The following is a 55,543-nucleotide window of genomic DNA, read 5'->3' on the forward strand; positions in this document are numbered from 1 at the left end:
CACCCCAACCCCCCCCATCCCCCCCCTCCTCTTTCTTTCACCCCACGGGTGCCGGGGTCCCCCCCCCCCCCCCCCCCCCCCCCCCGCACCTCTGCCCACGGGGGAACCGCACATGCCCGCTCCACTCACCCGGACACCACGCCGGACACCACGAACGCCCACGGCGCCCGCCCCCGCAGACGGGGAACTCGCGGGCGCCCTGCGCCCCCGCCACCTGACCATGCTGGCCCTGGGGGGCGTCATCGGAGCCGGCCTGTTCGTCGGCTCCGGGACCGGCCTGCGCATCGCCGGCCCGGCCATCATCCTGTCGTACGCGCTCGCCGCCGCCCTGGCCCTGCTGGTCATGCGGATGCTGGGCGAGCTGGCCGCGGCCATGCCCGCCAGCGGCTCGTTCTCCGTCTACGCCGACCGGGCCCTGGGCCGCTGGGCCGGATTCACCGCGGGCTGGCTGTACTGGGCGGTGACCGTCATCGCGATCGCCATCGAGCTGATCGCCGCCGCGACGATCCTGCACCAGTGGATGCCGGCCGTACCGCAGTGGGCGATCGCCCTCGTGGCACTGGCCGTCTTCACCCAGTCCAACATGCTGTCGGTCTCCTCCTTCGGGGAGGCCGAGTTCTGGTTCGCGGGCATCAAGGTCGCCGCCATCATCGCCTTCCTCGCCCTCGGCGTCGCCGCACTGTGCGGGGCCGTGCCCGGGGTCGACCCGCCCGGCATGGACAACCTGACCGGCCGCGGCGGCTTCCTCCCGCAGGGCTGGGACAGCGTCGTCGCAGGGCTGCTGACGGTGGTCTTCGCCTTCGGCGGCATGGAGGTCGTCACCATGGCCGCCGCGGAGTCCGGCGACCCCGCCCGCTCCGTCACCAAGGCGGTCGGCAGCGCGATCTGGCGGATCAGCCTCTTCTACCTCGGCTCCATGGCGGTGATCGTCACCCTGCTGCCCTGGGACGCGGCCACGCCCGGCCGCAGCCCCTACGTCGCCGTCCTCGACCGGCTCGGCATTCCGGGCGCGGGGCGGCTGATCGAGGTGGTCGTGCTCATCGCCCTGCTGTCCGCGATGAACGCCAACCTGTACGGCGCCTCCCGCATGGCCCACTCGCTCGCCGCCCGCGGCGAGGCCCCGAAGGCCCTGCTGCGCACCTCCGCCCGGGGCGCACCGCGCCTGGCCGTCGCGGCGTCGGCGGCCTTCGGCTTCGTCGCGATCGCCCTCGACCACCGCTGGCCGGAGCGGATCCTGCCGTTCCTGGCGAAGGCCATGGGCGGTTCCATGCTGTACATGTGGCTGACCGTCGCGGCCGCCCACCTGGTGCTGCGCCGCCGGCTGGAGCGGGAGTCCCCGCACCTGCTGGTGGTGCGGATGCGCGGCTTCCCGTACCTGTCGTGGCTGGCGGCGGCCGGCATCGTGGCCGTGCTGGTGCTGATGGCCTTCGACCCCGAGGCGCGCGGCCAGCTCGGCTGGTCGACCCTGCTGGTCCTGGTGCTGCTGGCGGTGGCCGGCGTACGGGCGCTGCGCACGCGCCGGGACCGGGTCCTCGCGTCCTGATCGGCGAGCCCGGCCGGGGAGGTTCCCGGCCGGGCGTGCGGGTGTCGGAAGGGGCGGTGGTCAGGCCGAGAGCGGGGTGCAGTCCGTCTCGGCGTGCTCGTCCACGGGCAGCAGCCCGCTGGTGGCGATGAGGTAGCCGAGCTGGGCCCGGCTGCGGCTGTGCAGGGTGGCGGCGATCCGGCTGACGTGGGCGGCGACGGTCCGCCGGCTGGTGCCGAGGCGGCGGGCGATGGCCTCGTCCGTGTAGCCGGCCACCAGCAGGCGCATCACGGCCCGCTGGATCTCGTCGGCGATGTCGGGCTCCACCGTGCGCGAGGCACCGGGGTCGATGGTCGAACCCCGCTCCCAGGCCTCCTCGAAGACCTGCACGAGGAAGGAGACGATGGAGGGCTGCCTGATCTCCAGCACCGAGGTCCGGGCCTCCCCGGGGCCCGGGACGTAGGCGACGGCACGGTCGATGACGATGAGGCGGTCGAAGACGTGGTCGAGGGTGCGGACCTCGCAGCCGGCCTCGGTGAGCCGCTCGATGTGGCGCAGCGTGGACGCGTGGGTCCGCACCGCGTGCGGGTAGAGGGTGCGGTGCCGGGCGGTGCCGCGGACGTGGTCGAGTTCGTCCAGGTCGTAGGAGACGCGCGCGCCGCCCGGTTGCACCGTCATCAGCTCCTCCCGGCACTCGCGGACCGCGTGCGCCAGTGTGGAGTGGACGACCTTCTCCCCGTCGATCGCGGTGGCCCAGCCAGTGTGTTCGCGTTTGGCGGCGGTGTAGATCGCGGCCACCGGCACGAAGCTTCCGGCGATGGCGTGCGCGTCGAGCCGCTGACGCTCCAGCGACTCCTCGATGGGCCGGACCAGTTCGGCCTTGGCCACGTCCGGTGCCACGGGCACGAGGACGGTCGGGTCGTCCGGCGGGGCGACCAGCAACCCCATCCGCAGCAGACAGGCGGGTGCGCCCTCCCTGGGCGTACACCCCTTCACCACGGCCTGGCGGTAGACGGTCAGGCCGTCACCGCATACGCCGCCCCCCTTTTCTGCAGAGTCGTCACGTTCACAACATTCCCCCGGGTACTGCCTTGCATGATCCTGCATGACCCAATTATGCACTTGGAAAAGTAGCCAGTATGGGTACGTAGGCTGCCAACATGGTGTCTTAACAAGGTATTGACCATGGAACCGGAGGTAACGGGCGTATGTCGAACGGATACGGGGTACTGGCGGACATCCTGGAGGAGTGGCGCGCCGCCTTCGACGGGCGCCGCGTGGACGACGTCGTCGCCCTCTTCGCCGAGGACGCCCTCTTCCAAGGGCTGTCCCCCCGGCTGCTGAACGGCCGCGCGGAGATACGGACCTACTACGAGAACGTCCCGCCCGGCACCACCGCCGCCGTCGAGGTCCTGCACTCCCGCCCCCTCGCCGCCGAGGCCCTCGCCGGCTTCGCCACCGTCACCTTCCGGACACCCGCCCCCGGAGACCCCGCCGGGACCCCGCTGCCCGTCCGCCTCTCGCTCATCGCCCAGCACACCGGAGCCGGCTGGCGCATCCGCCAGTACCACGTCTCACGGCTGAGCTGACGCCCACCGGGGTAGGAACCCCGGCGGGAGGCAGCGATGAGCGACGAGGAGGACGCCGGCCCCGGGCTCTACGGCCCCGGGTCCGTCACCTGGCAGTGCCACGGCGACCCGGTCATGTGGATCGCCGGGGTCCGCGCGCTCTACCTCCAGGCCCTGCACCCGCGCGCCGTCCGCGCCGTCCTGCAGAACTCCACCGCCTTCGACGGCGAGCAGGGCCGCGGCGACGCCTGGGGCCGCCTGCTGCGCACCGCCGACTTCGTCGGCACCCTCACCTACGGCACGGCCGGGGCCGCGGAACGGGCCGGGGCCCGGGTCCGCGCCGTCCACCGGGCGCTGTCCGCCACCGACCCGGACACCGGGGAGCCCTTCCCCGTCGACGACCCCGCCCTGCTGCTGTGGGTGCACTGCGCCCAGATCGACAGCTTCCTGCACGTACTGCGCCGATCGGGCGTCCCCCTCACCCCCGCCCAGGCCGACCGGTACGTGGACGAGAACCGGACCAGCGCCCGCCTCGTCGGACTCGACCCGGAGGCCGTGCCCGCCACCGCCGGCGCCCTCGCCGCGTACTTCGACGAGGTCCGCCCCCTCCTCGCCGCCGGGCCCGACGCCCGCGCCGTCGACGACTTCCTGCGCGCCCCGCCCGTACCCCCGTACCTCGTCCCTGGCCGAAACCTGTTGTGGAGACCCCTCGTCGGGCTCGCCTACGCGACCCTGCCGGGCTGGGCGCACCAGCTGTACGGACGCCCCGCACCGCCCCCGCGCGCGGTCACCCGCCGCCTGCGTCTCACGGGTCGCGTGCTGCGCACCATTCCCGCAGGTCTACGCTGGCAGCTGCCTCCAGGTCACATCTTGAAAGCGATGCGCCGACTGGGGCCCGGCAGCCGCCCCTCCGCGTACACACTGCGAAAATCAGCGGCCATACTGGACCGGCCGGGGAGGGCGCGGCACGACGACGGGGGCGGCTTTAAGACATGGCGGAGTCCAGACTGATCCAGGGCCGGTACCGGTCACTCGATCTGATCGGGCGCGGCGGCATGGGCGAGGTGTGGCGCGCCCGCGACGAGTCGCTGGGCCGGCAGGTCGCCGTGAAGTGCCTCAAGCCGGTCGGCGCCGAACAGGACGCCCACTTCACCCAGGTCCTGCGCGAACGCTTCCGGCGCGAGGCGCGGGTCGCCGCCTCGCTCCAGCACCGGGGCGTCACCGTCGTGCACGACTTCGGCGACGACAGCGCCTCCGGCGGCCCCCTCTACCTCGTCATGGAACTCCTGGAGGGCCGCAACCTCAGCCAGCTCATGGAGGAGAACGAGGCGCGCCCGCTCCCCGTCGACGTCGTCCTCGACATCGCCGAACAGATGGCCGCCGCCCTCGGCTACACCCACGACCAGGGCGTCGTCCACCGGGACCTCAAGCCCGCCAACATCATGCGGCTCACCGACGGCACGGTGAAGATCTGCGACTTCGGCATCGCCCGCCTGGCCCACGACATCGGCTTCACCGCCAAGCTGACCGGCGGCGGCATGGCCATGGGCACCCCGCACTACATGTCGCCCGAGCAGATCGCGGGCGGCGAGGTCGACCACCGCAGCGACCTCTACTCCCTCGGCTGCGTCCTCTACGAGATCGCGACCGGTGCCCCGCCCTTCGACCTCGGCGACTCCTGGTCCGTGCTGGTCGGCCACCGCGACACCGCGCCCGTACCGCTGCGCGAGCACCGGCCCGAACTGCCCGGCTACTTCGAGCAGCTCGTGCTGGACCTGCTGGCCAAGCGCCCCGAGGACCGGCCCGGCGACGCCCGCCACCTGCACCGGCGCCTGGTCGAGGCCCGGTTCGGGCCCGGCGGGCGGCCCGCCGCGCAGCCCCCGCTGCCCGCCTGGGCCGAGGGGATGACCGCCGGGCGCAAGGCCGGCGTGGACGCCCGCCCCGCCAGCGGGGAGTGGGCCCTGCTCACCGGCTCCTGGACGGCCGCCCGCCCGGCCGCCGGCTCCGCCTCGGCTTCCGCCGCCGCCTCGGCCTCCGCCTCCGCCGCCGCCTCCGCCTCCGCCGCCGCCTCCGCCTCCGGGGAACACCGCATCACCCGGCCGGCCCCCGCCGAGGACCCCCGGCTCACCGCCGCCTACGGGCTCGCGCCGCGCACCCCTGCCGCGGGAGAGCCCGACGCGCTCGCCGCCGGGCACACCCGCGCGTTCGCCCTCAGCCGCGCCGGCCGGCCCGAGGAGGCCCTCGCCGTGTACGTGGCCGTCGCCCAGGGCCGGGCCCGGGTGCTCGGCCCCGACCACGCCGAGACCCTCGCCGCCCGCCAGGAGGAGGCGTACGAACTGGGACGCCTCGGCCGGCACGGGGAGGCGTACGAGATGTACCGCGCCGTCCTCGCCGCCCGCGTCCGCACCACCGGCCCGCTCCACCCCGACACCCTGCGCTGCCGCCACAGCCTCGCCTGCGCCCTGAGCGCCCTCGGCCGGCACGCCGAGGCCCACGCGACCGCCGCCGAGGTGGCCGCCGACCGCGCCGCCGTCCTCGGCGCCGAGCACGCCGACACCCTCCACAGCCGCTACGAGGCCGCGTACTCCCTGGGCCGCCTCGGCCGCTGGCAGGAGGCCCTGACCGGCTTCCGCCAGGTCGCCGCCGCACGGGAGCGCGTACTCGGCCGCGACCACCCCGACGCCCTCGCCGCCCGCTACGAGACCGGCATCGCCCTCGGCCGCACCGGCCGCGCAGCCGAGGCCCTCGACCTGTTCCGGTCCCTGGTCCGCGACCGCACCCGGGCCTACGGCGCCTGCGACCCGGAGACCCTGCGCGCCCGGCACGTCGTCGGCGTCAACCTGGGCCGCCTCGAACGCTGGGAGGAGGCCGTCGCCGAGGCCCGCGAGGTCGGCCGGCTCCGCGCCAAGGCCCTGGGCGCCGAACACCCCGACACCCTGGTCAGCCGCCGGGAACTCGCCGTGGGCCTCGGCCGGCTCGGCCGCTGGGACGAGGCGCTGCCCATATACCGGGACCTGTCCGGCATCCGCGAACGCTCCCTCGGCGACGAGCACCCCGACACGGTGCTCGCCCACGCCGACGAGGCGCACTGTCTGGAGCGGCTCGGCCAGGTGTGCTACCAAGAGCCATGACCGCCAACTCAGGCTCCCGGGGCTTCGCGCAGGACGTGTACGACGCGGTGATCGTGGGAGGCGGCCACAACGGCCTCGTCGCCGCCGCCTACCTGGCCGGAGCGGGCCGCTCGGTACTGGTCCTCGAACGGCTCGGCCACACCGGCGGCGCCGCCGTCTCCACCCGGCCCTTCGCCGGCGTCGACGCCCGCCTCTCCCGCTACTCCTACCTCGTCTCGCTGCTCCCCGCGAAGATCGTCCGCGACCTGGGCCTGCGGTTCGAGGTGCGTCGGCGCACGGTCTCCTCGTACACCCCCTACGAGCGCGACGGCCGCCCCGGCGGGCTCCTCGTCGGCGGCGGCGAGGACCGCACCCGGCGGTCCTTCGCGGAACTGACCGGCTCCGACCGGGAGTACGAGGCCTGGCGCGCCTTCTACGGGACCACCGGCAAGCTCGCCCGCAAGGTCTTCCCCACCCTCACCGAACCGCTGCCCACCCGCGCGGAACTGCGGGCCCGCATCGACGACGAGCCGGCCTGGCGGATGCTGTTCGAGGAGCCGCTCGGCCGGGCGGTGGAGGAGCGCTTCGCCGACGACCTGGTCCGGGGCGTGGTCCTCACCGACGGCCTGATCGGCACCTTCGCCGACGCCGACGACCCCTCACTCGTCCAGAACCGCTGCTTCCTCTACCACGTCATCGGCGGCGGCACCGGCGACTGGGACGTGCCCGTCGGGGGCATGGGAGCCCTGACCGACGCCCTCGCCGAGGCCGCCCTGGCGGCCGGCGCGGAGATCGCCACCGGCCACGAGGCGCTGCGCATCCACACCGACGGGACCGGCCCGGCCGAGGTCACCTTCCGGACGGCGACGGGCGAGGGCGCCGTCGTCGGGCGCGACGTCCTGGTCAACGCCTCCCCGCGGGCCCTGGCCGAACTCCTCGGCGAGGACCCGGCCGAGGGCGGCCCCGCCCCGGAGGGCGCCCAGTTCAAGGTCAACATGCTGCTGAGCCGGCTGCCCCGGCTGCGCGACACCTCCGCGGACCCCCGCGAGGCCTTCGGCGGCACCTTCCACATCGCCGAGGGGTATGAGCAGCTCAGGCGCGCCCACGGTGAGGCGGCCGCCGGGGAACTGCCGTCCGTCCCGCCCTCGGAGATCTACTGCCACTCGCTGGCCGACCCCTCGATCCTCGGCCCCGAACTCGCCGGGCAGGGCTACCAGACGCTCACCCTCTTCGGGCTGCACACCCCGGCCCGGCTCTTCGAGAAGGACAACCGGCAGGCCCGCGAGGTGCTGCTGACCGCCACTCTGGCCCAGCTCGACGCCCACCTGGCCGAGCCGCTCACCGACTGCCTGGCCTTCGACGGGGACGGCCGCCCCTGCATCGAGGCCAAGACCCCGCCGGACCTGGAGCGCGAACTGCGGCTGCCCGGCGGGCACATCTTCCACCGGGACCTGTCCTGGCCGTACGCGGACGGGCAGGAGGCGGGGCGTTGGGGCGTGGAGACCGCCCACCGCAACGTCCTGCTGTGCGGAGCGGGGGCGGTCCGCGGCGGCGGGGTCAGCGGCATCCCGGGGCACAACGCGGCGATGGCGGTCCTGGAGCGGCGCTGAGCGCCGCCCCCGGCGCCTGGGGCGGCGCCCCGTCAGACGGGCTCGATGACCACGACGGGGATCTCGCGGTCCGTCTTGGCCTGGTAGTCGTCGTACGCGGGCCAGTGCCCGACCATCACGGGCCAGTACGCCTCCCGCTCCGCGGCGGTCGCGGTGCGGGCGTTGCCCTGGATGATCTCCGGGCCGACCTGGATGCGGACGTCGGGGCGCGCGCTCAGGTTGCGGTACCAGAGCGGGTGGTCCGCGTCGCCGCCCTTGGAGGCGACCACGAGGTAGCGGCCCCCGGCCTCGCCGTAGATCAGGGGCGTGCGGACCGGGTTGCCGGAGACCCGGCCCACCGTGGTCAGCAGCAGGGTCTGGGTGCCTCGCCAGAACTGGCCCTCGGCGCCGCCGGACTCCACGTACAGCCTGACGTGGTCCCGCTGCCAGCTCCCCGGCTTGGGGTCGGCGGGGTTCTCCCAGTCGATGTCGGTCGTCATCCCGGCCTGCTTTCGTCCGTGGCGGTCCAAGCCCTCGATGACCCGCCTCAACGCCCCGGGCCGCGGCCCGCATTCCCGGCCGGCTCGCCCGGAAGGGTGAATCCGTCGAAGAGGTCGTCGAGCGCGCGCCGGGTCGCGCTCGCGGGGGTGGCCCGGAAGGCGAGGTCGCGGGCGGCCACGGCCAGCGGGTGGGTGAGGGCGGCCACCCGGCCCATCCGGCGGGCCCGGATCCGGATGGCGTCGGTACGGGCGAGCCTGGCCCGGGTGTAGGCGGCGAGGGCGGCGGGTACGTCGGGGCCGCGGAGCAGGTGCGCCAGGACGACGGCGTCCTCGACGGCCTGGCAGCCGCCCTGGCCGAGGTTGGGCGTCATGGCGTGCGCGGCGTCCCCGATCCACGCGGTGCGGCCGTCGTGCAGCCGGGGGAGCGGTGCGGCCAGGTCGTACAGGTCGTGCTGGAGCACGGTCCCCGGGTCGATCCGGTCCAGCAGGGCGGGGATCGGGTCGTGCCAGGTCCCGAACCGCCGCAGCAGCTCGGTGCGGACGTCCGCGGGCCGGTACCCCTCGGGGACGACGGCGGTGGCGTACAGGTAGACCCGCCCGTCGGCGAGCGGGACCGTCCCGAAGCGTTCGCCCCGGCCCCAGGTCTCGGCCGCTTCGGTGGCCGGGCCCGACGGGAGCACGGTCCGCCAGGCGGTCTCCCCGCTGTAGTGCAGGCCCGGGTGTTCCGGGAAGCGGCGGCGGCGCAGCGGGCTGTGGATGCCGTCGGCCGCTATGACGGCGTCGGCGTCGAAGTCCCCGGCGGCGGTACGGGCCACCGCGCGGCCGCCGTCCTCCTCGACGGCGGTGACCGCCGCCCCGTACAGCAGGGCGCCGTCGGGCAGCGCCGCCGCGAGCGCGGCGGTGAGGTCCGCGCGGTGGACGGCGAGCGGGGGCCGGCCGTAGCGGGCGGCGAGCGCGGCGGTGTCGGCGCGGGTCAGCCGGCTGCCGCCGGGGCGGCGCACGCCCATCGAGGCCGGGACGGCGCGGCCCGCCGCGCGGGTGGCGTCGAAGCCGATCGCGTCGAACGCGCGCAGGGCGTTGGGGGCGAGGACGATGCCCGCGCCGACGGCGGTCGGGGCGGCCGCCCGCTCGCACACGGTGACCCGCCACCCCTGGCGGTGCAGGGCCAGGGCGGCGGTCAGACCGCCGATCCCGGCACCGGCGACGACGGCGTGGCGCTGGGTTTCGGGCATGGCACGGCCTCCTGCTGATCGAGGGACCCTCTACGTCTGTAGAGGGTCGTTCGCTCTGCACTCTACAGCTGTAGAGTGGGGGCATGTCCACCCCGGAAACCCCGCCCCCCGCCGCCGACCGCCGGACGCTCATCGCGGACACGGCCATCGCCCTCGTCGCGGCCGGCGGCCTGCGGGGCCTCACGCACCGGGCCGTCGACGGCGCCGCCGCGCTCCCGGCGGGCAGCACCTCGTACTACTTCCGCACCCGGACCGCGCTCATCGGCGCCTGCTACCGGCGGCTGGCCGAACTGGACCTCGCCGACCTCGACGGCGAAGGAGCTGCCGGCCCCCCGCCGGCCCCGGCGGACCGGGACGCCGCCGCACGGATGCTCGGGGCGCTGCTGCACGAGTGGCTGACGCGGGGGCGCGAACGGCAGCTGGCCCGCTTCGAACTCAGCCTGGAGGCCGCCCGCAACCCGGAACTGGAGCCGGCGCTCCGTCAGGCGGGCCTCGCCGCCCGCGCCCGCGCGGCCGCCGTCCTCGCGGCCCTCGGCGCACCCCGCCCCGCCGAGTCCGCCGAACTCCTGGCCGCCTGGACCGACGGCCTGCTCTACGACCGCCTGGCGGGCGCCCTCGCCCACTCCCGCCCGGCCCCGGACCAGGCCGAACTGACCGCCGCCGCCCGCCGGATGCTCGACGCCGCACTCGCCCGGGCCTAGGGACGTCCGCAAAATCTCGCCTGACCCGCGACCGGCCATCCCCTAGGATCCCGGCATGATCGCCGAACTGCAGTGCGTGGTACTCGACTGTCCCGAACCGCTCAATCTCGCCGAGTTCTACGGGCAGTTGCTCGGCGGCGAGGTCAACCGGCCCGACCGGCGCTGGACCCTGGACGCCCACTGGGCCACGCTCCACACCCCCTCCGGGGCCGTCCTCTGCTTCCAGCAGGTCACCGACCACCGCCCGCCGAAGTGGCCCGACCCCGCCCACCCCCAGCAGGCCCACCTGGACCTCGCCGTCGCCGACCTCGGCCGCGCCCAGGAGCAGGTGCTCGCCCTCGGCGCCGCGCTGCTCGACGACACCCGCGACGCCGAGGGCTGGCGCGTCTACGCCGACCCGGCGGGCCACCCCTTCTGCCTGATCCGGGAGGGGCAGTGAGCGACGCGCCCCGACTCGTCCCGCTGATACGGCAGTTCGACTTCGCGGCCGCCCGGCTGACCGGCCGGCTGGCGGGTCCCGTGATGGACAGCGGCGACGGCACCGACACCCGGGTGGTGCCCCTGACCGACGAGGAGTACCTCTGGGAACCGGTGGCGGACTGCTGGTCGGTGCGGCCGCGCACGCGGGGCCCGGGGGCCCGCGCGACGCTCCTGGCCGGCGCCCCCGACGGCGCGTGGGGCCGCGACGCAGCCACCTACCCGCACCCCTGGCCGCCGCCCTTCACCACCCTCGCCTGGCGCCTGAGCCACCTCACGGAGATGCTGACCCTGCGCGCCGACCACACGGCCGGCACCCGCAGCCTCACCCGTGACGACCACCCCGTCACCGGCGACGCCGACGGAGCCGTCGCCGCCTTCGCGAAGGCCGCCGACGCCTGGCGCGGGGCACTGCTGAGCGTCGACGAGGCCGCGCTCGACACCGTGGGGTACTGCACCTACCCGCACGGCGGCGACGCGGAGGAGCCGTTCGTCGAGATCGCGTGGTGGGTCAACCAGGAGGTCCTCCACCACGGCGCCGAGATCGCCCTGCTCCGCGACCTCTACCGGGACCGACGCGCGGGGGCGTAGCACCCGGGCCGCCCGAAAACGGGTCGACCCGGGCCCGGACAGGACCTAGCGTCGGTCGGCATGAGCATCCTGCAGACCATCCACGACGTGCCCGTTCTGATGTGCGCCCCCGACGGCGAGCGGATCGGGGGCGAACGGGACGTCCTCGACCTGGTGGGCAACGCCGCCTGGCAGGGCGCCCGGTGGGTGGTCGTGCCGGCCGGACGCTTCGCCGAGGACTTCTTCCGGCTGCGCACCCGGATCGCCGGGGACGTCGTCCAGAAGTTCGTCACCTACCGCGTCGGCCTCGTCGTCCTCGGCGACATCTCCCGCCACACGGACGGCAGCGAGGCCCTGCGTGACTTCGTCCGCGAATGCAACCGCGGCAGCCAGACCTGGTTCCTCACCGACCTGGAGGAGCTCCGGGACCGGCTGGAGGGCCGGGCCGCCTGAAGCCGGTCAGTCCGCCGAGCGGGTCCAGCCCGCGGCCTCGACGCGGGACGCGTCCGCCGGACGGTCCTCCGAGAACAGCAGCCGGGCCGGCTCGGCGACCCGCAGCACGTCCACGTACACCCCGCGCCCCACGTAACGGCCGGTCGAGGCGTGGCGGAAGCGGAGCCGGACCTCGCGGCCCTGCGACCAGGCGGGCAGCGGGGCTTCGAGGAGGTGCCAGACGCGGCCCGACCAGCCGCCGGCCGAGCCCGCCGGCCACTCCTCCGGGGCGCCGCCGGTACTGCGCACCGTGCTGAACGGGACGGGCTCCCAGGCGGTCCCGTCCGCGGAGGCCTCCAGGTGGAAGGCCCCCGCGCCGGGCACCGTGTCCCACCACACCGCGCAGCGCAGCCGGGCGCGCGCCGTCGCGGGGGTCAGCGGAGGCAGGGTGAGGGTGCCCGAGCCGCCGGTCTCCATGCCGGAGAACCAGGCCGCGCCACCGTGCTTCGTACGCACCGGCACGGCCCGGGCGAAGCGGTTGCCGGTGGCGACCCGGGGCGCGCTGCCGGCCCGCCAGGTCCGCACGGGGTGGACGGAGTTGCCGAGCAGGACCAGGAAGGAGTCGGTGGAGGGGTCCAGCACCAGGGAGGTGCCGGTGAAGCCGGTGTGCCCGGCGGAGTGCGGGGTGGCCAGGGCGCCCATGTACCAGTGCTGGTAGAGCTCGAAGCCGAGGCCGTGGTCGTCACCGGGGAAGGCGGTGTTGTAGTCGGTGAAGAGCAGCTCGACGGAGGCGGGGCGCAGGATGCGCCGGCCCGCGTAGACCCCGCCGTCGAGCAGGGCGCGGGAGAGGACCGCGAGGTCCCAGGCGGTGCCGAACACGCCCGCGTGGCCCGCGACCCCGCCGAGGGCGTACGCGTTCTCGTCGTGGACCGCGCCCCACACCAGCCCCCGGTCCAGGCCCGACCAGGGCGGGCGCTGCACCTCGGTGGCGGCGGTGACGCGGCGCCAGGAGAGGGGCGGGTTGTAGCGAGTGCGGTGCATCCCGAGCGGAGCGGTGATCTCGTCGCGGAGCAGGACGTCCAGAGTGCGGCCGGTGATCCGTTCCAGGAGCAGCTGGAGCGCGATCAGGTTCAGGTCCGAGTAGCGGTACACCGTGCCCGGGGTGTCCTGCGGCCGCACCGACCACAGCAGCCGCAACTGCCCCTCCCGGGTGGACTCCTGGTAGAACGGCGCCCACGAGCGCAGCCCCGAGGTGTGCGTGAGCAGCTGGCGGACCGTGACCTGCTCCTTGCCGCCCCCGGTGAACTCCGGCAGGTACCGGTCCACCGGCGCCTCCAGCTCCAGCCGGCCCCGCTCCATCTGCTGCACCGCCAGGATGGAGGTGAACAGCTTGCTGAGGGAGGCCAGGTCGAAGACGGTGTCCTCGGCCATGGCGATCCGCTCGGCCGCCGGGAACTCCGCCGGCCGGTCGGCGCGGCCGTCGTAGTCGGCGTACCGCACCGCGTACCCCATCGCCCGGTGCAGGGCGACGGTCCGGCCGCGCCCCGCCAGCACCACGGCCCCGGCGTAGTACGGGTGCTCGGGGGAGGGCCCGAGGAAGCGCCGGGCCTCCTCCGCGACCCCCTCCAGGTGCCCCTCCAGCAGCCCGGCCTGCCGCGCCGACCCGTACCGCAGCCGCAGCCCCTGCAGGGCCCGCCGCTCGGCCGCGCCCGCGGGCGGCCCCGGCAGCGCCGCGTGCAGCACGAGCACCCCGCCCAGCGCCAGCAGCCGCGCCCCGAGCCGCCTGCGGCTCAGCCCCCCGCCCGCGCTTGCGGGCGGGGCCTGCCGGCCGTGCCCGGCATCCGCCCCGGGCTCCTCCGCCCCTGTCTCCGCCCCCGTCGCCTCCACCATGACCGGCCCTCCTGTCCGCCCCGGAACGCTACTGGGTTTCTGCCCGCCCGCCGGGGACCCTCCGCACCGGCCCGCCCGCAAGAATCTGACACTGCATCAGAAAATCTCTTCCCTCGGCCGCCACCCTGCGGCATCCTCACGCCCATGGAGACGGAGCTGAGCAAGAAACTGGGAGTCGAGCACGCCATCTTCGGCTTCACGCCCTTCCCGGCGGTCGCCGCGGCCATCACCCGCGCGGGCGGATTCGGCGTGCTCGGCGCCGTCCGCTACACCGCTCCCGACGACCTCCGGCGCGACCTCGACTGGATGCAGGAGCACACCGGCGGCAAGCCCTACGGCCTCGACGTCGTCATGCCCGCCAAGAAGGCCGTCGACGGCGTCAGCGAGGCCGACATCGAGGCGATGATCCCCGCCGGACACCGCGCCTTCGTCCGCGACACCCTCGCCAAGCACCACGTACCCGAACTCCCCGACGGCGAGGCCTCCGGCTGGCGGATCACCGGCTGGATGGAGCGGGTCGCCCGCGACCAGCTCGACGTCGCCTTCGACTACCCCGTCAAACTCCTGGCGAACGCCCTCGGTTCCCCGCCCGCCGACGTCATCGCCCGCGCCCACGACAACGGCGTCCTCGTCGCCGCCCTCGCCGGCAGCGCCAAACACGCCCGCCGCCACGCCGAGGCCGGCATCGACGTCGTCGTCGCCCAGGGCTACGAGGCCGGCGGCCACACCGGCGACATCGCCACCATGGTCCTCGTCCCCGAGATCGCCGAAGCCGTCGCCCCGCTCCCCGTCCTCGCCGCCGGCGGCATCGGCGGCGGCGAGCAGATCGCCGCCGGACTCGCCCTCGGCGCCCAGGGCGTCTGGCTCGGCTCCCTCTGGCTCACCACCACCGAGGCCGACCTGCACTCCCGCGCCCTCACCGAGAAGCTCCTCGCCGCCGGCTCCGGCGACACCGTCCGCTCCCGCGCCCTCACCGGCAAACCCGCCCGCCAGCTGCGCACCGAGTGGACCGACGCCTGGGACGACCCGGAGGGGCCCGGCGCCCTCCCCATGCCGCTCCAGGGCCTGCTCGTCGCCGAGGCCGTCTCCCGGATCCAGAAGTACGAGGTCCAGCCGCTGCTCGGCACCCCCGTGGGCCAGATCGTCGGCCGGATGAACAGCGAACGCAGCGTCCAGGCCGTGTTCGACGAGCTCACGAGCGGCTTCGAGCGCGCCATCGACCGCATCACCCGTATCGCCGGCCGGTCCCGAGAGGTGTGACCCGCATGAGTGACCAGCTCCCCAACGGCTTCTGGGCGCAGGCCGCCGCCGACCCCGCCCGCACCGTCCTCGTCACCCCCGAGGGCGAGGAGTGGTCCGCCGGCCGGCTGCACGCCGACGTCAACCGCCTCGTCCACGGCCTGCGCGCCGCCGGACTGGAGAAGGGGGACGCCTTCGCCGTCGTCCTGCCCAACGGCGTCGAGTTCTTCACCGCCTACCTCGCCGCCTCCCAGGCCGGCTTCTACCTGGTCCCCGTCAACCACCACCTCGTCGGCCCCGAGATCGCCTGGATCGTCTCCGACTCCGGCGCCAAGGTCCTCATCGCCCACGAGCGCTTCGCCGACGCCGCCACCGCCGCCGCCGAGGAGGCCGGGCTCGACCCCGGCCGGCGCTACGCCGTCGGAGCGGTCCCCGGCTTCCGCCCGTACGCCGGACTCCTCGACGGGCAGAGCGGCGAACCGCCCGCCGACCGCACCCTCGGCTGGGTCATGAACTACACCTCCGGCACCACCGGCCGCCCCCGCGGCATCCGCCGCCCGCTGCCCGGCAAGCTCCCGGAGGAGACGTACCTCGGCGGATTCCTCGGCATCTTCGGCATCCGACCCGCCGACGGCAACGTCCACCTGGTCTGCTCGCCGCTCTACCACACGGCCGTGCTCCAGTTCGCCGGCGCGTCCCTGCACATCGGGCACCCGCTGGTGCTGATGGACAAGTGGGGGCCGGAGGAGATGCTGCGCCTGATCGACCGCCACGCCTGCACCCACACGCACATGGTCCCCACCCAGTTCCACCGCCTCCTCGCGCTCCCGCAGGAGACGAAGGACGCCTACGACGTCTCCTCGATGCGGCACGCCATCCACGGCGCCGCCCCCTGCCCCGACCACGTCAAACGGGCGATGATCGACTGGTGGGGCCGGTGCGTGGAGGAGTACTACGCGGCCAGCGAGGGCGGCGGGGCCTTCGCCACCGCCGAGGACTGGCTGAAGAAGCCGGGCACGGTCGGCCGGGCCTGGCCCATCAGCGAGCTCGCGGTCTTCGACGACGACGGCAACCGGCTGCCCGCCGGGGAACTGGGCACCGTCTACATCAAGATGAACACCGGCGGCTTCAGTTACCACAAGGACGAGGGCAAGACCCGCAAGAACCGCATCGGGGACTTCTTCACCGTCGGCGACCTCGGCCTGCTCGACGAGGAGGGGTACCTCTTCCTCCGCGACCGCAAGATCGACATGATCATCTCGGGCGGGGTGAACATCTACCCGGCCGAGATCGAGTCCGCCCTGCTCACCCACCCGGCCGTCGCCGACGCCGCCGCCTTCGGCATACCCCACGATTCCTGGGGCGAGGAGGTCAAGGCCGTCATCGAACCCGCCGAGGGCTTCGAGGCGGGCGACGCGCTGGCCGCCGAGATCCTGCACCACTGCGAACGGCGGCTCGCCGGCTACAAGCGGCCCAAGTCCGTCGACTTCATCGGGACGATGCCCCGCGACCCCAACGGCAAGCTCTACAAGCGCCGGCTGCGCGACCCCTACTGGGAGGGCCGCGACCAGGTCGTATGACCGCGTGGTCCGACCGGTGCAACCCAGGGGGCCGGTCGGGGGAAGGGGCGGCGGCGCCTGCGGCGGGTGTGCGAGGGCACCGGTGAGATGGAGGGGCGGACCTTCGCGTCCGGTTTCCCCTGCCACTCTCACGCACTCCTCCGGCCGTGCGCGGCCGGGGAGATAAGGAAGTCATGAACGCGAGTACCACCTGCCGCCGCTCCCGGTGCCGGGCCCTGGGCGTCGCGGCCCTCACGGCGGCGGCCGTCACCGGCCAGCTGCTGGTCCTGTCCCCGCCGGCCCTGGCGGACGGCGACCGCGCGCCCCGTGTCGCCGACATCCGGAGCCTGCTGGAACCGCCGCCGGGCCAGGACGACCCCTCCCGGGGCGAACACCCCCGCAGCGAGGACGGTCCGCCCCCCGGGGCCGAGGAGCCGCGGCCGAAGCCGAAGCCGAAGTACCCGCTGCACGGAGTGCAGGAGTTCACCAACGACGGGACCTTCTATCCCCCGCCCGGCGTCACCTCGGTGTTCATCCAGGCCTGGGGTGCCGGCGGCGGTGGCGGCGGTGGCGGTGGCGGCGGCAGCGGCACCAACGTCGGTTCCGGTGGCACCGGTGGTGGCGGCGGCGGTGGCGGCCTCGCGTGGTGCGCCGTCCCGGTGAAGCCGGGGCAGTCGTACGTGGTCGTCCTCGGCGACGGCGGCACCGGCGGTACCGGAGGCGCCGGTGGCACGAGCGGAGGCCCCGGCGCCGCAGGCAACCCGGGCACGGCGGGCACCGCCACCACGCTGGCCTCGCCCCAGGGCGACATCGTGGTCACCGCCGGCGGTGGTGGCGGCGGCGGTGGCGGCGGTGGCGGGACCACCGTCGACGGAGCGGACGGCACGCCCGGCACCGGCGGCACGGCCACCTGCCGCACCGGCGGCGTGACCAGGACCGGGAAGTCCGCGGTCGACAACTTCGGCGGTGGTGCCGTGGACGGGATCATCGCCCTGCCCGAGGACGCCGCCACCGGCGGGTTCGGTGCTGCGGGCGGTGGCAGTGGCACCGCGTCCGGCGGCCGGGGAGGGACGTCGATCGGCAGCGGCGGCGGGTACGCCGTCATCTACTGGTAGTCCGCCCGACTTGGCGTCGACCGGCCGCGGCCCCCGCGCAGGGGCCGCGGCCGGCCCGTGCCGGCGGTCGCGCGGCGGACCACGGCCCGTGGCAGCGTGGGGGCATGAGTACGGCAACGCGCAGATCCCCCCTGACCGACTGGACCCTCCTGGTCCCCGTGGTGGCGCTCGTCGCGCTCGTGTTCAGCTGGGGGCGCGACCTGCCCGGCTTCGCCGTGGCCCTGGTCGCCCTCTGCCTCGCGGGGGCGGTCCTCGCGGCCGTGCACCACGCCGAGGTCGTCGCCCACCGGGTCGGCGAACCCTTCGGCTCGCTGGTCCTCGCCGTCGCCGTCACCGTCATCGAAGTGGCCCTGATCGTCACCCTGATGGCCGATGGCGGCGACAAGACCACCTCCCTCGCCCGGGACACCGTCTTCGCCGCCGTGATGATCACCTGCAACGGCATCGTCGGCCTGTCCCTGCTCGTGGGCGCCCTGCGCAACCGGGTCGCCGTCTTCAACGCCGAAGGCTCCGGAGCCGCCCTGGCCACCGTAGCGACCCTGGCCGTGCTGAGCCTGGTGCTGCCGACCTTCACCACCAGCAAGCCCGGCCCCGAGTTCTCCTCCGCCCAGCTGACCTTCGCCGCCGTCGCCTCCCTCGCCCTCTACGGGCTGTTCATCGCCGTCCAGACGGTCCGCCACCGCGACTACTTCCTGCCCGTGGACACCGGGAGCACCGGCCCGGGCTCCGGCAACGGCGACGACGACCACGCCGAACCCCCCACCGCCCGAGCCGCCCTCATCAGCCTCGGCCTGCTCTTCGTCGCCCTCGTCGCGGTCGTCGGCAACGCCAAGGCCGTCTCCCCGACCATCGAGAAGGGCGTCTCCGACGCCGGACTGCCGCACGCCGTCGTCGGCGTGATCATCGCCCTGCTGGTGCTGGCCCCCGAGACCCTCGCCGCCGTCCGGGCCGCCCGCCGCAACCGCGTCCAGACCAGCCTCAACCTGGCCTACGGCTCCGCCATCGCCAGCATCGGCCTGACCATCCCCGCCATCGCCCTCGCCTCCGTCTGGCTGACCGGTCCGCTGGTGCTGGGCCTCGCGCCGCTCCACATGGTGCTGCTCGCCCTGACCGTGGTCGTCGGCGCCCTGACGATCGTCCCGGGCCGCGCCACCCTGCTCCAGGGCGGCGTCCACCTCGTCCTGCTCGCCGCCTACCTCTTCCTCGCCGTCAGCCCGTAGCGGGCGCGGCGATATTGACCGGGGAGCGCGCCGGGGCGAGGATCGCGCCCATGACGGCAGTGCGGAACAAGACGGTCGACGGGCTCGTACGGGACAGCGCACGGCGCGCCCCCGACCGGGTCGCCATCCGCTACCGGGAGCGGAGCTGGACGTACGGGGAACTCGACACGGCCGTCTCCACCGGCGCGGCCGTGCTGAGGCAGCGGTACGGGCTGGCCGCGGGGGACCGGGTCGCGGCCTTCGCGCACAACTCCGACGCCTACCTGATCGCGTTCCTCGCCTGCGCCCGGGCCGGCCTCACCCACGTCCCCGTCAACCAGAACCTCACCGGCGAGGACCTCGCGCACATCCTCGGCGACTGCGCCGGCGCCCTGGTCCTCGCCGACCCGGACCTGACGGCGCGGGTCCCCGACGGCCACCCCGTACGGGCGCTGCGCGACGCGCCGGGGTCCTTCCTGTCCGAGCTGTCCGAGCCGCTGGCGTACGAGCCCGCCGGCGATCCGGACGCCGTCGTGCAGCTCCTCTACACCTCGGGCACCACGGCCCTGCCCAAGGGCGCGATGATGACCCACCGGGCGCTGGCCCACGAGTACGAGAGCGCGATCGAGGCCCTGGACCTGGGGGAGGCCGACCGGCCCGTCCACTCGCTGCCGCTGTACCACTCGGCGCAGATGCACGTCTTCCTGCTGCCCTACCTGGCGGTCGGCGCGCAGAACACGATCCTGGACGCGCCGGTCGCCGAGGAGGTCTTCGACCTGGTGGAGGCCGGCCGGGCCGACAGCCTCTTCGCGCCGCCCACGGTGTGGATCGCGCTGGCCAACCACCCGCAGTTCGGGCAGCGGGAGCTCGGCGCCCTGCGCAAGGCCTACTACGGGGCCTCGGTCATGCCGGTCCCGGTCCTGGAACGGCTCCGGGCCCGGCTGCCAGGGCTGGGCTTCTACAACTGCTTCGGGCAGAGCGAGATCGGCCCGCTGGCCACCGTCCTGGGGCCCGGGGAGCACGAGGGGCGGATGGAGTCGTGCGGGCGGCCCGTGCGGCACGTGGAGGCCCGGGTCGTGGACGAGGAGGGCGCGGACGTCCCCGACGGCACGGCGGGGGAGGTCGTCTACCGTTCCCCGCAGCTCTGCCTGGGCTACTGGAACGACCCCGGGGCCACCCGGAAGGCCTTCCGGGACGGCTGGTTCCGCTCCGGCGACCTGGCGGTACGGGACGCCGACGGGTACTTCACCGTCGTCGACCGGGTGAAGGACGTCATCAACTCGGGCGGGGTGCTGGTGGCGTCCCGGCAGGTGGAGGACGTGCTCTACACCCACCCCGGGGTGGCCGAGGCGGCGGTGGTCGGGCTGCCCGACGAGAGGTGGATCGAGGCCGTCACGGCGGTGGTCGTGCCCCGCGGGGAGGTCACCGAGGCGGAGCTGATGGCCTACGCCCGGGAGCGGCTGGCGCACTTCAAGGCGCCCAAGCGGGTGCTGTTCGTGGACGTCCTGCCGCGCAACGCCAGCGGCAAGATCCTCAAGCGCGAACTCCGCGACCGCTTCGGGACCGGCTGAGGCACCGCCGCCCGAGGCACCGCCGGCCCGTCACTGCCGCCCGGGACCGCCGGCGTGCCCGTGTCCCTCCCCGTGGCCCTCCCCGTGCCCGTCCGCGGGCGGCAGGACCCCGTCCGCGCGCAGCCGGCGCAGGGTCAGGTGCTCGTGGACGAGGCGGCCGACCATGGCCCCGCCGTAGACCACGAAGCCGACGCCGACGAGCCAGGACTGCACCACCAGCAGCGTCCCGAACGGCCCGTAGGTGACGGCGTTCGAGGCGATCAGCGGGGAGAACACCAGCTGGGAGAAGACGCGCAGGCCCAGCAGCCCGAGGCTCGTCGCCACCGCGCCGGGCAGCAGCGCCCGCCAGCGGACCCGGCCGCCCAGCAGGAGCCGCCCGGAGCTCCAGAAGAACAGGCAGGTCCCGACGGTGTCGCTGAAGGTCCCCACCACGGTGCCCGCCACGCTGTCGTCCGGGGCGGGGATCCCCACCAGCAGCCCGAGGTAGCAGACCAGCAGCGCCAGCCACACGACGTGCCGCCACATGGTGTGCCAGCGGGCCGTGGGCAGGTCCCACACCTTCTCGTAGCCGGTCTGCACGGCGGAGCCGAAGGTCAGCCCGAACACCGCGAGGGCCGCCAGGCCGAAGGCGGTGGTCCGCTCCAGCGCCAGGTCCGCCGCCCCGAACAGCATCTCCACCCGGGCCCGCGAGGACGCCGTCACCCCGAGGGCCTGGCCCAGCCAGCGGCCGAAGTTGGAACCGCTGCCGGGCGCGGCCGCCGCCACGACCACCAGCAGCGGCACCAGGGTGAGGAAGCCCAGGGCGGCGAAGCCCATCGCCCGGTGCATCAGCTCGATCTCCCGGCCGCGGCTCCAGGCCAGGCCGGCCGGGGAGCCCAGGAGCCGGTCGTGGAGGCGCCGGAGGGTCGAGGTCACACTTGATCCCCTACCCGGACGGGCCCGGCCGCTCCCGGAAGCGGTGCCGGAATGGGCCCGAACGGGTGGTTTCGACCGCCCGCCGGTGTGGACCGGCCCGCTCAGGAGGAGTGCGGCTCCCGGAGGTCCCGAACCCGCTTGATCTTGCCGACCGAGCGCTCCAGGCTCTCCGGTTCCACCACCTCGACGGCGACGGACACGCCCACGGACTCCTTGACCGCCCGCACCAGCTCCGCGGCCGCCGCCCGCCGCCTCTCGGAGCCGGCCTCCCGGCGCGCCTCCACCCGCACGGTGAGCGCGTCGAGACGGCCCTCCCGGGTCAGCCGCAGCTGGAAGTGCGGGGCGAGGCCCGGGATGCGCAGGAGTATCTCCTCGATCTGGGTCGGGTAGAGGTTCACCCCGCGCAGGATGATCATGTCGTCGCTGCGGCCGGTCACCTTCTCCATCCGGCGGAAGGCCGGCCGGGCCGTCCCCGGCAGCAGTCGCGTCAGGTCCCGGGTGCGGTAGCGGATGACCGGCATGGCCTCCTTGGTGAGGGAGGTGAACACCAGCTCCCCGGGCTGCCCGTCCGGCAGCACCGCCCCGGTCAGCGGATCGACGACCTCGGGGTAGAAGTGGTCCTCCCAGATGTGCAGGCCGTCCTTGTGCGAGGCGAACTCCTGCGCCACGCCCGGTCCGATCACCTCGGACAGGCCGTATATGTCCACGGCGTCGATGTCCAGCCGGTCCTCGATCTCCCGCCGCATCTCCTCGGTCCAGGGCTCGGCGCCGAAGACGCCGGTGCGCAGCGAGGTCCGGCGCGGGTCGATGCCCTGGCGCTCCATCTCGTCCAGCAGGGTGAGCATGTAGGAGGGGGTCACCATGATGACCTCGGGGCGGAAGTCCTGGATCAGCCTGACCTGGCGGTCCGTCATGCCCCCGGAGGCGGGCACCACCGTGCACCCCAGCCGCTCCGCCCCGTAGTGGGCGCCCAGGCCCCCGGTGAACAGGCCGTACCCGTACGCGACGTGCACGATGTGCCCCGGCCGGGCGCCGGCCGCGCGCAGCGACCGGGCCACGACATCGGCCCAGGTGGCCAGGTCCCCGTCGGTGTATCCCACCACCGTCGGGCGGCCCGTGGTGCCGCTGGAGGCGTGGATGCGGCGCACGTCCGCGCGCGGCACGGCGAACATCCCGAAGGGGTACTGGTCCCGCAGGTCCGCCTTGGTGGTGAGCGGGAAGAGGGACAGGTCGGCCAGCGAACGGCAGTCGTCGGGATGGACACCCGCCTTGTCGAACGCCTGCCGGTAGAAGGCCACGCGGTCGTAGGCCCGGTGCAGGGTCGCCCGCAGCCGCTTCAGCTGGAGCGCCGCGAGCTCGTCGGGGCTCAGCCGCTCGCCCTCGTCCTGGACATCCCCGAGGTCCTCAAGATCTGCACGCGCCGTCATCGCCGCCACCTCATCGCCATCGTCATCGACGCCGTCGTCGAGAGTCGTACCGCCACAGGCCAACCGAACGTTCATTCGGTAGATTGCCGGACCCCGCCGGGTAAATCAATGACTCGAACGAGTGATCGTCTGATCTGATGGCCCGCATGCCTGTATTCACCACCTATGACGGAACCGAACTCGCCTACCACGTGGAGGGCGAGGGCGAACCGCTCGTCTGCCTCCCCGGCGGCGCCATGCGGGCCTCCCGCTACCTGGGGGACCTCGGCGGGCTCTCCGCGGGCCGCCGGCTCATCCTCCTCGACCTGCGCGGCACCGGCGACTCCGCGGCGCCGGCCGACGAGTCCACGTACCGCGCCGACCACCAGGTCGCCGACGTCGAGGCGCTCCGCCTGCACCTGGGCCTGGAACGCATGGACGTGCTGGCCCACTCCGCCGCCGGCAACCTCGCCCTGCTGTACGCCGCCGCGCACCCCGGACGCGTCCGCCGCCTGGTCCTCGTCACCCCGACCGCATGGGCCGTGGACCTCGGGCCGACCCCCGAGGAGAGCCTGGCAGCGGTCCGGTCCCGGGCGGGCCGGGAGCCCTACGACACGGCCATCGCCGCCTACGAACGGCTGTGGGCGGCCGGCGGCGACCCCTCCCCGGAGGACCGGCGCCAGGCGATGGTCCTCGCCTACGGCCGCTGGGACGACCGGGCGCGCGCCCACCTCGCCGCGAGCGACGGCGAGCGCAACCAGGCCGCCGCCCTCGTCTTCGCCGGCCCCGGGGCGTTCGACCCGCCCGCCACCCGCGAGGCGCTGCGCCGCTTCGAAGGCGAGACGCTGGTCCTGGCGGGGGAGCTGGACGGGTACCCGACCGTCGCCGTGGCCGCCGCACTCGCCGGCCTCCTGCCGCGCGGAACCTCCGACGTCCAGCACGGCGCCGCGCACTTCCCCTGGCTCGACGACGCCGACCGGTTCGCGGCCCGCGTGGAACGCTTCCTGGCCACCGGGGCCTGACCCGGCCGGGGGCCGCTTGAGGCCCGCTCGGGACCCTCGCCGCCACGCACGTGCGGCGGCGTAGCATCGCGGATGCGGTCCCGGGGCGGGGGCCGCGGCGGACGAGGGCGGGGGCCGTATGACCAGGAAGCCGATCGCGAAGAACGTGGACGCGCGTACGGCGTGGTGGGAAGGGCTCCCTGCCGGGATCCGCGAACAGGTCGACGGGTACGTCCTCCAGGACTCCATGCTCGCGGCGGTCCGGGTCCTGGTGGACGTCGGCTTCGTCCGCGACGGAGTGGGGGTGGGCACGGCCCAGCTCATCGTCGGTGACCGCTACGCCCACTACGGCGACAGGGTCGCCCGCGAGCCGGACAGCCCCCTCGACCCCGAGTCGCTGGCACTTCGCGCCGACGGTGTCGTCGGCCGTGTCGTGGCGATCGAGGCGATCTGGGACGGGGACACCGTCCACGACTGGTTCGTCGTCCTGCTGGCCGTGGCCGAGGACCCCGACGCCGAGCACGTGCTGGCCACCATCCCCTGGGGTGCGGCCGAACGGCACCTGGGGGAGGGGGCGGACCGCGGTGCGCGGCATCCGTCGGCGGTGGTTGCCGAGCGCGCCGGAGAGGCCCTGGCCGCCCGCCTCCGAGTACCGTTCCACTTCGCGAGTCCCGACACCCCGGACGACGAGGCCCCCCGCTGGAGGGCCTGAGCCCGCGGCCCGGCGGCGGCCCTCGGGTCCGGGCGGCGGTCACGCCCCCGCGTCGGCCTCCGTCGCCACCGCCTTCGCCCAGCGGTAGTCCGCCTTCCCGCTGGGGGAGCGCTGCACCGCCGGTGTGATCACCAGCTGGCGCGGGATCTTGTAGCCGGCCAGCCGCGTCCGGCAGTGGCGCTGGATCTCCTCCAGCGTCGGCTCCGGCGCGCCTTCCCGCACCTGCACCACCGCGGCCACGTGGCTGCCCCACGTCGCGTCCGGGACGCCGGCCACCAGGGCGTCGTACACGTCCGGGTGCGACTTCAGCGCCTGCTCGACCTCCTCCGGGTAGACCTTCTCCCCGCCGCTGTTGATGCACTGCGAGCCGCGCCCCAGCACGGTGACGATGCCCTCCTCGTCGACCGTCGCCATGTCGCCGAGCAGCACCCAGCGCTCGGCGCCCTTCCGGAAGAAGGTCTCCGCCGTCTTCACGGGGTCGTTGTAGTAGCCGAGGGGCACGTGCCCGCGCTGCGCGAGACGCCCGGGGACGCCGACGGCCACCGGCTCGTGCGTCACCGGGTCCACCACCTGCGTACGGTCGTTGACCTGGAGCCGGAACCCCTTCTCCGGGCCCGAGTCGTCCGTCGCCCGCCCGTTGGAACCGGACTCGGACGAGCCGAAGTTGTTCAGCAGCAGGACTCCCGGCACCAGGCGCTGGAACTCGGCGCGGACGGTCTCCGACATGATCGCCCCCGAGGAGGAGACGCTGAACAGCGATGACAGGTCCGTCCCCTTGAGCGGGCCGTTCAGGGCGTCGATCAGCGGCCGCAGCATCGCGTCGCCGACCAGCGAGACGCTCGACACCTTCTCCTTCTCTATGGTGCGCAGCACCTCCTCGGGGGCGTACTTGCGGTGGATGACCACCCGCTGGCCGTAGTTGAAGGCGATGAACGAGGTGAGCGTCGACGTGCCGTGCATCAGCGGGGGAGCGGGGAAGAAGGTGAGTCCGGCGCCGCGCGCCGCGACCCGCTCGGCCAGCTCTTCCGGCCGCTTCACCGGCTCGCCCGAGGGCTCCCCGCCGAACAGCCCCGCGAAGAACAGGTCCTCGGCCCGCCACATGACGCCCTTGGGCATCCCGGTCGTGCCGCCGGTGTAGATGATGAACAGGTCGTCGGGGCTGCGCTCCGGGAAGCCGCGCTCCGGGGACCCGGCCGCCTCGGCGTCCTCGTACGCGACCGGCGCCACGGCCGGCTCCGGCGCGCCGGCGGGCGCAGGGCCGACCCGGAGGAGATGGCGCAGCTTCGTCGTCTGCGGCAGCGCGGCGGCCACCCGCTCCGTGAACTCGCCCTCGAAGACGAGCGCCGCGAGGTCGGCGTCGTTGTAGAGGTAGACCAGCTCCTCCTCCACGTACCGGTAGTTGACGTTCACCGGCACCAGGCGGGCCTTGAGGCAGGCCAGTACGGTCTGCAGGTACTCGATCCCGTTGTAGAGGTGCAGCCCCACGTGCTCGCCGGGCCGCAGCCCGCGCTCCAGCAGGTGGTGCCCGACGCGGTTCGCCGCCGCGTCCAGTTCCGCGTACGTCAGGCGGCGCTCGGCGCCGGTCCCGGGGTGGTCGACGTACACCAGCGCCTCGCGGTCCGGGACCACGTCCACGACCGATTCGAACAGGTCGGCAAGGTTGTACTCCACCGTTCCTCCTGACCCGAAAGTGCTCACGGCTGGACTGCTCGGCGGTCATTAGAGCGCCGCCCGGTCCAAGTGGGAAGGGCGCACGCCAAGAAATCTGACTGGGTGTCAGAAAACTATTGAACTGCACCCGGCCCTCCTGCAACCTGTTCTAGGTCTTGAGACGGGAGGACGGCAATGGGTGGGACGGAACACCTGACCGTGGAGCGCCGGGGCGCCACGCTGGTGCTCACCATGAACAGGCCGGAGGCGAAGAACGCGCTCTCGCTTCCCCTGCTGGTGGGCCTGTACGACGGCTGGCTGGAGGCGGACGCGGACGACACCGTCCGCTCGGTGGTCCTGACGGGCGCCGGCGGCGACTTCTGCGCCGGCATGGACCTCAAGGCGCTGGCCGGCCGGGGCATGGCGGGCGACCAGTACCGGGACCGCCTCAAGGCCGACCCCGACCTGCACTGGAAGGCGATGCTCCGTCACCACCGGCCGCGCAAGCCGGTGATAGCGGCGGTCGAGGGCTACTGCGTGGCGGGCGGCACCGAGATCCTCCAGGGCACCGACATCCGCGTGGCGGGGGCGGGGGCCACGTTCGGGCTGTTCGAGGTCAGGCGGGGCCTGTTCCCGATCGGCGGCTCCACGGTCCGCCTGCCCCGGCAGGTCCCGCGCACGCACGCGCTGGAGATGCTGCTGACGGGGCGTCCGTACTCGGCGGAGGAGGCGGCGCGGATCGGGCTCGTGGGGCGGGTGGTGCCGGACGGTACGGCGCTGGAGGCCGCGCTGGAGACGGCGGAGCTGATCAACGCGTGCGGGCCGCTGGCGGTCGAGGCGGTGAAGGCCTCGGTGTACGAAGCCGCCGAGCTGACGGAGACGGAGGGGCTGGCCGCCGAACTGGTACGGGGCTGGCCCGTCTTCGACACGGCCGACGCGAAGGAGGGGGCGCGGGCCTTCGCGGAGAAGCGGCCGCCGGTCTACCGCCGAGCCTAGGCGCTGGCCGCGCGTGCACCGGACCCCCTCGGGGCACCCCCCGAGCCTCGCACCGGGCCTGCGGCCCGGGACCCGGCATTGGGCCTGCGGCCCGGGACCCCGCACTGGGCCTGCGGCCCTGGGCCCCGCATCGGGCCTGTGGCCTTGGGCCCCGCATCGGGCCTGTGGCCTTGGGCCCCGCACTGGGCCTGTGGCCCTGGGCTCCGCATCGGGCCTGTGGCCCCGACCCCGCACCGGGCCTGTGGCTCTGGGCCCGCATCGGGCCTGTGGCCCGGGACCTGCCGTGTGCCCGTGTCCGGCGTCGGACCTGCGGTCCGAGCCCTACGGGGCCTGCGGCCGGGACCCGTTCCGTGCTTGCGGCCGGGCGTTGGACCTGCGGTCCGAGTCCTGTGGGGCCTGCGGCCGGGACCCGCTGTGTGCTGGCGGCCAGCGTCGGGTGTCGGACCTGCGGTCCTGGCCGGTGTCGGGCTTGCGGCGCCCGGGCCCGCTCTGTGCTTGCGGCCGGGCGTCCGGCGTTGGGCCTGCGGTCCGGCCCACCGGGGCCTGCGGCCGGGACCCCGATCTGTGCCTGCGGCGGCCCGGCTCGGGTGCCGGGCCTGGGGTCCGTGCCCGGGCACGGTGGCGGGCATGCGGCCCGAGCCCGGGCCGGGCGTGTGGCCTGGGCCCGACCTGGGCCTGCGGCGAGGCGTCGGGTGGGGCCGGCACGGACCCGGGTCGGGCCTGCGGCCCGGACCCGTTCTGTGCCTGCGGCCCGCGTCGGGCCTCGGGTCCGGGCCCGGCGGGGCTTGGGCACCGGGCCCGCTCTGTGCCTGCGGGGTCCGGAGGCGGGTCGGCGTTCCGGCCCGGGCCAGGCAACCCCTCTCCGCCTGCGGGCCCCGACCTGCCCGGTCTGTGGCTGCGGGCTGGGCTCGTGGTCCGAGCCCCGCACGTGGGCAGTGGCCCGGACTCCGTGTGCGGCCTGCGGGCCGGGGCCGTGGGCCCGGGCTCCGGGCGCGGTCCGCGGCCCCGGCCGGGCTGTGGGGGCGGGCCTGCGGCAGAGGTTTCGTACCGCGTCGACATCCCTTCCGAGAATCGGAGAGACAACCATGACAGCCGCTTCCCCGCCCGAGGTGCTGCGTGCGCCCCTCGTCGTCGAGTTCCCCTTCACCCGGTCCCTCGGGCCCGTGCAGAGCGCCTTCCTGACCGGGCTCCGGGAGGGCGTCGTGCTCGGCGTCAGGACCTCCGACGGGCGGGTCATGGTGCCGCCCGCCGAGTACGACCCCGTCACCGCCGAGGAGATCCGGGAGCTCGTCGAGGTCGCCCCCACCGGGACCGTCACCACCTGGGCCTGGAACGGCGAACCCCGCCCCCAGCAGCCCCTCGGCACCCCCTTCGCCTGGGTCCTCGTACGGCTCGACGGCGCCGACACCGCGATCCTGCACGCCCTCGACGCCCCCGGCCCCGACGCCGTGTCCACCGGGATGCGGGTGCGCGTCCGCTGGGCCGCCGAGCGCACCGGGGCCATCACCGACATCGCCTGCTTCGAGCCCTGCGAGGGGCAGGAGCGGGGGAGCGCCGGCCCGCACGACGGGGTGTTCGCCGAGCCCGTCACCGGCATCGTCGCCGAGGCCCGCCTCGACTACACCTACAGCCCCGGCCGCGCCCAGACCGCCTACATCAACGCCCTCTCCGAACGGCGCACCGTCGGCGAACGCTGCCCCTCCTGCCACAAGGTGTACGTCCCCCCGCGCGGCGCCTGCCCCACCTGCGGGGTGGCCACCACCGACCGCGTCGAGGTCGGCCCGGCCGGGACCGTCACCACCTTCTGCATCGTCAACATCAAGGCGCGCAACCTCGACATCGAGGTCCCCTACGTCTACGCCCACATCGCCCTCGACGGCGCCGGCCTCGCCCTCCACGGCCGGATCGGCGGCATCCCGTACGACCAGGTCCGCATGGGCCTGCGCGTCGAGCCGGTGTGGACCGACGGCGGCCGCTACCCCGACCACTACCGCCCCACCGGCGAGCCGGACGCTGACTACGACGCGTACAAGGAGCTGCTGTGACGATCCGATACGCCCGCGAGGTGGCCGTCGTCGCCTTCGCCCAGAGCGACCACCAGCGCCGCACCGACGAACTCAGCGAAGTCGAGATGGTGATGCCCGTCCTGCACCAGGTGCTGGCCGCCACCGGCCTCAAGGCGGGCGAGATCGGCTTCACCTGCTCCGGCTCCAGCGACTACCTCGCCGGCCGGGCCTTCTCCTTCACCATGACCCTCGACGGGGTCGGCGCCTGGCCGCCGATCTCCGAGTCGCACGTCGAGATGGACGGCGCCTGGGCGCTCTACGAGGCCTGGGTCAAGATCCAGACCGGCGAGGCCGACACCGCGCTCGTCTACTCGTACGGGAAGTCCTCGCCCGGATCCGTACGCGACGTCCTCACCCGGCAGCTCGACCCCTACTACCTCGCCCCCCTCTGGCCCGACTCGGTGGCCCTCGCCGCCCTCCAGGCGCAGGCGCTGATCGACGCGGGCGAGACCGACGAGCGCGCGCTCGCCGCCATCGGCGCCCGCAGCCGGGCCGCCGCCGGGGCCAACCCGCACGCCCAGCTCAGCGGCCCCGTCCCGCAGGGCGACTACCAGGTGCGGCCGCTGCGCACCGGCGACTGCCCGCCCGTCGGGGACGGCGCGGCCGCCGTCGTCCTGGCCGCCGGCGACACCGCGCGGCGGCTGTGCGAACGGCCCGCCTGGATCACCGGCATCGACCACCGCATCGAGGCGCACTCCCTCGGCCTGCGCGACCTCACCGACTCCCCGTCCACCCGGACCGCCGCCGAGCACGCCGGGCTCTTCGACGCCCCCGTCGACACGGCGGAACTGCACGCCCCGTTCTCCTCCCAGGAGGTCGTGCTCCGCAAGGCCCTCGGACTCGGCGCGGCGGTGGCCGTCAACCCCTCGGGCGGGGCGCTCGCCGCCAACCCGATGATGGCCGCCGGCCTGATCCGGATCGGCGAGGCGGCCGCCCGCATCCACCGCGGCGAGTCCCGCCGGGCCGTCGCGCACGCCACCTCCGGCCCCTGCCTCCAGCAGAACCTGGTCGCCGTCCTGGAAGGGGACCCCGCATGAACACACCGGGCAAGGAGCCCGTGGCCGTCGTCGGGATCGGCCAGACCAAGCACGTCGCCGCCCGGCACGACGTCTCCATCGCCGGCCTGGTCCGCGAGGCAGCGGCCCGCGCCCTCGCCGACGCGGAGCTGACCTGGGCCGACGTCGACGCCGTCGTCATCGGTAAGGCCCCCGACTTCTTCGAGGGCGTGATGATGCCGGAGCTCTACCTGGCCGACGCCCTCGGCGCGGTCGGCAAACCGATGCTCCGCGTCCACACGGCCGGGTCCGTCGGTGGGTCCACCGCCCTGGTCGCCGCCAACCTGGTCGCGGCCCGGGTCCACCGCACCGTCCTGACCCTGGCCTTCGAGAAGCAGTCCGAGTCCAACGCCATGTGGGGCCTCTCGCTGCCCGTCCCCTTCCAGCAGCCGCTGCTCGCGGGCGCGGGCGGCTTCTTCGCCCCGCACGTGCGCGCGTACATGCGGCGCACCGGCGCCCCCGACTCGGTGGGCTCGCTCGTCGCGTACAAGGACCGGCGCAACGCGCTGAAGAACCCGTACGCGCACCTGCACGAGCACGACATCACCCTGGAGAAGGTCCAGGCATCGCCGATGCTCTGGGACCCGATCCGCTACTCCGAGACCTGCCCCTCCTCGGACGGCGCCTGCGCGATGGTCCTCACCGACCGTGCGGGCGCGGCCCGTTCGCCGAAGCCGCCCGCCTGGGTGCACGGCGGGGCGATGCGCAGCGAGCCGACGCTCTTCGCGGGCAAGGACTTCGTCTCGCCGCAGGCCGGCAAGGACTGCGCGGCCGACGTCTACCGGCAGGCCGGGATCACCGACCCGCGCCGGGAGATCGACGCGGTCGAGATGTACGTGCCGTTCTCCTGGTACGAGCCGATGTGGCTGGAGAACCTGGGCTTCGCGCAGGAGGGCGAGGGCTGGAAGCTCACCGAGGCGGGGGTCACCGAACTGGACGGCGACCTCCCGGTGAACCCCTCCGGCGGGGTGCTGTCCACCAACCCGATCGGCGCCTCGGGCATGATCCGCTTCGCGGAGGCGGCCCTCCAGGTCCGCGGCCAGGCCGGGGAGCACCAGGTCCCGGGGGCCCGCCGGGCGCTGGGACACGCGTACGGCGGCGGCGCGCAGTTCTTCGCGATGTGGCTGGTGGGCGCGGAGCCGCCGCGCTCCTGACCGGGGCCGGTGCGCCGGACCGGCCGCGGGTCCCGCCCGCGGCCTGTGCGGCGCCCGCCCCGGTCGCTACCCTGGGCCCCCGGACGACGACGTACCGTACCGGGAGGAGCACGCACGTGGCGGAGAGCACGGTTCCACAGCCCGTCGCCGGCTGGGGCAGGCCCGCACTCGATCTCAGCGGGGCCGACTGGCAGTCCGGCAGCCGGGGGGTGGGCGGCGTCGAGATCGCCTTCGTGGAGGGGTTCGTCGCGATGCGCAACGGCGAGCGCCCCGACGGCCCCTCACTGGTCTTCGCGCCGCGCGAGTGGCGCAAGTTCGTCCTGGGGACGCGGGGCGGACGCTTCGGCCTCAACTAGGCCGTCTGGTCCGGGCCGTCAGCCGCAGGGCGACCGGCAGCCCGTGCTCCCCGGACACCGTGCCCAGGTGCTCGCCGGCGAAGGCGTCCTCCAGTCCGGCGCGGACCGCGCGCACCGGTTCCGCGGCGCCGTCCAGTCCGGCGGTCATGGGGCCGGCCGGCCGGGCGCGCGGGCGCGCGGCGGCGGACGTCCACCGTCGCCGCCCTCGCCGCGGCCCTCCGGAAGTGACCGCCAGGAACAGAAGATCGGATTCTTTCCCGATAGTGGGATCCATCGGCTCGTGCGCGGGCGTACGCTGATCTCCCGAGCCGGCCTGGGGGGTACGAGCCATGACGGAACGCCGGACCCGCACACGGCGCGCGCTCTTCGAACGCGAAGCCGAACTCCTCGCCGTGGACGAGGCGCTGGACCGGCTCACCGGAGCCGGCCCCGACACCGGCGGCGGGCTGCTCGCCCTGTCGGGCCCGGCCGGGCTCGGGAAGACCACCCTGCTCGCCGAAGTGCGCCGCCGCGCCCTCGCCCGCTCCTGCACCCTGCTCGCCGCACGCGGCGGCGAGCAGGAGCAGACCCAGCCCTTCCACGTCGCCCGCCAGCTCATCCAGCCCCAGCTGGCCGGCCGCCCCGAGGCCGAACTGCGGGCCGCGCTCGGCAGCTGGTACGCCATCGTCGGCCCCGCCCTCGGCCTGTGCGCCCCCGCACAGGGCGCCCCGCCCGACCCGCAGGGCCTGCGCGACGGACTCGACTGGGTACTGACCCACCTCACCGTCCAGCGGCCCCCCGTCGTCCTCGTCCTGGACGACGCCCACTGGGCCGACCCGGAGTCCCTCGGCTGGCTCGCCGGCTTCGCCCCGCGCGCCGAACACCTCCCGCTGCTCCTCGTCACCGCCTACCGCCCCGACGAACTCCCCGCCCACGCCGAGGCCTTCCGCACGCTGCCCGGCCGTGCCGGACAACGCCCCCTCATCCTCAACCCGCTCAGCGCGGACGCCGTCTCCACCCTGGTCCGCGAGACCGTCGGCGCGCACGCCGAGGACGCCTTCTGCCGCGAGGCCTGGGCCGTGACCACCGGGAACCCCTTCGAGGCCGTCGAACTCACCGCCAAGGTCCGCGCCAAGGGACTCGACCCCGTCGAGGCCAGCGCCCCGCTGCTGGCCGACCTCGCCGCCGCCCAGCGCGGCAGCGGGCTCGTCGCCCGCCTGCACAGCCTCGGCCCCTCCACCGTCCGCTTCGCCTGGGCCTGCGCCGTCCTCGGCACCGCCATCCCGCGGCGCATCGCCGCCCGCGTCGCGGTACTCGGCGCGGAGGAGGCCGCCGACGCCACCGTCCGGCTCCGCGACGCCCGCATCCTGTCCGCCCCGCCGGCCGAGCCCGCACCCGGCGAAGAGGACGACGCGGGGCTGGAGTTCGTCCACCCGCTCATCGCCACCGCCATATACCGCGCCATCCCCGACGCCCTGCGCGTCGCCCTGCACGGCAGGGCCGCCGCGGCCGTGGTCGACGCCGGGCTCGGCTCCTCCGCGGCCGCCCGCCACCTGCTGGAGACCCAGCCCGAGAACGACCCCTGGGTGGTGCGCACCCTGCGCGAGGCCGCCGCCGAGAACCTCCGGGCCGGCGCCCCCGAAGCCGCCCGCCGCCAGCTCGCCCGCGCCCTGGAGGAACCCCCGGACTTCGACGAACGCGCCGCCGTCCTCTACGAACTGGGCTGCGCCTCCCTGCTCACCGAGCCCGCCAACACCGTCAACCACCTGCGCGCCGCCCTCGCCGAACCCTTCGACGACCCGGCACTGCGCCAGGGCATCGTCATCCGGCTCGCCCAGGTCCTCGCCCACAGCGACCACCTCGCCGCCGCCTCCGAACTCCTCGGCCGCGAGATCCCGCGCACCCACGACGTCCGCGCCCGGCTGCGCCTGCAGTCCGAGCAGTTCATGTGGGACGCCTTCAACGCCGCCGAACCCGACTCCCCGGCCCGCTCGCGCCGCCTGGCCCGGCTCGCCGACCGCCTCCCCGGCCGCGACCTCACCGAGCGGTACGTCATCGGACTGCGCGCCTGGGACGCCTGCCTGCGCGGCGAACCCCTCGACACGGTCCTCCACCACGCCGACCGGGTCCTCGCCGAGCCCTTCAGCTGGGCCCACGAGGACCGCGGCTTCGAGGTCCCCGTGCTCGCCGCCATGGTCCACATGTACGCCGACCGGCCCGGGCGCGCCGAGGAGCTCTTCGAGGAGGGCACCGCCGAGTTCGAACGCCAGGGCTGGCACGGCGCCCACCTGTCCTTCGCGTACAGCCTCCGCGCCTACATCCGCTACCGCCGCGGCCGGCTCGTCGAGGCCGAGGAACTGGCCCGCGCCGGACTGCGCCTCGCCGAGCGCGTGGGCCGCCGTACGCCCGTGCACTGGTACGCCATCGCCATCCTGCTCACCACCCTCGTCGCCCGGGGCCGGGTCGACGAGGCCTGGGGCCTGGCTCGGGAGCACGAGTACGGGGAACCCTTCCCCGCCGCCGTGGTCTTCCCCGACTCGCAGACCGTGTACGCCGAACTGCTGCTGGCCGGCGGCGACCGCAAGGCCGCCGCCGACGAACTGGAGGCCGTCGGGCGGCGCCTGACCCCGCGCGGCATCCAGAACCCGGCCTGGTGCCCGTGGCGGCTGCTCCTGGCCCGCGCCGTCGCCCCCGAGGACCCCGCCAGGGCCCGCGCCCTGACGGCCGAGGCCGTACGCCGCGCCCGTGCCTTCGGCGCGCCCTCCGCCATCGGCCAGGCCCTGCGCGTCGCGGCGGAGGTGGCCGCCCCGCAGGACCGCGCCGACCTGCTCCGCGAAGCCGTCGCCCTGCTGGAGGACTCCCCGGCCGCCTACGAACTGGCCCGGGCGCTGGCCGCGCTGGGCACCGAACTCCAGGACCCCGGGCTGCTCGCCCGTGCCCACCTCACCAGCCGCGAATGCGGTGCCGGCGCCCTGGAGGCGAGCACGGCCCAGGCCCTGGCGTCGTTCGCCCAGCGCGCAAGCTGAGTCCCCGGGAACACCAGGGGGCAGGGTGGGACCATGGACCACCTCACCCGGCTCTACATCCTCCAGCACGAGGCCGACGCCTTCGACAAGGCCGTCCGGCGGGCGGCCGACGGCGGGCGGGAGGCACCGCCGGTGCCCTCCTGCCCCGGCTGGTCGGTCGCCGACCTCGCCGGACACCTCGGCAGCGTCCAGCGCTACCTCACCCACATCCTCCGGGAGCGGCTCGCCGAGCCCTGCGACCCCACCGACCCGGAGCTCTACGCGCTCCCCGCCGACCCGGCCGTACGGGCGGCCTGGCCGATGCCGGACCGGACCCCGCACCGCGGGCCCGTGCCCGAGGAGCTGTTCGACTGGTCGGCGGCGGCCGCCCGGGACCTGGTGGCGGTCCTGCGCGAACTCGGCCCGGACGTCCCCGTGTGGACCTGGTCGCCCGACGGGGACCGCACCAGCGGCTTCTGGATCCGCATGCAGACCATCGAACAGGCCGTCCACCGCTGGGACGCCGAAGTCGTCACCGGGCCCCCGAACGCCTTCGCGCCCGCCCTCGCGGTCGACGCCGTCGACCAGGCCTTCGAGGTCATGGCCCCCGCCCGGCGCGGCTGGAAGCAGGCCCCGCCCGGAACGGGCGAGCGCTACCGCTTCCGCCGCACCGACGGCACCCGGACCTGGACCGTGGAGTTCGACGGCGACGAGGTCCGGCTCGCCCGCGACAGCACCGCTCCCGTCCACGTCGAGGCCGCGGGCACCGCCTCCGACCTGATGCTGTTCCTGTGGGGGCGGCTCCCCGCCGACCAGCTGCACGTCACCGGTGACGGCGCACTGCTGGAGCACTGGTTCACCCTCGTGCCGCCCGCCTGAACGGGACCGCGCCTACCCCCGCAGCGCCGCGACCGCCGCCAGCTCCGCCGGAGCCAGCGGCGGGCCCGTCAGCTGCGCCCGGCCGGGCCCCAGCAGGGCCGCCAGCAGCACCGGCGGGGTGAACAGCCGGGACGCGGGCCGCTCCAGGGTCATCACGTCGGTCACCGCCCGGGCCACCCGCCCGTTGCCGGTGCTCGTGCGCATCAGCCGCCGTACGTAGGCCGCGGCGGCCCGCTCGGCCGCCGTCGGGCCGCTCTCCGTCGCACCGGGGTAGAAGACGTCGTTCCCCGTGGACAGCGCCCAGGCCGCGGCCACCGGCCCGGCCAGGGCCTTCTGCGCCCGGGCGGCGAGCCGCGCGTCGCGGAGGCCGTACCGGGCGACGGCGCCCCGCAGGGCGAGGGCGCTCTGCGCGGCCACCGACATCCCGTGCCCGTACACCGGGTTGTAGGCGGCGACCGCGTCCCCGAGCACCAGGAACCCCGCGGGGAGCGCGGCCTTCTCGTAGTGGTGCCTGCGGTTGACGGTCGTACGGGTGAGCACCACGTCCGTCAGCGGCTCCGCCCCGGCGATCAGCTCGCTCACGATCGGGTGCCGCAGCGCCCGGGCGAAGTCCCCGAAGGCCTCCGGGTCCGTGCCCGGTTCGCCGCCGCGCGTTCCCGACAGGGTGACGAGCCAGCGGTCGCCCTCGATCGGGACCAGCGTCGCCGACCGGCCGGGACCGGCCCGGCGGGGGTCGCCGGCCTGGACGTTCACGACGACCGGGAAGGTGGCCCCGAGGTCCTCCGGGGCCCGGAAGATCCGGCTGGCGTAGACGAGCCCCGGGTCGACGGTCCGCACGGCGGCCCGCGGCACGCCGAACTCCTCCAGCCACACCGGCGTGCGCGAGGCCCGCCCGGAGGCGTCCACCACCAGGTCCGCGTCCAGGACCCGGGCCGCGGAGTCCGCCCCGCGCACCCGTACCCCGGTGACGCGCCGGGCGCCGCCCGTCAGGCCCAGCACCTCGGTGCGGTCGGCGACGGTGACGTTCGGGAGCGCCGCCACGGCCCGGCGGACGTGCCAGTCGAGCAGGTCGCGGCTGGCGACGAGGACGTAGTGGGACTCCCGCGCCCAGCGGCGGAACCAGCCCTCGGGGGAGAGGCCGACCATGTTCGTGGGCAGCGCGATCCGGTGGGCCCCGTCCTTGCGCAGCGCCCCGATGGTGCCGGGCAGCAGGGAGTCCACGGCCGTCGCCCCGCCGGACCACAGCAGGTGCGCGTGGTGGGCCTGCGGGAGCCCCTTGCGGGGGAACGGCCCCTCCGGCAGCGCGTCCCGCTCGACGACGACGACCTCACCCGGCCCGGAGCCGGAGCCGGAGCCCGAGCCGGACCCGGCGAGCGCGGCGGCCGTGAGCATGCCGGCCAGGCTGCCCCCGATGACGACGGAGGTGTGCCGGCGGGGCGACCGCGGTGAACTGCTCATGGCCTCACGCTCTCTGGATGGTCTGCCGGCCCGGACCGGGCGCGGAAGGAGGGGACGGCGGGGGACCGGCGCAGGGCCTTGGCCACCGCCACCAGGTCCGGCCCCGCCGCCGGGCCCGCCACCGGTACCGGGACGTCCGCCGCCCCGGCCTCGGCGCCGCCGCGCAGGGCCGCGACCGCCGCGCGCACGGCCACCGCCTCGGCGGTCGCCGCCGCCCGCTTCGGCGCCTCGCCCCGCGCCCGGGCCTCGGCGAGCGCCCGTTCGCGGATCCCGGGGTCCATGTACGGCTGGAGCCTGAGCAGGCCGTCGCTGATCTGGGTCCTGCGGTGGACCAGCCGGCGGCTGATGGGCGAGCGCCGGGGCAGCCGCATCGACGCGGTGTCCAGGCCCGCCAGCTCCCGCGTGAACGGGGCCAGGCAGCGGTAGTGGTAGTAGTCGGTGATGAGCCCCTGGAGCGCCTGGCCCAGGTGGGGCAGGATGAACCCCACGGCGATGAACAGGGCGCACACGGAGGCGATGGGCGGGGCCACGTACGTGCTGAGCCAGTCCAGGTCGCGGCCGTTCCAGCGGGCGAACACCGCGGTGAGCTTCACCGTGTCGTAGCAGAGGTTCAGGATGAACCCGATGACCAGCAGCACCAGGCCGGCGCGCAGCCAGCCCGTCACCTCCCGCAGCCAGGACCAGGTGACGACGGCGGTGATGGCGCAGGCGGTGGTGTGGGCCCCCAGGTAGAGCATGATGTGCTCGCGCATCCAGGGGGTGTTGGCGTAGTACGTGTCCAGGTCCCGCAGCCGCTCGACCGGTACCTCGGCGAACGCGAAGGTGGTCCACAGGCCGGCCACCACGGCCGCGTAGAAGACGCCGATGGTCCAGGTGGCCCGGCGCACCCGCCGGGGATCGCCGCCCCGCCAGTGGATGATCATGACGAGGCAGGAGGCGCAGAACATCATGAGCAGCGTGTAGACCAGCGGCGCCGCGAAGTTGCTGATGCCCGTCGCGCCGTTCAGCAGCACGAGGGTCTTGGGCCGGCCGAGGTAGAAGACGGCCGAGGCCAGCAGGAGCAGGCCGCCGACGGAGCGCACGTTGGGGTCGATCCGCCAGAACCTCATCATGACCGGGAGGCGGATCGCGAAGGCGAGGGTGAGGATCACCGCCGGTATGAGGTACGGGATGTAGTACTTGTCCGAGGTCACCGTCAACCGATCGGTCCGCGGTAGCCCAGGGCGTTGCCTATCCGCCCGGCCACGTCACTGCGGCGGGCGGCCCCGGCCGCGTCGCCGCCGGCCAGCCACGGCCGGCACCGGTCCCCGAGCATCAGACCGAAGCTCTCGGCCTCGATCTCTTGCGCGTCCTCGTAGTGGGACCGCGCGGCGACGCTCGCGTACGTCAGGTCCGAGGCGTCGGGCAGGGAGCGCGCGGCGTCGTCCGCCGCCCCGCCGCCGTGGCCGGTGCAGTGGCCCGCCTTCATGTGCCACAGCTCGTGCCCGAGGATGACCAGTTGGTGGTCGGGCGTCGTGTACTTCTCCACCACGACGATGTCGTAGTCGTCCATGTTCAGCCACAGGCCCGAGGTGGTCAGACCGGACGGGAAGCGCTCGAAGCGCAGCACGATCGGGCGGCCCCCGCGGGTGCGGCTCATCGCGTCGCACAGGGCGCGGAAGAGGGTCTGCGGATCGGCCGGCGCCTCCAGGTCGAGCGAGGAGGTCAGGACGGTGCACAGCTTGCGCATCGAACGGGACAGGTTCACCGGGCCACCTCGGAGGAGAGGATGCCGGTGATCATGCCCAGCAGCAGGGTCTCCTGCGTGCGGGTGAGGGCTCTTCCCCGGGTGGAGATGGAGACCAGCCCGTACTGGTTCGTGAGGTCGGCCATCAAGTCGCCCGATCGGTAGTTGAGGGATTCGACCGCGGGCCACAGGGCCCTGTTCACGGCCTGGGCCGGCGTGTCCGTCAAGAAGGTGAGGTCACGGCCGAAGAAGGCCGCGAACTCCGCGCAGTGCCGCAGGTGCGGCGGCCTCCCGCCCGACACCAGGTCACCGACCCACCGGGGGTCGGCGCCGATCGCCGCCGCGATCTCCGTGACCGCGTACGGCTGCCCCTGGGGGTCGCGCGAGACGGCGTACAGGAAGGCCGCGCGGCGGCGGACCGTCTCCTCGGTCTCCTCGGGCGCGGGGTCGGTGAACTCCTCGCCGCGCAGCAGCGCCGCCGTCACCTCCACGGGGACGCCGGTCCGCTCGGAGAGGGACACCGCGTCGAGGATCTCGTCCACGTCCAGTCGTCTCTCCGCGGCGAGCGCCCGGAGCCGGGCGAGCGTCGTGGTGAGGGCAAGCGGCGGACCGCCAACGGGGACAGTCATCTGTCTGTGCTCCCATACGTCCGAAGGGCAGATCCGTCTGCGCACCGGGGACGACGGTAGGCCCCCCCCGGCCACAAGATCCCCGGCACCGGGACGATCGTTGTCGAATCGAAAACGATCGATGGACGGACGAGGGGACGCACAGCAAGATACAGCCAGTGCGGCGGCCCGTGGCGGGAAAGGACGCGTGCCCGCAGCTCATCGCACCTGCCCGCGCCACAGGTAAGGAGTACGGGGCACACCCGCCCCATACCCGCAGGTCCGACGGCCCGCCCCGGCCTGCCGGCGCCCCCCGCACCCCGGCGCCCGCCCCCTCCCGGGACCCCTCCGGCGCCCCCGCCCGCCGCCCCCGCGCCCCGCTGCGCCGGGAGGGAGCCCCCGGCGCCGGAAAACCCGCGCGGCCACGTACCATGGCGGCATGTCCTTCCTCCGCCGCCACCGCGCCGCCACACCCGCGGGCCCGGACTTCGACGTCCTGGCCATGGACCCGGGGGACTGGCCGGGCAACCTCGGGGCCGGGCTGCTGCCCGCGCCCGACGGCAGCTGCCAGGGCGTCTTCCTCCGCTACGACCTGTTCGGCGGCCGCGGCCCCGCGATGATCATCGGCAACCTCCCCGAGGGCTCCCCGGCGCGCGAGCTCGCCGAGGGCCAGGTCCCCTTCGAGGTGGCCCAGCTCCTCGACGCCCTGGAGAACGACGAGGACGTCGAGGTCACCGGGACCGAGGACTGCCCCGTCATGCAGGGCGACAACCTCCTCATCGTCCGCAAGATCAAGCTCTCCGAGAGCCGGATCTCCTGCGTGCAGTTCGACCGCAGCGACAACGTCCTCGTGACGATCGCCAGCTGGGACCGCCCGATCACCGACGACCTCTACGCGCTGCTGAAGCCGCTCCCCGCCGAGCTCTTCCAGCAGGGCTAGCCCGCCTGGGGGCCGGTGTCCGCGATGTCGTTCGCCGCGACGTAGCCGAACGTCATCGCGGGCCCGATCGTCGATCCGGCCCCCGCGTAGCTGTGGCCCATCACGGCCGCGCTCGCGTTGCCCGCCGCCCACAGGCCCCGGATCACCGAACCGTCCGCCCGCAGCGCCCGCGCCCGGGCGTCCGTGACGATGCCGCCCTTGGTGCCCAGGTCGCCCGGGACGATCCGGAACGCGTAGAACGGCGGCGCCCAGACCGGTGCCAGGCACGAGTTCGGCACCACGTTCGGGTCCGTGTAGTAATGGTCGTACGCCGTGTCCCCCCGGTGGAAGTCCGCGTCGTTCCCGCTCCACGCCTGCGCGTTGAAGCGGTTCAGCGTCGCCCGCAGCGCGGCCGCCGGCACCCCGATCTGCCCGGCGAGCGCGTCCCAGGTCCACGCCTTCCTCGCCGCCCCCGACTCGAACCACGCGTCGGGGAGGGGCAGCGTCGGCAGGATGTCCTTGAACAGGTACCTGTTGCGGTAGTTCTGGTCCACGATCAGCCACGCCGGGATGTGCGAGCCCGCCGCGCCCCGGTCCTTCTCGTACATCACGTGCACCACGTCGCTGTACGGGGCGGCCTCGTTCACGAACCGGGTGCCCGCCCGGTTCACCATCAGACCGCCCGGCAGGGTCCGCTCCGCCAGGCAGAAGTACGGCTCCCCGGGCAGCGGGATCGACGGCCCCCACCAGGCGTCCTCCATCAACGCCAGCGCGGCGCCCACCCGTTGCCCGGCCCGGATGCCGTCCCCGGTGTTCTCCTTCGCGCCCACCGACCACTCGGTGCCGATCGGCTGCTGCTGGTACTGCGCCCGCATCTGCGCGTTGTGCTCGAAGCCGCCCGAGCCGATCACCACGCCCCTGCGGGCCCGTACGACACCCCGTACGCCCTCCTTCTCCACCACGACCCCGGTGACCGCGCCGCCCTCCTGGACCAGGTCGACCAGCGGGGTCTCCAGCCACACCGGCACGCCCGCCCGCAGCAGCCCGGCCCGCAGCCCCGCGGCCAGCGACTGGCCCATCGTCAGCGGCTTCTGCCCGAGCAGCGCCGCCTTGGTGCCGCGCGCCAGGCACTCCGTGGAGACCGCGAGCCCCTTCGCCGTGACCGCCGCGAGGTTCAGCCACTTGTAGTCCTGGCTGAACACCACCATCCCGGCGGGCACCGGCATGTACGCCGGGTTCAGGTGGGCCAGTTCGGCGCCCAGGACGTTGCCGTCGAGCTGGTCGGGCTCGATGGAGCGGCCGTTCGGCAGCCCGCCCGGCAGGTTCGGGTAGTAGTCGCTGTAGCCGTCCATGAAACGGAACCTCAGCGGGCTGTTCGCCATCACGAAGTCCAGCATCCGCGGCCCGTTGTCCAGGAACGCCCGCTGCCGGTCGCCCGGCACCTCCGGCCCCACCACCGCTGACAGGTACGCCGCCGCCTTCTCCGGGGTGTCCGGCACCCCGGCGGCCAGGATCACCGAGTTGTTCGGCAGCCAGATCCCGGCCCCGGAGCGCGCCGCCGAACCGCCGAACGTCGGGGCCTTCTCCACCACCAGCACGCTCAGCCCCCGCCCGGCGGCGGTGAGGGCGGCGGTCATCCCCGCCGCCCCCGAGCCGACCACGACGACGTCGTACTCGCCGAGCGGGCTCCCGGCCGCCCGGGCGGCCGCACCCGGCAGCACGGCGGCGGCGAGCACCCCGGCCCCCGTGCCGGCGAGGACCGCCCGGCGGGAGGGGGCGGCGGGCCGCGGCCGGCCGGGGCCCCCGGTCACGGTCACGGAATCGGTCGCGGGATCGGTCACGGGATCGGTCACGGGCATGGCCTGGGTCATGGACGGGCTCCAGCGGGTGGGAGGACGGGACGGCGGTGCCAGCACATCTGATGCCGGGTCAGAGAAACTGTTCGCGGGATCATGTGAAGTCAAGTCACGCGCGCGCACAACCGTCCCGACCCCCGACAGGCCGGATCCCGTGCCCCGCACACCGGGTGTGCGGGACACGGGATCCGTACGGGCCGGGCGGGCGGTCAGCGGGTGCCGACCGCCGCCCGGACCGCTCTACGGGCCATCCCCGCGTCGTCGTGCAGCCTGCGCAGCAGAAGGCGCTGCTCCTCCCCGGAGGAAAGCGCACCCGCGGGCAGCGGCCGGTCCGGGGCCGACGCCAGCATGGAGCGCTGCACCGCCGTCTCGCACATCCGGATCTCCCGCGTCAGCACCAGCATCAGGTTGACCAGGAACGCGTCCCGCGCCGCCGGTCCGGCCGACTGCGCCAGCCTGCTGATCTGGCCGCGCGCCGCCGGGGCGTCGCCCAGGACCGTCCACAGCGTGGCGAGGTCGTAGCCGGGCAGGTACCAGCCGGCGTGCTCCCAGTCGAGGAGCACCGGACCGGCCGGGGACAGCAGCAGGTTCGACAGCAGCGCGTCGCCGTGGTTGAACTGCCACTGGACACCCGCCGGCCGCAGCCCGTGCAGCAGCTTCTGCAGGTCGCCGAAGTCCCGGTCGGTCAGCAGGCCCAGCTCGTGGTCACGCGCGATCCGCCGCACGTAGTCCACCGGGTGCCCGAACAGGTCGGCCGGCGGCCGCCACTGGTTCACCCGGCACACCGCTCCCAGCGCCGCCCGTACGTCGGTCCGCGGCGGGGCCTCCACCGGGTGCCGCTGGAGCGCGGCGACCCGGCCCGCCATCCGCTCCACCACCAGTACGCAGTTCTCCGGGTCCGCGGCGATCAGCCGCGGCACGCGGACCGGCGGACGGTGCCGGACGAAGGTCCGGTACGTCCCTATTTCGTGCCGGTACCGCTCGCGCCACTCGGGCGAGTGGTCCAGTAAAACCTTCGCGACCGCGGTCATCCGTCCTGTCGTCCCCACCAGGAGGACCGACCGGCCGCTGCGCCGCAGGACCTGGACCGGCGCGAACTCCGGACAGATGCGCTGCACCGACGCGAGCGCGGTGCGCAGCTGCGCCCCCTGCGGTCCGGAGAGGTCGATCCTTCCGCTGAGCGGCTGCGCTCCGACGGCCGGCATCCGCCGTGCCCGTACGGCGCCCTGCGCCGGTACCGGCTGGCGGCCGGGTTCGAGGTAGGAGCCGCCCCCCGCCTGGAGGGTGCGGTGCGGGCGGACCGGGGCGGACACGGAGGACGTTGCTGCGTACATGGCGTTTACGGTTCCCTTCGTGCGCCGACGAGTGCGTACGCCGCCCCGCCGGATCCCGTACTTCACCCTGGGGAGTTCCGCCGGTGAACCGGGTCGGGGAGGCGCATTCCTACCTGACACCCGCCCGCAGGTGGCGAACCACGGGGCGGCGGGTGGCGAACCCTGGCGAATAGTCCACGGGGAACTGACAGGGGGTTACTGTCAACTCAGCCGAGAACCTGGGGGCTTGACGTGAGCAAAGGTCCAAACACCCGTCTGAACGACCTGTTCGGCCTGGCCGGCTGGTCGAAGGGCGAACTCGCGAGGATGGTGAACCGGCAGGCGGCCGCGATGGGCCACCACCAGCTGGCCACCGACACCTCGCGGGTGCGGCGCTGGATCGACATGGGGGAGACCCCGCGCGAACCGGTTCCCACGGTACTGGCAGCACTGTTCACCGAGCGGCTCGGTCGTGTCGTGACCATCGAGGACCTCGGGTTCGTACGGCAGCGGCGCACCACCAAACGGCAGCCGGACGGGGTTCAGGAGAACCCCGACGGAGTGCCCTGGGCGCCCGAACGCACAGCCGCGGTCCTCACCGAATTCACGGGAATGGACCTCATGCTCAACCGTCGCGGCCTGATGGGCGCGGGAGCCGCGCTCACCGCCGGCTCAGCCCTCAGCAACGCCATGTACGACTGGCTGCACACCGAGCCCGCCGGCGCCAAGAACGCGAAGACCTTCGGTGACCCCTACCAGGCCGATCCGGCGGGCTACGACCGCTACGAGGCCGCACCCATCGGCTCCCAGGAGATCGAGGCCCTGGAGCGCTCCGTCGAGGTCTTCCGGGCCTGGGACGCCTCCAGAGGCGGCGGGCTCCAGCGAAAGGCCGTGGTCGGCCAGTTGAACGAGGTCGGCGGCATGCTGGCCTACCACCACCCGGACCACCTCCAGCGCAGGCTGTGGGGGGTGGCGGCCAACCTGGCGGTGCTGGCGGGCTGGATGTCGCACGACGTGGGCCTCGAACCGACCGCGCAGAAGTACTTCGTGATCGCCGCGCACGCGGCCCGCGAGGGCGGCGACCGGCCCCGCGCCGGCGAGGCCCTCTCCCGCGCCGCCCGCCAGATGGTCCACCTCGGCAAGCCGAACGAGGCCCTGGACCTGATGAAGCTGGCGCAGTCCGGCTCCGGCGAGCAGACCCTGCCGCGCACCCGCGCCATGCTGCACACCATCGAGGCCTGGGCCCAGGCCGCCATGGGCAAGGGCCAGGCCATGCGCCGCACCCTGGGCGAGGCCGAGGACCTCTTCGTCTCCGACAAGGGCGACGTGCCGCCGCCCTCCTGGATGCAGCACTTCGACGAGGCGGACCTGCACGGCATGCAGGCCCTCGCGTACCGCACCCTCGCCGACCACGACGCCTCGGCCGCGCCCATCGCGGCCCGGCACGCCCGGGAGGCGCTGCGGCTGCGCGGTGACGGCTACCAGCGCTCGCAGATCTTCGACTACATCTCCATGGCGTCGGCCTGCTTCATCGCCGACGACCCGGAGCAGGCGGACCGCTACGCCCGGCTGGCCCTGGTCTCCATGAACGAGACCTCCTCGCACCGGACATGGGACCGGCTCCGCGAGATGTACCGGCTGACCGGCCAGTACGCCGGCTACGCGGGCATCGGGGACCTGCGCGAGGAGATCAAGCTGGCCCTCCCCAACAGCCCCGCCCCCGTGGCCCGCGGAGCGGAGGTCTAGGGGCCGGGTGCCAGGTGTCGCAGAGGGCCGCGGACGCAGGGGCAGGGCCGGAAACGGCGGAGAACGAAAGGAGGGGCCGCGCCTCACCGGCGCGGCCCCTCCCGGGTTCTGCTTCCCCTGCCGCGGTCAGCCGCCGATCCGGGCGACCAGGTGCCGCGGTCAGCCGCCGATCCGGGCGACCAGGACGCAGGCGTCGTCCTCGCGCTCGCTCTCGCCGAACTCCTCCGTGACCATCCGTACGCAGTCCCGCGCCGACCGGGCCTTTGAGAACCGCGGCGCGAGCGCCAGCAGCCGCTCGGTCCCGTCCGCCCGGCTGAACTCGATGCTCCGCGGGGTCAGTCCGTCCGTGTGCAGCACCAGTACGTCGCCCAGTTCGAGCCGTTCCTCGGCCTGCCCGTACACGGCCCCCGAGGTGGCCCCGAGCAGCACCCCCTCCGGGGGCTGCAGGGCCCGGCCCTGGCCGTGCCGGAAGAGCAGGGGAGCGGGGTGCCCGGCCTGGGCCCAGGAGAGCACGCGGCGGGCGGGGTCGTAACGACAGCAGACGGCCGAGCCGAGGGCCGGCTGCACGGAGGTCTCCAGCAGCTGGTTGAGCCAGCCCATCAGCGGGCCGGGCTCGATCCCGGCCATCGCCATCCCGCGCAGGGCGCCGAGCATCATCGCCATCCCGGAGGTGGCGCTGACCCCGTGCCCGGTCAGGTCGCCGACCGTCAGCAGGGAGCGCCCGTCGGGGAGTTCGAGGGCGTCGTACCAGTCGCCGCCGATCAGCGCGCTGGTCGCGGAGGGCAGGTAGTGCGCGGCCACGTCCATGGTGCCCGCGTTCTCGTGCGGGAACCGCAGGGAGCCGCGCCACGGGGGGAGCACGGCTTCCTGCAGCTCGACCGCCAGCCGGTGTTCGGTCTGCGCGATCTCCCGCTGGCGCTGGAGCGAGTCCCGTGACTCGCGCACCGCCCGCTGGCTCCGGCGCAGTTCACTCACGTCCCGGAGCACGGCCCACATGGAGGCCGTGCAGCCGTCGGAGTCGAGCACCGGCTCGCCCCTCATGTGCAGCGTCCGGACCCGGCCGTCGGCGCGGACGATGCGGAACTCGCCGTCTATCGGCTTGCCGTCGACCAGGCAGTCCGTGACCATCGCGGTCATCAGGGGCTGGTCCTCGGAGAACAGGGTGGAACCCAGCTCGTCGAGCGGCAGCGGGCCGGCCTCGGGCGGCCGCCCGAAGATCTGGAAGAGCTCCTCGGACCAGGTGACCTCGTCCGTCAGCAGGTTCCACTCGGCGCTGCCGACGCGGGTCTGCCGGTCCTCCTGCGCGGCCTCCGGGGCCGCCGCGGGGAGTTCGGCGGGCTCGGGAGCGGGCGGCAGCCCCTCCTTGAGCTGGCCGAGGTGCTGGCCGAGGTCGTCGAGGTGGTGCACGGCGAGGTCGCACAGCGCGCGCTGCCAGCGGCCCTGGGCGTCGTCGTCGTCCACGACGGTGTCGCGGCGCACCGCGTCCACCTCGCCGCGCAGCCGGCGGGTCTGCGAGATCAGTGCGTCCACCGATCCCGGCTCGGGCGGCTGCGCGGGACGGTCCGCGTACAGGTGGGACGGCATGATGACTCCGATGCAGGCGCGGCGATACAGACGCGGCTCGGCCAGGTCCCGGAGGGGTGACCGGCGACGGCTGTGGACCGACTACGACTGTGGCACAGCCGCAGACGGCCCGTAAGGCGTTTGGCAACATCCGTAACGGTCTTGCTCGGGGCATATGCCGAAGGCCTCCCGGTTGCCTCCTGTCCGTACGAACATTTCCGGTCAGCCGTGGTTGTCGTTCCTGCCCGGTCCTGACGGTGTTCACGCCCCGTCCTGCCGGAGTCCTCTGCTGCCTCAGATGCTGAGCGGTACGGGGTGGATCTCGTCGGCCGGGTGCCCCGACCGTTCGTGGATCCGGCGCACGGCGTCGGCCGAGGGGGCCTCGGACAGGCAGTACACCTCGCCGGAGGCGGGGTCGGCCCAGGCGCGCTCGAACTTCACCTTCTCGTCCGCCTGGATCGCCAGGTCCGCCCGGTGGGCCTCCATCAGTGATTCCTTCGTGATGCCCTGCATCCCGTGGTGGACATCCATGTACTTGGCCACCGCGAACACCTCCTCACGTGTCGCGACGTGTACGGGTCTGCTTCCATCGTGCGCCCGCGGCCGGAAAAGGGCCCTCCGGCGGGCGGTGGTCGATCGTACGGTCGACGTGTACGAGCCGCCCGCACCCCGAATCCCGTCCGCCACGGCGGTCATCGGCCCGTCAGGGGCACCACTCGAACGAAGGACCCCGTCGTGCACCACGCTTCCCACCTCGGCAGGTGATCGCTACCCTACGTGTCGGTAATGAGCCGGGGGCGGTCCGTTTCTGCGGACCCTGGGAGGGTGGGGACACGTCGGGATGACCGAACAGAGCAGCGCGCAGGCGGGGCGCAGCCGACGCTCCTTCCTGACCCACCTGGTCGCGGCGCCCACGCTGGCCCTGGTCACCCGGGCCGGGGCCGACCTGCTCGCCCCCCAGGCCGCGCACGCAGTCATACCGAGCCTGCCCGCCATCGCCGACATCGTGGACCTGGGCGACCTGTTCATCCTGGCCGGCGCCCCCACCTCCGCCTTGCTGGCGCTCGCCGTGGACGCGGACGGCACCATCCGCTTCCGGCTGCCGCGCGAGGAGGTCGGCCAGGGGCTCACCACCGCCGTGGCCATGCTGGTCGCGGAGGAGCTGGACGCGCCGCTGGACACGGTCCGGGTGGAACTCGACGACGCCCGCCCCGAGCTGCTGTTCAACCAGCTCACCGGCTCCTCCAACTCGATCCGCTCGCTGTACGGGCCGGTCCGCCAGTGCGCCGCCACCGCGCGGGCCCGCCTGGTCGCCGCGGCCGCCGACCGCTGGGGCCTCTCCGCCGCCCGGCTGACCACCGCGAACGGCTCGGTACGGGCCCCCGACGGCCGCACCGCGAGCTACGGGAGCCTCTCGGCGGCCGCCGCCTCGCCCGGCCTGCTCGTCCTCGGCGCCTCCCCGAAGCCGGCGGCCGAGCACGCCCTCATCGGCACTCCGACCCGGCGGATCGACGCCCGCGCGATGGTCACCGGCGCCCAGAAGTACACCCTCGACCTCGACGTCCCGGGCGCCAAGCCCTGCGTGGTGCGCCGCCCGCCCTCCGTCGGCGGCACCGTCCGCGCCGTCACCAACCTCGCGGCGGTCAAGGCCATGCCGGGCGTCCTGGACGTGGTCACCGTCAAGACCGGCGTCGCCGTCGTCGCGGAAACGTTCGGGCAGGCCCTCACCGCCAAGGCCGCCCTCACCGTCGACTGGGGCCCGGGCCCGGCCGACCAGCTCTCGGACGCGCAGATCCGCACGAAGCTGCGCGCCGCCACCCCGCCGCTGCTGGTGCCGCCGCTGCTCGCCCCGTACGTGGACGCCGAGTTCGACTTCGCCTTCGTCAGCCACGCCCCGATGGAGACCAACTCCGCCGTCGCCGACGTCCGCGACGACCGGGCCGAGATCTGGTCCGGGCTCAAGTCCCCCATCGTCGCGCGGGAGACCATCGCCCTGGAGCTCGGACTCCCGCTGGACAAGGTGAAGGTGCACGTGGTCCAGGCCGGCGGCTCCTTCGGCCGGCGGCTGTTCTTCGACGCCGCCCTGGAGGCCGCCCGGGTCTCCAGGGCCTGCCGCCGGCCGGTGAAGCTCATGTGGACCCGCGTGGACGACACCCGGCACGGCCGGATGCGCCCCGCCACCCACCACCGGATCCGGGCCACCCACCTGCTCGGCGAGGTCCTCAGCTTCGAGCACCGGGTCGCCGCCGCCGAGACCGACTTCCGGCACGGACTCGGCGAGATCATCACCGCCACCGCCGCGAGCCTGCCCTCCGGCATCGGCAACGCCACCCTCGCCCAGACCCTGTTCCTCACCACGGTCAAGTCCCCGTACCACTTCGGACTGACCACCCAGGCCCTGACCGAGGTGCCGACGGGCATCCCCACCGGGTCCTGGCGCTCGGTGTACTCGGCCAACACCCGGGGCGCCGAGGAGATCATGGTGGACGAGCTCGCCGCGGCCACCGGCAAGGACCCGTACCGCTTCCGGCGCACCTTCCTCAAGACCGACGCCCAGCGAGCCGTGCTCGACAAGGCGGCCGCCGAGGGGCAGTGGGGCCGTGCCATGCCGGCCGGCTGCGCGCAGGGCATCGCCTTCCACGAGGAGTACAAGTCCCGTACCGCCTGCCTGGTGGAGATCGACACCCGCGACCCGGAGCGCGTCCGCGTCACCAAGGCGGTCATCGCCGTCGACGTCGGCCTGCCCGTCAACCCGCGCGGGCTGGAGGCCCAGATGATCGGCGGTCTCACCGACGCGATCTCCACCACCCTGCGGGCCGGGCTGCATCTGGACAAGGGGCTCCCGCTGGAGGGCAGTTACAGCCAGTTCCACTGGGCGCAGCAGCGCGACACCCCGCGCGACGTACGGGTCTTCGTGCTCCCGGCCACCGGCACGGAGCCGGGCGGTGCGGGCGAGCTCGGCGTGCCCGCCGCCGTGGGGGCCATCGCCAACGCCTGGGCCCGGGCCACCGGTGCCAAGCCCCGCAGCTTCCCCCTCGACTTCGACGTCGACTTCACCCCCTACCCGCGCTGACCGCTGGAGTACGCCGCCGTGCCTCTGCACACCTTCATCGTCAACGGCCGGAGCGTCACCGTCGACGCCCCCGACGACCTGCCCCTGCTGTGGGTGCTCCGGGACATGCTGGGCGTCACCGGCCCCAAGTACGGCTGCGGGGTGGACGTCTGCAAGGCCTGCACCAGCCACCTCGACGGGGCCGACGTCCGCCCGTGCGTGGTGCCCGTGTCCGCCTGCGCGGGCAAGCGGGTCACCACCATCGAGGGGCTGGCCGACGGCGACCGCCTGCACCCCGTGCAGGAGGCCTGGCTCGAACAGGACGTCGCCCAGTGCGGCTTCTGCCAGCCCGGGCAGATCATGGCCGCGGTGGCGCTGCTGAAGCGGACCAGTGAGCCGACCGACGAGGACATCGACGCGATCGCCAACATCTGCCGCTGCGGCACCTACTTCCGGATCCGCGAGGCCATCCGCGCCGCGGCCGCCAGGATGTGACGGCCGCGGGGCGGGGGAGGGGATGCCGGGTCAGGCCAGCAGCTTCTGCTTCGCCCGCTGGAACTCCTCCTCGCTCAGTTCGCCCTTGGCCTTGAGCTCGGAGAGCTTGAACAGGTCGTCGGCGCCCGCCTTGGCGGGAGTGGCCGAGCCGGCGGTCTCCCGGATGTAGGCGTTGAAGGCCTCCTGCTGCTCCTGCGCGTGCTTGATCTCCCGCCTGCCCATGTCCCTGCCGCGGGCGATGACGTACACGAGCACGCCCAGGAACGGGATCAGGAACAGGAAGAGCAGCCAGGCGGCCTTGACCCAGCCGCTCATGTCGTGGTCGCGGAACACGTCGACCACGACCCTGAACAGCAGGATCAGCCACATGACCCACAGGAAGATCCACATCACGGTCCAGAACGCGCCCAGCACCGGGTAGTCGTAGGCCAGGTCGACAGCTGCGTACACGGCCGTCTCCTTCCGTCGAGGCGGCCGCCGGGTCCGGGAGGACCGTTGGGCGGCCGACCCGATCACCATCGCAGCGCCCCCGCAAGATCGCCACTGGGCCGTACGGCGTAACGCCCCGCCCCGGGACACAGCCCGGAAGCACCCGTTATACGGTTGAAATGGATGATTATGCCGGAATGAGGCGAATCAATGCGAAACGCTTGCTGGTCGGTGAACCCCTCGACACCGCGCGCCTGGGCGAGACCCTGCTGCCCAAACGGCTCGCGCTGCCCATCTTCTGCAGCGACCCGCTCTCCTCCGTGGCCTACGCCACCGAGGAGATCCTGCTGATCCTCGCCCTCGGCGGAGTCGCCCTGCTCCACCTCACCTGGTACGCGGCCGCCGCCATCGTCTTCCTGCTGGTCGTCGTCATCGCCTCCTACCGGCAGACCTGCCACGCCTACCCCGGCGGCGGGGGCGCCTACGTCGTCAGCTCCGAGAACCTGGGACCGACCGCCGCCCTCACGGCCGCCAGCGCCCTGCTCGTCGACTACGTCATGACCGTCGCCGTCTCCGTCGTCTCCGGCGTCGCCGCCATCACCTCGGCGATCCCCGCCCTCAGCGACCACGAAGTCGCCCTGTCCGTCGGCTTCGTGGTGCTGCTCACCCTGATGAACCTGCGCGGCGTACGGGAGTCGGGGCGCGTCTTCGCCATCCCCACCTACGGGTTCGTCCTCGTCATCTACCTGATGTTCGCCGTCGCCGCCGTCCGCCTCGCCACCGGCGACACCATCCGGGCCGAGTCCGCCCACCTCCCGATCACCGCCGCCGGCACCTACACCGGCCTCGCCGTGGTGCTCCTCGCCCTGCGCGCCTTCGCCTCCGGGTGCACGGCCCTCACCGGCGTCGAGGCCATCAGCAACGGCGTCCCCGCCTTCCGGAAGCCCAAGGCCAGGAACGCCGCCACCACCCTGGCCGCCATGGGCGCGCTCTCCGTGACCATGTTCGCCGGCATCACCGTCCTGGCCATGGTCTACCGGGTGCACGCGGCCGCCGACCCCACCGAACTGGGCCTGCCCCCCGGCACCCCGATGTCCACCGCGCTCGCCCAGATCGGCCGCGCCACCTTCGGGAGCTGGCACTTCCTCTTCTACCTGCTCCAGGCCGTCACCGCCGGCGTCCTGGTCCTCGCCGCGAACACCGCCTTCAACGGCTTCCCGATGCTGGCCTCGATCCTCGCCAAGGACCGGTACGCGCCCCGCCAGCTCTTCAACCGCGGCGACCGGCTCGTCTACTCCAACGGCGTCGTCCTGCTCGCGCTCGCCGCCATCGCCCTGATCGTCGCCTTCGACGCCGAGCTCACCCGCCTCATCCAGCTCTACATCATCGGCGTCTTCGTCTCCTTCACCCTCTCCCAGTCCGGGATGGTCCGGCACTGGCGGCGCGAACTCGCCTCACCCGCCACGCCCCGGTCCGAACGCGTCCACATCCACCGCCGCCTCGCCATCAACGCCGTCGGCGCCGTCATGACCGCCCTCGTCCTCGTCATCGTCCTGATCACCAAGTTCACGCACGGCGCCTGGCTGGTCGTCATCGCGATGCCCGCCCTCTTCCTCGGCATGAAGGGGGTGCGCCGCCACTACGACCGGGTCGCCCGCCAGGTGGCCGTGGCCCCCGGGGTCAGACCCCGCATGCCCTCCCGCCACCACGTCGTCGTCCTCGTCGCCAACGTGCACGCCCCGACCCTCAAGGCCCTCGGCTACGCCCAGGGACTGCGGCCCGACACCCTCACGGCCCTGTCCGTCGCCGCCGACGAGGAGGACGCCCGGCAGCTGCGCGAGGCCTGGGCCGAGCACGACCCGGGCGTCCCGCTGAAGGTGCTGCACTCCCCCTACCGGGAGGTCGTCGGACCGGTCCTGGAGTACGTCGAGGAGGCCGCGGCCGCCGAGGGGACGGACGCGCTCTCGGTGGTCATCCCCGAGTACGTGGTCGGGCACTGGTGGGAGCAGCCCCTGCACAACCAGAACGCGCTGCGGCTCAAGGCGCGGCTGCTGTTCACCCCGGGGGTCGCGGTGATCGACGTGCCGTACCTGCTGGAGTCGGCCCGCCACGGGGAGCCGCAGGCACCGTAGCCCCGGCGGGGGAGGGGGCCTGGGCCGCCGCCGCGTGCGCCAGGGCCAGTTCCACCACGTGCGCCGGGTCCGAGAGGGCGCGGCCGGTGAGCCGCTCCAGGCGGCGCAGCCGGTTCGAGACGGTGTTGCGGTGGCAGTACAGCCGCTGGGCGGCCTGCGTGGTCGAGCCCTGGCAGTCCAGCCAGGTGCCCAGCGTGGTCAGCAGCAGCCGGGCGTCCTCGGCGGGCAGCTCCAGCACCGGCCCCAGCACCACCCGCCGCAGCCGGGCGGCCAGTTCGGGATCGGCGGCCACCAGCGCGGCCGGGAGCCGCTCGTCCAGCAGGGCGGCGCCGGGCGCGGCGGACGGCGGGGCGGTGCGCAGGGCCAGGACCGCCAGCCGGCGGGCCCCGGCCAGCTCGGCCGGGCTCCCGACCACCGGGCTGACCCCGGCGCGCACGGCGAGCGGGGCCAGCAGCGCCCGCAGGGAATCCAGCGGCTGGTGGCCCAGGTCGGCGACGCCCGTCTCCCCGTCGGCCCGGACCCGCCAGAGCAGCCGGGGGGAACCTCCGGGGCCGGGAGGTTCCCCCGGCCCGCCGTCCGGCCGGGACGGCCCGCCCGGCCCGCCCGGCCCGAGCGCGACCACCGCGAAGCGCCCCCGCTCCGGCAGCCCCAGCTGCGCCGCCGCCTCCGCCACCGGGCCCGAGCCGTCGAACAGCGCGTCCAGCAGGGCGGCCCGGCGCTCGCGTTCGCGCCCGCCCCGCTCGGCCTCGGCCACCCGGTACGCCTCAGAGGCGGCCTCCGTCATCTGGTCCAGTACGTCCCACAGCGCGCCCGCCCCCGGCAGCAGCCGCGGCAGCGCGGCCCGGTCGTGCGCGGCCACCGCCTCGGTCAGGCTCTGCCACAGCAGCCGCCCCCCGTACCGGTAGGTCCGCCGCAGCGAGTCGAGCGGCAGCCCCTGCCCGGCGCGCAGGGCGCCGGTGGCCCGGGCGCCGGCCAGCTCCACGGGCAGCCCCCGGGAGCTGCGGACCAGGCCCTCGACGGCCTGGTGGAGGGTGTGGTGGATCCGCTCGCGCAGCTCTGCCCGGCCGGTCAGGGCGGCGTAGGCGGGATCCTCGGTCAGCGTCCGGTCGGTGAGCCGGTCCGCCGCGACGGCGAGCCGGCGGCTCAGGTCCTCGCGTATCTCCTCGATGATCCGGTCCATGACGGGCAGGGTGACACGGGAGACGGCGCCGTGGGGAGGCTTCGGAGTCCTGTGGTCCGGTCCGCGGGCAGCCGCAGAGTACTGTGGGTGCAGTGCTTACGGGCACGCCCCACCCGCCGCCACGACCCCCGGGAACGCACATGCGCCAGAATCCGCAGCGCCGAGCCGCCCTCCTCGACGCCGCCATCGAGGTCCTGGCCCGCGAGGGCTCCCGCGGCCTGACCCTGCGCGCCGTGGACACGGAGGCCGGGGTGCCGACCGGCACCGCCTCCAACTACTTCGCCAACCGGGGGCAGCTGCTGGTGCAGATACTGCACCGCACCCGCGAACGCCTCACCCCCCAGCCCGAGGAACTGGCCGGCCCCCTCGACACCAAGGTGCTGCTCGGCCGCCTCCTCGGGCGGATCCGCCGCGAGCGCAGCGTCCACACCGCCGTGCTGGAGCTGCGCCTGGAGGCCACCCGCAGGCCCGAGCTCCAGGCGGAGCTGTCCGCCTTCCTCGCCAAGGAGCTGGAGGAGAACATCGGCTGGCACCTGGACGCGGGCCTGCCCGGGGACCGGATGGGCGTGGCGCTGGTCTACTTCGCGATGCAGGGCCTGATCGTGGACGACCTCACCATCCCCGCCCTGCTCGAAGCGCAACCCATTCAACCCGTCGACGAGCTCCTTGGGGTGATGGTGGAGCGTCTGCTTCCGGAGCGGCCGGCCGGCTGACCGCCCTGGCCGGATCCGGTGGGACGGGCGTTCGACGGGGGTCGGCCGGGCGTCGGATTTACAGGCTTGATCAAAAACGAACGGGTTCCGGCCAAGGTGTCGCGCGGTACCGCGCATGTTCCAGCGGAAAATGCCAGAACCCCCGTCCACACTGTGGAACTTGAGTAAGTTCCCTCCTGTCACGCCGTACGACCGTGCGACCAGCACGTCCGGCCGGGAGGGGAGCCCGCGTGCCTGGGATCGACGAATGCCTGCTCGAAGCCATGGCCCTGCCCGGTGCACGGGGCGCCGCGCTCGTCGACTGGAGCAGCGGACTGGCCCTGGGCACCGCCGGGGACTCGCCCGTCGGAGACCATGAGACCACGGCCGCCGAGACCGCGGAACTGGCCCGGGCGGCAGCCGAGTACGAGTCCTTCGCCCCCGGCCCGGACGACGCGGGGGCCCCCGGCCCGCCCGTGGAAGACCTGATCGTCACCACGCGCACCGGCTACCACGTGCTCCGCTTCGTCGAGACCAGCTTCGACAGCAGCGTCTTCCTGCACCTGTGGCTCGACCGCACGGACGGCAACCTCGCCCTCGCCCGGCACCGACTCCGCGCACTCGCCGAAGGACTGGTCCTGAGATGACCGCCGCCACCGCCGCCACCGCGGTCTCCCCGCTGCTCACCCGGCTCGCCGCCGAACGCGCCACCGGCGCCCTGCTGCGCGACCGGGGCACCCTCTTCCTGGAGGACGGCCGCGTCGTGCACGCCGAGAGCCCCTCCACCCCGGGCCTCGACGTCCTGCTCACCACCGGCGGGGGCCTCGCCCCCGAGCGCTGGACCGAGGCCGTGAACGAGGCCGGCGCCCGCCGCCAGGTCGGCCGCTTCCTCGTGGACAACGGCCGGCTGGCCGGCGGCGAACTGG

At 74.3% G+C, this 55,543-nt stretch carries 49 protein-coding genes (1 of these 49 only partly in view); 31 read left to right on the top strand and 18 right to left on the bottom strand.

What is annotated here, in order from left to right; genetic code table 11:
* Positions 1–112 precede the first annotated feature (112 nt).
* Positions 113–1,543: an amino acid permease gene (locus tag AC07A6_RS03625; protein WP_362464535.1), complete on the top strand. Its 1,431-nt coding sequence runs from the start codon at positions 113–115 to the stop codon at positions 1,541–1,543.
* Positions 1,544–1,603: 60 nt separating this feature from the next.
* Here the strand turns inward: AC07A6_RS03625 and AC07A6_RS03630 are convergent, their stop codons facing one another.
* Positions 1,604–2,470, bottom strand: a complete 867-nt coding sequence (locus AC07A6_RS03630; RefSeq protein WP_478775926.1) for a helix-turn-helix transcriptional regulator — start codon at positions 2,468–2,470, stop codon at positions 1,604–1,606.
* A gap of 260 nt (positions 2,471–2,730) precedes the next feature.
* Between AC07A6_RS03630 and AC07A6_RS03635 the strand changes: the two genes are divergently transcribed.
* The 4 genes from AC07A6_RS03635 to AC07A6_RS03650 are packed head-to-tail and all read left to right on the top strand — an operon-like array spanning position 2,731 to position 7,810.
* Entirely contained in the window at positions 2,731–3,111 is a 381-nt protein-coding gene (locus tag AC07A6_RS03635) for an SgcJ/EcaC family oxidoreductase (protein WP_362464528.1), read from the top strand.
* A gap of 36 nt (positions 3,112–3,147) precedes the next feature.
* Positions 3,148–4,101, top strand: a complete 954-nt coding sequence (locus AC07A6_RS03640; RefSeq protein WP_478775927.1) for an oxygenase MpaB family protein — start codon at positions 3,148–3,150, stop codon at positions 4,099–4,101.
* Positions 4,083–6,221 carry a serine/threonine-protein kinase gene (locus AC07A6_RS03645; RefSeq protein ID WP_478775928.1) on the top strand — a complete coding sequence of 713 codons (2,139 nt, stop codon included), beginning with the start codon at positions 4,083–4,085 and terminating at the stop codon, positions 6,219–6,221. Before AC07A6_RS03640 ends, AC07A6_RS03645 begins: the two co-directional genes overlap by 19 nt.
* Complete coding sequence (locus AC07A6_RS03650) at positions 6,218–7,810, top strand: phytoene desaturase family protein (protein WP_478775929.1); 1,593 nt, start codon at positions 6,218–6,220, stop codon at positions 7,808–7,810. The genes AC07A6_RS03645 and AC07A6_RS03650 overlap by 4 nt, the downstream gene beginning before the upstream one ends.
* 32 nt (positions 7,811–7,842) lie before the next feature.
* On the opposite strand, the gene AC07A6_RS03655 is transcribed toward AC07A6_RS03650, so the two are convergent.
* The gene (locus tag AC07A6_RS03655) at positions 7,843–8,289 is read right to left on the bottom strand and encodes a nitroreductase family deazaflavin-dependent oxidoreductase (protein WP_362464516.1); all 447 of its coding nucleotides are present in this window, start codon (positions 8,287–8,289) and stop codon (positions 7,843–7,845) included.
* A gap of 47 nt (positions 8,290–8,336) precedes the next feature.
* Positions 8,337–9,521 carry an FAD-dependent monooxygenase gene (locus AC07A6_RS03660; protein WP_478775930.1) on the bottom strand — a complete coding sequence of 395 codons (1,185 nt, stop codon included), beginning with the start codon at positions 9,519–9,521 and terminating at the stop codon, positions 8,337–8,339.
* An 83-nt stretch (positions 9,522–9,604) separates the two neighbouring features.
* On the opposite strand from AC07A6_RS03660, the gene AC07A6_RS03665 reads away from it, so the two are divergent.
* The 4 genes from AC07A6_RS03665 to AC07A6_RS03680 are packed head-to-tail and all read left to right on the top strand — an operon-like array spanning position 9,605 to position 11,722.
* Positions 9,605–10,222 carry a TetR/AcrR family transcriptional regulator gene (locus AC07A6_RS03665; RefSeq protein ID WP_362464510.1) on the top strand — a complete coding sequence of 206 codons (618 nt, stop codon included), beginning with the start codon at positions 9,605–9,607 and terminating at the stop codon, positions 10,220–10,222.
* A gap of 55 nt (positions 10,223–10,277) precedes the next feature.
* Entirely contained in the window at positions 10,278–10,661 is a 384-nt protein-coding gene (locus AC07A6_RS03670; protein ID WP_478775931.1) for a VOC family protein, read from the top strand.
* Positions 10,658–11,290 carry a DinB family protein gene (locus tag AC07A6_RS03675; RefSeq protein ID WP_478775932.1) on the top strand — a complete coding sequence of 211 codons (633 nt, stop codon included), beginning with the start codon at positions 10,658–10,660 and terminating at the stop codon, positions 11,288–11,290. Before AC07A6_RS03670 ends, AC07A6_RS03675 begins: the two co-directional genes overlap by 4 nt.
* A gap of 60 nt (positions 11,291–11,350) precedes the next feature.
* On the top strand, positions 11,351–11,722 hold the full coding sequence (locus AC07A6_RS03680) for a DUF4180 domain-containing protein (protein ID WP_478775933.1): 372 nt from the start codon (positions 11,351–11,353) through the stop codon (positions 11,720–11,722).
* A gap of 6 nt (positions 11,723–11,728) precedes the next feature.
* On the opposite strand, the gene AC07A6_RS03685 is transcribed toward AC07A6_RS03680, so the two are convergent.
* On the bottom strand, positions 11,729–13,591 hold the full coding sequence (locus AC07A6_RS03685; protein WP_478775934.1) for a serine hydrolase domain-containing protein: 1,863 nt from the start codon (positions 13,589–13,591) through the stop codon (positions 11,729–11,731).
* Positions 13,592–13,735: 144 nt separating this feature from the next.
* On the opposite strand from AC07A6_RS03685, the gene AC07A6_RS03690 reads away from it, so the two are divergent.
* The 5 genes from AC07A6_RS03690 to AC07A6_RS03710 all read left to right on the top strand — a co-directional run bounded on the left by AC07A6_RS03690 (position 13,736) and on the right by AC07A6_RS03710 (position 20,274).
* A complete protein-coding gene (locus tag AC07A6_RS03690) occupies positions 13,736–14,851 on the top strand; it encodes a nitronate monooxygenase (RefSeq protein ID WP_478775935.1) in 1,116 nt (371 codons plus the stop codon).
* A 5-nt stretch (positions 14,852–14,856) separates the two neighbouring features.
* Positions 14,857–16,410, top strand: a complete 1,554-nt coding sequence (locus AC07A6_RS03695) for an acyl-CoA synthetase (RefSeq protein ID WP_478775936.1) — start codon at positions 14,857–14,859, stop codon at positions 16,408–16,410.
* A 173-nt stretch (positions 16,411–16,583) separates the two neighbouring features.
* On the top strand, positions 16,584–17,504 hold the full coding sequence (locus AC07A6_RS03700) for a hypothetical protein (RefSeq protein WP_478775937.1): 921 nt from the start codon (positions 16,584–16,586) through the stop codon (positions 17,502–17,504).
* Positions 17,505–17,608: 104 nt separating this feature from the next.
* Positions 17,609–18,724 (top strand): calcium:cation antiporter, encoded by a 1,116-nt coding sequence (locus tag AC07A6_RS03705; RefSeq protein ID WP_362467329.1) that lies wholly within the window; start codon positions 17,609–17,611, stop codon positions 18,722–18,724.
* Between the two features lie 50 nt (positions 18,725–18,774).
* The gene (locus tag AC07A6_RS03710) at positions 18,775–20,274 is read left to right on the top strand and encodes a fatty acyl-CoA synthetase (protein ID WP_478775938.1); all 1,500 of its coding nucleotides are present in this window, start codon (positions 18,775–18,777) and stop codon (positions 20,272–20,274) included.
* Between the two features lie 30 nt (positions 20,275–20,304).
* On the opposite strand, the gene AC07A6_RS03715 is transcribed toward AC07A6_RS03710, so the two are convergent.
* A complete protein-coding gene (locus tag AC07A6_RS03715; RefSeq protein ID WP_478775939.1) occupies positions 20,305–21,189 on the bottom strand; it encodes a YhjD/YihY/BrkB family envelope integrity protein in 885 nt (294 codons plus the stop codon).
* Between the two features lie 101 nt (positions 21,190–21,290).
* The gene (gene paaK / locus AC07A6_RS03720; RefSeq protein ID WP_478775940.1) at positions 21,291–22,616 is read right to left on the bottom strand and encodes a phenylacetate--CoA ligase PaaK; all 1,326 of its coding nucleotides are present in this window, start codon (positions 22,614–22,616) and stop codon (positions 21,291–21,293) included.
* Positions 22,617–22,762: 146 nt separating this feature from the next.
* Between paaK and AC07A6_RS03725 the strand changes: the two genes are divergently transcribed.
* Positions 22,763–23,617, top strand: a complete 855-nt coding sequence (locus AC07A6_RS03725; RefSeq protein WP_478775941.1) for an alpha/beta fold hydrolase — start codon at positions 22,763–22,765, stop codon at positions 23,615–23,617.
* Between the two features lie 118 nt (positions 23,618–23,735).
* Positions 23,736–24,308: a hypothetical protein gene (locus tag AC07A6_RS03730; protein ID WP_478775942.1), complete on the top strand. Its 573-nt coding sequence runs from the start codon at positions 23,736–23,738 to the stop codon at positions 24,306–24,308.
* A gap of 39 nt (positions 24,309–24,347) precedes the next feature.
* On the opposite strand, the gene AC07A6_RS03735 is transcribed toward AC07A6_RS03730, so the two are convergent.
* The gene (locus tag AC07A6_RS03735) at positions 24,348–25,979 is read right to left on the bottom strand and encodes an acyl-CoA synthetase (RefSeq protein ID WP_386274182.1); all 1,632 of its coding nucleotides are present in this window, start codon (positions 25,977–25,979) and stop codon (positions 24,348–24,350) included.
* A gap of 174 nt (positions 25,980–26,153) precedes the next feature.
* Here AC07A6_RS03735 and AC07A6_RS03740 point away from each other — a divergent pair, with 174 nt between their 5' ends.
* The 5 genes from AC07A6_RS03740 (at position 26,154) to AC07A6_RS03760 (ending at position 31,585) form a co-directional block, all read left to right on the top strand.
* Positions 26,154–26,954: a crotonase/enoyl-CoA hydratase family protein gene (locus AC07A6_RS03740; protein ID WP_362467336.1), complete on the top strand. Its 801-nt coding sequence runs from the start codon at positions 26,154–26,156 to the stop codon at positions 26,952–26,954.
* A 1,085-nt stretch (positions 26,955–28,039) separates the two neighbouring features.
* Positions 28,040–28,999 carry a Zn-ribbon domain-containing OB-fold protein gene (locus tag AC07A6_RS03745; RefSeq protein WP_478775943.1) on the top strand — a complete coding sequence of 320 codons (960 nt, stop codon included), beginning with the start codon at positions 28,040–28,042 and terminating at the stop codon, positions 28,997–28,999.
* Complete coding sequence (locus tag AC07A6_RS03750; RefSeq protein WP_478775944.1) at positions 28,996–30,057, top strand: thiolase domain-containing protein; 1,062 nt, start codon at positions 28,996–28,998, stop codon at positions 30,055–30,057. The genes AC07A6_RS03745 and AC07A6_RS03750 overlap by 4 nt, the downstream gene beginning before the upstream one ends.
* Positions 30,054–31,229 (top strand): thiolase domain-containing protein, encoded by a 1,176-nt coding sequence (locus AC07A6_RS03755; RefSeq protein WP_362467339.1) that lies wholly within the window; start codon positions 30,054–30,056, stop codon positions 31,227–31,229. The genes AC07A6_RS03750 and AC07A6_RS03755 overlap by 4 nt, the downstream gene beginning before the upstream one ends.
* Positions 31,230–31,345: 116 nt before the next feature.
* Positions 31,346–31,585: a DUF397 domain-containing protein gene (locus AC07A6_RS03760; protein WP_478775945.1), complete on the top strand. Its 240-nt coding sequence runs from the start codon at positions 31,346–31,348 to the stop codon at positions 31,583–31,585.
* Here AC07A6_RS03760 and AC07A6_RS03765 read toward each other — a convergent pair.
* The gene (locus AC07A6_RS03765) at positions 31,578–31,733 is read right to left on the bottom strand and encodes a hypothetical protein (protein WP_478775946.1); all 156 of its coding nucleotides are present in this window, start codon (positions 31,731–31,733) and stop codon (positions 31,578–31,580) included. The two genes, AC07A6_RS03760 and AC07A6_RS03765, sit on opposite strands and share 8 nt — an antisense overlap.
* Positions 31,734–31,914: 181 nt before the next feature.
* Between AC07A6_RS03765 and AC07A6_RS03770 the strand changes: the two genes are divergently transcribed.
* Together AC07A6_RS03770 and AC07A6_RS03775 are read left to right on the top strand one after the other, a co-directional pair.
* Positions 31,915–34,590: an ATP-binding protein gene (locus AC07A6_RS03770; RefSeq protein ID WP_478775947.1), complete on the top strand. Its 2,676-nt coding sequence runs from the start codon at positions 31,915–31,917 to the stop codon at positions 34,588–34,590.
* 33 nt (positions 34,591–34,623) lie between these two features.
* Positions 34,624–35,448 carry a maleylpyruvate isomerase family mycothiol-dependent enzyme gene (locus AC07A6_RS03775; RefSeq protein WP_478775948.1) on the top strand — a complete coding sequence of 275 codons (825 nt, stop codon included), beginning with the start codon at positions 34,624–34,626 and terminating at the stop codon, positions 35,446–35,448.
* A 12-nt stretch (positions 35,449–35,460) separates the two neighbouring features.
* On the opposite strand, the gene AC07A6_RS03780 is transcribed toward AC07A6_RS03775, so the two are convergent.
* The 4 genes from AC07A6_RS03780 to AC07A6_RS03795 are packed head-to-tail and all read right to left on the bottom strand — an operon-like array spanning position 35,461 to position 39,261.
* Positions 35,461–36,906: a pyridine nucleotide-disulfide oxidoreductase gene (locus tag AC07A6_RS03780; protein WP_478775949.1), complete on the bottom strand. Its 1,446-nt coding sequence runs from the start codon at positions 36,904–36,906 to the stop codon at positions 35,461–35,463.
* A complete protein-coding gene (locus AC07A6_RS03785) occupies positions 36,903–38,099 on the bottom strand; it encodes an MAB_1171c family putative transporter (protein WP_386273100.1) in 1,197 nt (398 codons plus the stop codon). Before AC07A6_RS03785 ends, AC07A6_RS03780 begins: the two co-directional genes overlap by 4 nt.
* A gap of 2 nt (positions 38,100–38,101) precedes the next feature.
* The gene (locus tag AC07A6_RS03790; protein WP_362467365.1) at positions 38,102–38,635 is read right to left on the bottom strand and encodes a toxin-antitoxin system, toxin component; all 534 of its coding nucleotides are present in this window, start codon (positions 38,633–38,635) and stop codon (positions 38,102–38,104) included.
* 14 nt (positions 38,636–38,649) lie between these two features.
* Positions 38,650–39,261 (bottom strand): hypothetical protein, encoded by a 612-nt coding sequence (locus AC07A6_RS03795; protein WP_478775950.1) that lies wholly within the window; start codon positions 39,259–39,261, stop codon positions 38,650–38,652.
* A 418-nt stretch (positions 39,262–39,679) separates the two neighbouring features.
* Between AC07A6_RS03795 and AC07A6_RS03800 the strand changes: the two genes are divergently transcribed.
* A complete protein-coding gene (locus tag AC07A6_RS03800) occupies positions 39,680–40,180 on the top strand; it encodes a hypothetical protein (protein ID WP_362467347.1) in 501 nt (166 codons plus the stop codon).
* Here the strand turns inward: AC07A6_RS03800 and kstD are convergent.
* Together kstD and AC07A6_RS03810 are read right to left on the bottom strand one after the other, a co-directional pair.
* Positions 40,177–42,030 (bottom strand): 3-oxosteroid 1-dehydrogenase, encoded by a 1,854-nt coding sequence (kstD, locus tag AC07A6_RS03805; RefSeq protein WP_478775951.1) that lies wholly within the window; start codon positions 42,028–42,030, stop codon positions 40,177–40,179. The two genes, AC07A6_RS03800 and kstD, sit on opposite strands and share 4 nt — an antisense overlap.
* Positions 42,031–42,224: 194 nt before the next feature.
* Positions 42,225–43,349: an aminoglycoside phosphotransferase family protein gene (locus tag AC07A6_RS03810; protein WP_362467349.1), complete on the bottom strand. Its 1,125-nt coding sequence runs from the start codon at positions 43,347–43,349 to the stop codon at positions 42,225–42,227.
* Between the two features lie 231 nt (positions 43,350–43,580).
* On the opposite strand from AC07A6_RS03810, the gene AC07A6_RS03815 reads away from it, so the two are divergent.
* The gene (locus AC07A6_RS03815; RefSeq protein WP_362467350.1) at positions 43,581–45,074 is read left to right on the top strand and encodes a DNA-binding protein NsdB; all 1,494 of its coding nucleotides are present in this window, start codon (positions 43,581–43,583) and stop codon (positions 45,072–45,074) included.
* 159 nt (positions 45,075–45,233) lie between these two features.
* Here the strand turns inward: AC07A6_RS03815 and AC07A6_RS03820 are convergent, their stop codons facing one another.
* Positions 45,234–46,658: a PP2C family protein-serine/threonine phosphatase gene (locus AC07A6_RS03820; RefSeq protein ID WP_478775952.1), complete on the bottom strand. Its 1,425-nt coding sequence runs from the start codon at positions 46,656–46,658 to the stop codon at positions 45,234–45,236.
* Between the two features lie 273 nt (positions 46,659–46,931).
* Complete coding sequence (locus tag AC07A6_RS03825; RefSeq protein ID WP_362467352.1) at positions 46,932–47,180, bottom strand: SCO4226 family nickel-binding protein; 249 nt, start codon at positions 47,178–47,180, stop codon at positions 46,932–46,934.
* 298 nt (positions 47,181–47,478) lie between these two features.
* Between AC07A6_RS03825 and AC07A6_RS03830 the strand changes: the two genes are divergently transcribed.
* Together AC07A6_RS03830 and AC07A6_RS03835 are read left to right on the top strand one after the other, a co-directional pair.
* A complete protein-coding gene (locus AC07A6_RS03830; protein WP_478775953.1) occupies positions 47,479–49,710 on the top strand; it encodes a xanthine dehydrogenase family protein molybdopterin-binding subunit in 2,232 nt (743 codons plus the stop codon).
* Between the two features lie 18 nt (positions 49,711–49,728).
* A complete protein-coding gene (locus AC07A6_RS03835) occupies positions 49,729–50,184 on the top strand; it encodes a (2Fe-2S)-binding protein (protein WP_362467354.1) in 456 nt (151 codons plus the stop codon).
* A 30-nt stretch (positions 50,185–50,214) separates the two neighbouring features.
* On the opposite strand, the gene AC07A6_RS03840 is transcribed toward AC07A6_RS03835, so the two are convergent.
* On the bottom strand, positions 50,215–50,574 hold the full coding sequence (locus AC07A6_RS03840; protein WP_386273107.1) for an SHOCT domain-containing protein: 360 nt from the start codon (positions 50,572–50,574) through the stop codon (positions 50,215–50,217).
* A 236-nt stretch (positions 50,575–50,810) separates the two neighbouring features.
* On the opposite strand from AC07A6_RS03840, the gene AC07A6_RS03845 reads away from it, so the two are divergent.
* Entirely contained in the window at positions 50,811–52,745 is a 1,935-nt protein-coding gene (locus AC07A6_RS03845) for an APC family permease (protein WP_478775954.1), read from the top strand.
* Here AC07A6_RS03845 and AC07A6_RS03850 read toward each other — a convergent pair.
* On the bottom strand, positions 52,669–53,925 hold the full coding sequence (locus AC07A6_RS03850; RefSeq protein WP_478775955.1) for an RsbRD N-terminal domain-containing protein: 1,257 nt from the start codon (positions 53,923–53,925) through the stop codon (positions 52,669–52,671). The genes AC07A6_RS03845 and AC07A6_RS03850 overlap by 77 nt on opposite strands.
* A 140-nt stretch (positions 53,926–54,065) precedes the next feature.
* Between AC07A6_RS03850 and AC07A6_RS03855 the strand changes: the two genes are divergently transcribed.
* The 3 genes from AC07A6_RS03855 to AC07A6_RS03865 form a co-directional block, all read left to right on the top strand.
* Positions 54,066–54,638 carry a TetR/AcrR family transcriptional regulator gene (locus tag AC07A6_RS03855; RefSeq protein WP_478775956.1) on the top strand — a complete coding sequence of 191 codons (573 nt, stop codon included), beginning with the start codon at positions 54,066–54,068 and terminating at the stop codon, positions 54,636–54,638.
* A gap of 230 nt (positions 54,639–54,868) precedes the next feature.
* Complete coding sequence (locus tag AC07A6_RS03860; protein WP_362467359.1) at positions 54,869–55,264, top strand: hypothetical protein; 396 nt, start codon at positions 54,869–54,871, stop codon at positions 55,262–55,264.
* Positions 55,261–55,543 carry the start of a transcriptional regulator gene (locus tag AC07A6_RS03865; RefSeq protein WP_362467360.1) on the top strand. 506 nt of this gene lie beyond the right edge of the window, so 283 of the gene's 789 nt are visible here — the first part of the coding sequence; it begins with the start codon at positions 55,261–55,263; its stop codon lies beyond the right edge, outside the window. The genes AC07A6_RS03860 and AC07A6_RS03865 overlap by 4 nt, the downstream gene beginning before the upstream one ends.

Source organism: Streptomyces sp. NPDC044002 (assembly GCF_056434525.1).

What these genes read in the sequence shown, in the direction of transcription:
- AC07A6_RS03625 (WP_362464535.1), top strand. Translation starts at nt 113, where the DNA reads ATGCCCGCTCCACTCACCCGGACACCACGCCGGACACCACGAACGCCC.
- AC07A6_RS03630 (WP_478775926.1), bottom strand. Translation starts at nt 2,470, where the DNA reads ATGGGGTTGCTGGTCGCCCCGCCGGACGACCCGACCGTCCTCGTGCCC.
- AC07A6_RS03635 (WP_362464528.1), top strand. Translation starts at nt 2,731, where the DNA reads ATGTCGAACGGATACGGGGTACTGGCGGACATCCTGGAGGAGTGGCGC.
- AC07A6_RS03640 (WP_478775927.1), top strand. Translation starts at nt 3,148, where the DNA reads ATGAGCGACGAGGAGGACGCCGGCCCCGGGCTCTACGGCCCCGGGTCC.
- AC07A6_RS03645 (WP_478775928.1), top strand. Translation starts at nt 4,083, where the DNA reads ATGGCGGAGTCCAGACTGATCCAGGGCCGGTACCGGTCACTCGATCTG.
- AC07A6_RS03650 (WP_478775929.1), top strand. Translation starts at nt 6,218, where the DNA reads ATGACCGCCAACTCAGGCTCCCGGGGCTTCGCGCAGGACGTGTACGAC.
- AC07A6_RS03655 (WP_362464516.1), bottom strand. Translation starts at nt 8,289, where the DNA reads ATGACGACCGACATCGACTGGGAGAACCCCGCCGACCCCAAGCCGGGG.
- AC07A6_RS03660 (WP_478775930.1), bottom strand. Translation starts at nt 9,521, where the DNA reads ATGCCCGAAACCCAGCGCCACGCCGTCGTCGCCGGTGCCGGGATCGGC.
- AC07A6_RS03665 (WP_362464510.1), top strand. Translation starts at nt 9,605, where the DNA reads ATGTCCACCCCGGAAACCCCGCCCCCCGCCGCCGACCGCCGGACGCTC.
- AC07A6_RS03670 (WP_478775931.1), top strand. Translation starts at nt 10,278, where the DNA reads ATGATCGCCGAACTGCAGTGCGTGGTACTCGACTGTCCCGAACCGCTC.
- AC07A6_RS03680 (WP_478775933.1), top strand. Translation starts at nt 11,351, where the DNA reads ATGAGCATCCTGCAGACCATCCACGACGTGCCCGTTCTGATGTGCGCC.
- AC07A6_RS03685 (WP_478775934.1), bottom strand. Translation starts at nt 13,591, where the DNA reads ATGGTGGAGGCGACGGGGGCGGAGACAGGGGCGGAGGAGCCCGGGGCG.
- AC07A6_RS03690 (WP_478775935.1), top strand. Translation starts at nt 13,736, where the DNA reads ATGGAGACGGAGCTGAGCAAGAAACTGGGAGTCGAGCACGCCATCTTC.
- AC07A6_RS03695 (WP_478775936.1), top strand. Translation starts at nt 14,857, where the DNA reads ATGAGTGACCAGCTCCCCAACGGCTTCTGGGCGCAGGCCGCCGCCGAC.
- AC07A6_RS03700 (WP_478775937.1), top strand. Translation starts at nt 16,584, where the DNA reads ATGAACGCGAGTACCACCTGCCGCCGCTCCCGGTGCCGGGCCCTGGGC.
- AC07A6_RS03705 (WP_362467329.1), top strand. Translation starts at nt 17,609, where the DNA reads ATGAGTACGGCAACGCGCAGATCCCCCCTGACCGACTGGACCCTCCTG.
- AC07A6_RS03710 (WP_478775938.1), top strand. Translation starts at nt 18,775, where the DNA reads ATGACGGCAGTGCGGAACAAGACGGTCGACGGGCTCGTACGGGACAGC.
- paaK (WP_478775940.1), bottom strand. Translation starts at nt 22,616, where the DNA reads ATGACGGCGCGTGCAGATCTTGAGGACCTCGGGGATGTCCAGGACGAG.
- AC07A6_RS03725 (WP_478775941.1), top strand. Translation starts at nt 22,763, where the DNA reads ATGCCTGTATTCACCACCTATGACGGAACCGAACTCGCCTACCACGTG.
- AC07A6_RS03730 (WP_478775942.1), top strand. Translation starts at nt 23,736, where the DNA reads ATGACCAGGAAGCCGATCGCGAAGAACGTGGACGCGCGTACGGCGTGG.
- AC07A6_RS03740 (WP_362467336.1), top strand. Translation starts at nt 26,154, where the DNA reads ATGGGTGGGACGGAACACCTGACCGTGGAGCGCCGGGGCGCCACGCTG.
- AC07A6_RS03745 (WP_478775943.1), top strand. Translation starts at nt 28,040, where the DNA reads ATGACAGCCGCTTCCCCGCCCGAGGTGCTGCGTGCGCCCCTCGTCGTC.
- AC07A6_RS03755 (WP_362467339.1), top strand. Translation starts at nt 30,054, where the DNA reads ATGAACACACCGGGCAAGGAGCCCGTGGCCGTCGTCGGGATCGGCCAG.
- AC07A6_RS03765 (WP_478775946.1), bottom strand. Translation starts at nt 31,733, where the DNA reads ATGACCGCCGGACTGGACGGCGCCGCGGAACCGGTGCGCGCGGTCCGC.
- AC07A6_RS03770 (WP_478775947.1), top strand. Translation starts at nt 31,915, where the DNA reads ATGACGGAACGCCGGACCCGCACACGGCGCGCGCTCTTCGAACGCGAA.
- AC07A6_RS03775 (WP_478775948.1), top strand. Translation starts at nt 34,624, where the DNA reads ATGGACCACCTCACCCGGCTCTACATCCTCCAGCACGAGGCCGACGCC.
- AC07A6_RS03780 (WP_478775949.1), bottom strand. Translation starts at nt 36,906, where the DNA reads ATGAGCAGTTCACCGCGGTCGCCCCGCCGGCACACCTCCGTCGTCATC.
- AC07A6_RS03790 (WP_362467365.1), bottom strand. Translation starts at nt 38,635, where the DNA reads ATGCGCAAGCTGTGCACCGTCCTGACCTCCTCGCTCGACCTGGAGGCG.
- AC07A6_RS03795 (WP_478775950.1), bottom strand. Translation starts at nt 39,261, where the DNA reads ATGACTGTCCCCGTTGGCGGTCCGCCGCTTGCCCTCACCACGACGCTC.
- AC07A6_RS03800 (WP_362467347.1), top strand. Translation starts at nt 39,680, where the DNA reads ATGTCCTTCCTCCGCCGCCACCGCGCCGCCACACCCGCGGGCCCGGAC.
- kstD (WP_478775951.1), bottom strand. Translation starts at nt 42,030, where the DNA reads ATGACCCAGGCCATGCCCGTGACCGATCCCGTGACCGATCCCGCGACC.
- AC07A6_RS03810 (WP_362467349.1), bottom strand. Translation starts at nt 43,349, where the DNA reads ATGTACGCAGCAACGTCCTCCGTGTCCGCCCCGGTCCGCCCGCACCGC.
- AC07A6_RS03820 (WP_478775952.1), bottom strand. Translation starts at nt 46,658, where the DNA reads ATGCCGTCCCACCTGTACGCGGACCGTCCCGCGCAGCCGCCCGAGCCG.
- AC07A6_RS03830 (WP_478775953.1), top strand. Translation starts at nt 47,479, where the DNA reads ATGACCGAACAGAGCAGCGCGCAGGCGGGGCGCAGCCGACGCTCCTTC.
- AC07A6_RS03840 (WP_386273107.1), bottom strand. Translation starts at nt 50,574, where the DNA reads ATGTGGATCTTCCTGTGGGTCATGTGGCTGATCCTGCTGTTCAGGGTC.
- AC07A6_RS03845 (WP_478775954.1), top strand. Translation starts at nt 50,811, where the DNA reads ATGAGGCGAATCAATGCGAAACGCTTGCTGGTCGGTGAACCCCTCGAC.
- AC07A6_RS03850 (WP_478775955.1), bottom strand. Translation starts at nt 53,925, where the DNA reads ATGGACCGGATCATCGAGGAGATACGCGAGGACCTGAGCCGCCGGCTC.
- AC07A6_RS03855 (WP_478775956.1), top strand. Translation starts at nt 54,066, where the DNA reads ATGCGCCAGAATCCGCAGCGCCGAGCCGCCCTCCTCGACGCCGCCATC.